This is a genomic window from Pantoea sp. PNT03 (genome assembly GCF_014852515.1).
In the GTDB taxonomy this organism is placed as follows: Bacteria; Pseudomonadota; Gammaproteobacteria; order Enterobacterales; family Enterobacteriaceae; genus Pantoea; species Pantoea leporis.
On sequence record NZ_JACVBT010000005.1, the window covers coordinates 459,836 to 509,160 of the forward strand.

At 56.2% G+C, this 49,325-nt stretch carries 47 protein-coding genes, 2 tRNA genes, 1 rRNA gene and 2 pseudogenes (1 of these 52 cut by a window edge); 19 read left to right on the plus strand and 33 right to left on the minus strand.

Features of this window, described 5'->3' with window-relative positions:
• Together proA and proB are read right to left on the minus strand one after the other, a co-directional pair.
• Positions 1-542: the 5' portion of a glutamate-5-semialdehyde dehydrogenase gene (gene proA / locus IB226_RS19435; RefSeq protein WP_101762514.1), read on the minus strand. Its footprint begins 712 nt before the window's first position; only the first 542 of its 1,254 coding nucleotides appear in the window; it begins with the start codon at positions 540-542; its stop codon lies beyond the left edge, outside the window.
• Positions 543-552: 10 nt separating this feature from the next.
• Positions 553-1,656: a glutamate 5-kinase gene (gene proB, locus IB226_RS19440; protein WP_101762515.1), complete on the minus strand. Its 1,104-nt coding sequence runs from the start codon at positions 1,654-1,656 to the stop codon at positions 553-555.
• A 245-nt stretch (positions 1,657-1,901) separates the two neighbouring features.
• Between proB and ompC the strand changes: the two genes are divergently transcribed.
• Positions 1,902-2,993: a porin OmpC gene (gene ompC / locus IB226_RS19445; protein WP_101762516.1), complete on the plus strand. Its 1,092-nt coding sequence runs from the start codon at positions 1,902-1,904 to the stop codon at positions 2,991-2,993.
• Between the two features lie 81 nt (positions 2,994-3,074).
• Here ompC and crl read toward each other — a convergent pair whose 3' ends face one another.
• The 3 genes from crl to gpt form a co-directional block, all read right to left on the minus strand.
• Positions 3,075-3,476 (minus strand): sigma factor-binding protein Crl, encoded by a 402-nt coding sequence (gene crl / locus IB226_RS19450; RefSeq protein ID WP_008108946.1) that lies wholly within the window; start codon positions 3,474-3,476, stop codon positions 3,075-3,077.
• A gap of 102 nt (positions 3,477-3,578) precedes the next feature.
• Entirely contained in the window at positions 3,579-4,826 is a 1,248-nt protein-coding gene (frsA, locus tag IB226_RS19455; protein ID WP_192236751.1) for an esterase FrsA, read from the minus strand.
• A 121-nt stretch (positions 4,827-4,947) separates the two neighbouring features.
• Positions 4,948-5,406: a xanthine phosphoribosyltransferase gene (gene gpt, locus IB226_RS19460; protein ID WP_007887137.1), complete on the minus strand. Its 459-nt coding sequence runs from the start codon at positions 5,404-5,406 to the stop codon at positions 4,948-4,950.
• A 255-nt stretch (positions 5,407-5,661) separates the two neighbouring features.
• Here gpt and pepD point away from each other — a divergent pair, with 255 nt between their 5' ends.
• The 4 genes from pepD (at position 5,662) to IB226_RS19480 (ending at position 10,989) form a co-directional block, all read left to right on the plus strand.
• Positions 5,662-7,122 (plus strand): beta-Ala-His dipeptidase, encoded by a 1,461-nt coding sequence (gene pepD, locus IB226_RS19465; protein ID WP_192236785.1) that lies wholly within the window; start codon positions 5,662-5,664, stop codon positions 7,120-7,122.
• Positions 7,123-7,396: 274 nt separating this feature from the next.
• The gene (locus tag IB226_RS19470; RefSeq protein ID WP_192236752.1) at positions 7,397-8,902 is read left to right on the plus strand and encodes a sugar ABC transporter ATP-binding protein; all 1,506 of its coding nucleotides are present in this window, start codon (positions 7,397-7,399) and stop codon (positions 8,900-8,902) included.
• Positions 8,899-9,897 carry an ABC transporter permease gene (locus IB226_RS19475; protein ID WP_101762520.1) on the plus strand — a complete coding sequence of 333 codons (999 nt, stop codon included), beginning with the start codon at positions 8,899-8,901 and terminating at the stop codon, positions 9,895-9,897. The genes IB226_RS19470 and IB226_RS19475 overlap by 4 nt, the downstream gene beginning before the upstream one ends.
• A 27-nt stretch (positions 9,898-9,924) precedes the next feature.
• Entirely contained in the window at positions 9,925-10,989 is a 1,065-nt protein-coding gene (locus IB226_RS19480; RefSeq protein ID WP_192236753.1) for a sugar ABC transporter substrate-binding protein, read from the plus strand.
• Between the two features lie 117 nt (positions 10,990-11,106).
• Here the strand turns inward: IB226_RS19480 and dinB are convergent, their stop codons facing one another.
• The gene (dinB, locus tag IB226_RS19485) at positions 11,107-12,162 is read right to left on the minus strand and encodes a DNA polymerase IV (RefSeq protein ID WP_192236754.1); all 1,056 of its coding nucleotides are present in this window, start codon (positions 12,160-12,162) and stop codon (positions 11,107-11,109) included.
• 244 nt (positions 12,163-12,406) lie between these two features.
• Between dinB and dpaA the strand changes: the two genes are divergently transcribed.
• Positions 12,407-13,150 carry a peptidoglycan meso-diaminopimelic acid protein amidase gene (gene dpaA, locus IB226_RS19490; protein ID WP_101762523.1) on the plus strand — a complete coding sequence of 248 codons (744 nt, stop codon included), beginning with the start codon at positions 12,407-12,409 and terminating at the stop codon, positions 13,148-13,150.
• Here the strand turns inward: dpaA and IB226_RS19495 are convergent.
• Positions 13,121-13,888, minus strand: a complete 768-nt coding sequence (locus tag IB226_RS19495) for a class II glutamine amidotransferase (protein WP_008108933.1) — start codon at positions 13,886-13,888, stop codon at positions 13,121-13,123. The genes dpaA and IB226_RS19495 overlap by 30 nt on opposite strands.
• A 48-nt stretch (positions 13,889-13,936) precedes the next feature.
• Positions 13,937-14,518: a D-sedoheptulose 7-phosphate isomerase gene (gene lpcA / locus IB226_RS19500; protein ID WP_064740353.1), complete on the minus strand. Its 582-nt coding sequence runs from the start codon at positions 14,516-14,518 to the stop codon at positions 13,937-13,939.
• Positions 14,519-14,761: 243 nt separating this feature from the next.
• Between lpcA and fadE the strand changes: the two genes are divergently transcribed.
• Positions 14,762-17,206, plus strand: a complete 2,445-nt coding sequence (fadE, locus tag IB226_RS19505) for an acyl-CoA dehydrogenase FadE (RefSeq protein WP_192236755.1) — start codon at positions 14,762-14,764, stop codon at positions 17,204-17,206.
• Between the two features lie 49 nt (positions 17,207-17,255).
• Here the strand turns inward: fadE and mtnK are convergent, their stop codons facing one another.
• A complete protein-coding gene (gene mtnK, locus IB226_RS19510) occupies positions 17,256-18,455 on the minus strand; it encodes an S-methyl-5-thioribose kinase (RefSeq protein ID WP_101762528.1) in 1,200 nt (399 codons plus the stop codon).
• 105 nt (positions 18,456-18,560) lie between these two features.
• On the opposite strand from mtnK, the gene mtnA reads away from it, so the two are divergent.
• The gene (gene mtnA, locus IB226_RS19515; protein WP_192236756.1) at positions 18,561-19,580 is read left to right on the plus strand and encodes an S-methyl-5-thioribose-1-phosphate isomerase; all 1,020 of its coding nucleotides are present in this window, start codon (positions 18,561-18,563) and stop codon (positions 19,578-19,580) included.
• Positions 19,581-19,708: 128 nt separating this feature from the next.
• Here the strand turns inward: mtnA and IB226_RS19520 are convergent, their stop codons facing one another.
• Genes IB226_RS19520 through IB226_RS19530 form a run of 3 tightly spaced genes read right to left on the minus strand, consistent with a single transcriptional unit; the run spans position 19,709 to position 21,547 of the window.
• Entirely contained in the window at positions 19,709-20,251 is a 543-nt protein-coding gene (locus IB226_RS19520) for an acireductone dioxygenase (RefSeq protein WP_101762530.1), read from the minus strand.
• A 1-nt stretch (position 20,252) separates the two neighbouring features.
• Positions 20,253-20,936, minus strand: a complete 684-nt coding sequence (gene mtnC, locus IB226_RS19525; protein WP_192236757.1) for an acireductone synthase — start codon at positions 20,934-20,936, stop codon at positions 20,253-20,255.
• Complete coding sequence (locus IB226_RS19530; RefSeq protein WP_192236758.1) at positions 20,933-21,547, minus strand: methylthioribulose 1-phosphate dehydratase; 615 nt, start codon at positions 21,545-21,547, stop codon at positions 20,933-20,935. Before IB226_RS19530 ends, mtnC begins: the two co-directional genes overlap by 4 nt.
• A 131-nt stretch (positions 21,548-21,678) precedes the next feature.
• Here IB226_RS19530 and IB226_RS19535 point away from each other — a divergent pair, with 131 nt between their 5' ends.
• Positions 21,679-22,839, plus strand: a complete 1,161-nt coding sequence (locus tag IB226_RS19535) for a pyridoxal phosphate-dependent aminotransferase (RefSeq protein ID WP_192236759.1) — start codon at positions 21,679-21,681, stop codon at positions 22,837-22,839.
• Positions 22,827-23,597, plus strand: coding sequence for an amidohydrolase (locus IB226_RS19540; protein WP_192236760.1), 771 nt, complete (start codon positions 22,827-22,829; stop codon positions 23,595-23,597). Before IB226_RS19535 ends, IB226_RS19540 begins: the two co-directional genes overlap by 13 nt.
• 41 nt (positions 23,598-23,638) lie before the next feature.
• Here IB226_RS19540 and katG read toward each other — a convergent pair whose 3' ends face one another.
• From katG to hpxU, 10 genes are all read right to left on the minus strand, one after another.
• Positions 23,639-25,837, minus strand: coding sequence for a catalase/peroxidase HPI (gene katG, locus IB226_RS19545; protein ID WP_192236761.1), 2,199 nt, complete (start codon positions 25,835-25,837; stop codon positions 23,639-23,641).
• A gap of 142 nt (positions 25,838-25,979) precedes the next feature.
• Complete coding sequence (gene uraH, locus IB226_RS19550) at positions 25,980-26,315, minus strand: hydroxyisourate hydrolase (RefSeq protein ID WP_101762537.1); 336 nt, start codon at positions 26,313-26,315, stop codon at positions 25,980-25,982.
• Positions 26,312-26,806 (minus strand): 2-oxo-4-hydroxy-4-carboxy-5-ureidoimidazoline decarboxylase, encoded by a 495-nt coding sequence (gene uraD / locus IB226_RS19555; protein WP_192236762.1) that lies wholly within the window; start codon positions 26,804-26,806, stop codon positions 26,312-26,314. The genes uraH and uraD overlap by 4 nt, the downstream gene beginning before the upstream one ends.
• 2 nt (positions 26,807-26,808) lie before the next feature.
• Positions 26,809-28,074, minus strand: coding sequence for an allantoate amidohydrolase (hpxK, locus tag IB226_RS19560; RefSeq protein WP_192236763.1), 1,266 nt, complete (start codon positions 28,072-28,074; stop codon positions 26,809-26,811).
• On the minus strand, positions 28,071-29,306 hold the full coding sequence (locus IB226_RS19565) for an alanine--glyoxylate aminotransferase family protein (protein ID WP_192236764.1): 1,236 nt from the start codon (positions 29,304-29,306) through the stop codon (positions 28,071-28,073). Before IB226_RS19565 ends, hpxK begins: the two co-directional genes overlap by 4 nt.
• 21 nt (positions 29,307-29,327) lie before the next feature.
• A complete protein-coding gene (locus tag IB226_RS19570; protein WP_101762541.1) occupies positions 29,328-30,059 on the minus strand; it encodes an amino acid ABC transporter ATP-binding protein in 732 nt (243 codons plus the stop codon).
• Complete coding sequence (locus tag IB226_RS19575) at positions 30,040-30,696, minus strand: amino acid ABC transporter permease (protein WP_097097590.1); 657 nt, start codon at positions 30,694-30,696, stop codon at positions 30,040-30,042. The genes IB226_RS19570 and IB226_RS19575 overlap by 20 nt, the downstream gene beginning before the upstream one ends.
• Positions 30,696-31,361 (minus strand): amino acid ABC transporter permease, encoded by a 666-nt coding sequence (locus IB226_RS19580; protein ID WP_061717544.1) that lies wholly within the window; start codon positions 31,359-31,361, stop codon positions 30,696-30,698. The genes IB226_RS19575 and IB226_RS19580 overlap by 1 nt, the downstream gene beginning before the upstream one ends.
• 3 nt (positions 31,362-31,364) lie before the next feature.
• A complete protein-coding gene (locus IB226_RS19585; protein WP_097094836.1) occupies positions 31,365-32,150 on the minus strand; it encodes a transporter substrate-binding domain-containing protein in 786 nt (261 codons plus the stop codon).
• A gap of 192 nt (positions 32,151-32,342) precedes the next feature.
• Complete coding sequence (gene hpxU, locus IB226_RS19590; protein WP_101762543.1) at positions 32,343-33,182, minus strand: MurR/RpiR family transcriptional regulator HpxU; 840 nt, start codon at positions 33,180-33,182, stop codon at positions 32,343-32,345.
• A gap of 121 nt (positions 33,183-33,303) precedes the next feature.
• Between hpxU and IB226_RS19595 the strand changes: the two genes are divergently transcribed.
• Genes IB226_RS19595 through hpxZ form a run of 4 tightly spaced genes read left to right on the plus strand, consistent with a single transcriptional unit; the run spans position 33,304 to position 36,865 of the window.
• The gene (locus IB226_RS19595) at positions 33,304-34,890 is read left to right on the plus strand and encodes a gamma-glutamyltransferase family protein (protein WP_192236765.1); all 1,587 of its coding nucleotides are present in this window, start codon (positions 33,304-33,306) and stop codon (positions 34,888-34,890) included.
• Positions 34,891-34,902: 12 nt separating this feature from the next.
• A complete protein-coding gene (hpxX, locus tag IB226_RS19600) occupies positions 34,903-35,088 on the plus strand; it encodes an oxalurate catabolism protein HpxX (RefSeq protein WP_110867819.1) in 186 nt (61 codons plus the stop codon).
• On the plus strand, positions 35,085-36,479 hold the full coding sequence (locus IB226_RS19605) for an AtzE family amidohydrolase (protein ID WP_192236766.1): 1,395 nt from the start codon (positions 35,085-35,087) through the stop codon (positions 36,477-36,479). The genes hpxX and IB226_RS19605 overlap by 4 nt, the downstream gene beginning before the upstream one ends.
• Positions 36,480-36,481: 2 nt before the next feature.
• A complete protein-coding gene (hpxZ, locus tag IB226_RS19610) occupies positions 36,482-36,865 on the plus strand; it encodes an oxalurate catabolism protein HpxZ (protein WP_110867821.1) in 384 nt (127 codons plus the stop codon).
• A gap of 161 nt (positions 36,866-37,026) precedes the next feature.
• On the opposite strand, the gene puuE is transcribed toward hpxZ, so the two are convergent.
• The 3 genes from puuE to IB226_RS19625 are packed head-to-tail and all read right to left on the minus strand — an operon-like array spanning position 37,027 to position 39,466.
• Positions 37,027-37,986, minus strand: a complete 960-nt coding sequence (gene puuE / locus IB226_RS19615) for an allantoinase PuuE (protein WP_110867822.1) — start codon at positions 37,984-37,986, stop codon at positions 37,027-37,029.
• Between the two features lie 29 nt (positions 37,987-38,015).
• Positions 38,016-38,747, minus strand: a complete 732-nt coding sequence (gene hpxA / locus IB226_RS19620; protein WP_192236767.1) for an allantoin racemase — start codon at positions 38,745-38,747, stop codon at positions 38,016-38,018.
• Positions 38,744-39,466 carry a GntR family transcriptional regulator gene (locus IB226_RS19625; protein WP_192236768.1) on the minus strand — a complete coding sequence of 241 codons (723 nt, stop codon included), beginning with the start codon at positions 39,464-39,466 and terminating at the stop codon, positions 38,744-38,746. Before IB226_RS19625 ends, hpxA begins: the two co-directional genes overlap by 4 nt.
• Before the next feature lie 145 nt (positions 39,467-39,611).
• On the opposite strand from IB226_RS19625, the gene IB226_RS19630 reads away from it, so the two are divergent.
• The gene (locus IB226_RS19630) at positions 39,612-41,105 is read left to right on the plus strand and encodes an NCS1 family nucleobase:cation symporter-1 (RefSeq protein WP_192236769.1); all 1,494 of its coding nucleotides are present in this window, start codon (positions 39,612-39,614) and stop codon (positions 41,103-41,105) included.
• Between the two features lie 130 nt (positions 41,106-41,235).
• Here IB226_RS19630 and IB226_RS19635 read toward each other — a convergent pair.
• Both IB226_RS19635 and dnaQ read right to left on the minus strand, forming a co-directional pair.
• A tRNA-Asp gene (locus tag IB226_RS19635) sits at positions 41,236-41,312 on the minus strand.
• Positions 41,313-41,446: 134 nt separating this feature from the next.
• Complete coding sequence (gene dnaQ, locus IB226_RS19640; RefSeq protein ID WP_192236770.1) at positions 41,447-42,178, minus strand: DNA polymerase III subunit epsilon; 732 nt, start codon at positions 42,176-42,178, stop codon at positions 41,447-41,449.
• Between dnaQ and rnhA the strand changes: the two are divergent.
• Positions 42,132-42,699: pseudogene (gene rnhA, locus IB226_RS19645) on the plus strand (ribonuclease HI). The gene dnaQ and the pseudogene rnhA sit on opposite strands and share 47 nt — an antisense overlap.
• Here the strand turns inward: rnhA and IB226_RS19650 are convergent.
• A complete protein-coding gene (locus IB226_RS19650) occupies positions 42,684-43,418 on the minus strand; it encodes a class I SAM-dependent methyltransferase (RefSeq protein ID WP_061723590.1) in 735 nt (244 codons plus the stop codon). The pseudogene rnhA and the gene IB226_RS19650 overlap by 16 nt on opposite strands.
• Before the next feature lie 40 nt (positions 43,419-43,458).
• On the opposite strand from IB226_RS19650, the gene gloB reads away from it, so the two are divergent.
• Positions 43,459-44,214 (plus strand): hydroxyacylglutathione hydrolase, encoded by a 756-nt coding sequence (gene gloB / locus IB226_RS19655; RefSeq protein WP_192236771.1) that lies wholly within the window; start codon positions 43,459-43,461, stop codon positions 44,212-44,214.
• 71 nt (positions 44,215-44,285) lie between these two features.
• Complete coding sequence (gene mltD / locus IB226_RS19660; protein ID WP_192236772.1) at positions 44,286-45,659, plus strand: murein transglycosylase D; 1,374 nt, start codon at positions 44,286-44,288, stop codon at positions 45,657-45,659.
• Between the two features lie 153 nt (positions 45,660-45,812).
• On the opposite strand, the gene IB226_RS19665 is transcribed toward mltD, so the two are convergent.
• On the minus strand, positions 45,813-46,616 hold the full coding sequence (locus IB226_RS19665; protein ID WP_008105211.1) for an endonuclease/exonuclease/phosphatase family protein: 804 nt from the start codon (positions 46,614-46,616) through the stop codon (positions 45,813-45,815).
• Positions 46,617-46,906: 290 nt separating this feature from the next.
• A pseudogene (locus tag IB226_RS19670) lies at positions 46,907-47,026 on the minus strand (MFS sugar transporter); the annotation flags it as partial.
• Positions 47,027-47,126: 100 nt separating this feature from the next.
• Between IB226_RS19670 and yafC the strand changes: the two are divergent.
• A complete protein-coding gene (gene yafC, locus IB226_RS19675; RefSeq protein ID WP_192236773.1) occupies positions 47,127-48,035 on the plus strand; it encodes a DNA-binding transcriptional regulator YafC in 909 nt (302 codons plus the stop codon).
• Between the two features lie 16 nt (positions 48,036-48,051).
• Here the strand turns inward: yafC and dkgB are convergent, their stop codons facing one another.
• The 3 genes from dkgB to rrf all read right to left on the minus strand — a co-directional run bounded on the left by dkgB (position 48,052) and on the right by rrf (position 49,319).
• A complete protein-coding gene (gene dkgB / locus IB226_RS19680; protein ID WP_192236774.1) occupies positions 48,052-48,855 on the minus strand; it encodes a 2,5-didehydrogluconate reductase DkgB in 804 nt (267 codons plus the stop codon).
• A 169-nt stretch (positions 48,856-49,024) separates the two neighbouring features.
• A tRNA-Asp gene (locus IB226_RS19685) sits at positions 49,025-49,101 on the minus strand.
• 102 nt (positions 49,102-49,203) lie between these two features.
• Positions 49,204-49,319: ribosomal RNA gene (gene rrf, locus IB226_RS19690) — 5S ribosomal RNA — on the minus strand.
• Positions 49,320-49,325 lie beyond the last annotated feature (6 nt).

Here is a 49,325-nt window from a genome sequence, read left to right on the forward strand (position 1 = left end):
CGATCCGGGTTTTCAATCGCCTGCACCGCGCCCGCCGGTAAACCGTGCTGGGTCAGCGCATTTTGGATCACGCGCACGGTGGCGGCGTTGGTGCGATAAGTCTCTTTGCCGCCGCGCAGAATCGCCGCGTTGCCGGTTTTCAGGCACAGCGATGCCACATCAACAGTGACATTAGGACGCGCTTCATAAATCACGCCAACCACACCCAGCGGCACGCGACGACGTTCAATGCGCAGGCCGCTATCAAGCTGGCCGCCATCCATCAATTGCCCCACCGGATCGGCCAGGCGACACACCTGACGCACATCATCGGCAATGCCTTTCAGACGCTGCGGGTTGAGCGTCAGGCGATCGAGCAGCGCTTCGCTCATGCCATTTTGGCGTGCATCCGCCAAATCCTGCTCGTTCGCCGCCAGGATGTCCGCGCTTTCCGCTTCCAGACGATCGGCGATGGTGAGCAGCACCTGATTTTTTTGTTCGGTGGAGAGTTCTGCCAGTTTGTACGACGCAGCGCGCGCCGCTTTACCCATCTCTTCTAACATTATCTGCTCCTTAACTGACGATCATATCGTCGCGGTGCACCGCTACCGGGCCATATTCGTAACCGAGGATCTCGCCGATTTCCTGGCTGTGATGACCGGCAATCATGCGCATGGCATCGCTGTTATAGCGCGTGACGCCGTGGGCGATATCGCGCCCTTGCAGGTTGCGAATGCGGATCACTTCACCGCGCGAGAAGTTGCCCTGCACGTCACGGATGCCTTTTGGCAGCAGCGAACTGCCGCGCTCCAGCATCGCGGCCAGCGCACCATCATCGATGGTGATTTCGCCCGCCGGCGGTGCGCCAAAGATCCAGCGCTTGCGGTTTTCCAGTGGCGACTGCTGCGCGTGGAAACGCGTACCGACCGGTTTGCCATACAGCACATCGCTAATCACATCCGGACGACTGCCGGCGGCGATGATCACATCGATCCCCGCGCGACAAGCGACGTCCGCCGCCTGCAGCTTGGTCGCCATGCCGCCGGTTCCCAGGCCCGACACGCTGCCGCCCGCGAGGGTGCGTAACGCATCATCGATCTGGTGCACGTCGCTGATCAGCTCTGCTTCCGGATTGGTACGCGGATCGGCGGTGAACAACCCTTGCTGATCGGTCAGCAGCAGCAGTTTATCCGCGCCGCCCAGCATCGCCGCCAGCGCCGACAGATTGTCGTTGTCGCCCACTTTAATTTCAGCGGTGGCCACCGCATCGTTCTCGTTAATCACCGGCACGATGTGGTTGTCGAGCAGCGCGCGCAGCATGTCTCGCGCATAAAGGAAACGTTCACGGTCTTCCATATCAGCGCGCGTCAGCAGCATCTGCCCGATGTGAATGCCATAAATCGAAAACAGTTGTTCCCACAGCTGGATCAAACGGCTCTGCCCCACCGCAGCCAACAGCTGCTTTGAGGCGATGGTAGGCGGCAGTTCGGGGTAACCAAGGTGTTCGCGTCCGGCGGCAATGGCGCCAGAGGTAACGATAACAATGCGATGGCCCGCGGCGTGCAACTGCGCACACTGACGAACCAACTCCACCATGTGCGCCCGATTCAACCGACGTGAACCGCCGGTGAGGACGCTAGTACCCAACTTGACCACAAGGGTCTGACTGCCACTCATGTTTTTCCTGCCATGTAAGAAAAAAATCTGCGAAGGGACGTTTTATCAGGAGTGAGCAAGGAAGCCAACAACAGCAAGGGGAAAAGCACAAAAATCCCCTGACAATGCGGTAGACCAAAAGTTCGCGATTAACAAGAAAGCCGAAAAACTGTCATAAAACATTCATCACCAACCGGTAAAAAGTCGGTGTTTTACAAAACCTTTCACGGGTACAACAAATTTTACTCATTGGGATTGATAGCAAAATGAAGAAGAGCACACTGGCATTAGTTGTATCAGCGCTGGCACTGGCTTCCACCGCAAACGCCGCAGAAGTGTATAACAAAGACGGTAATAAACTGGACTTCTACGGCCGTGTTAAAGCTGAACACTACTTCAGCGATAACGCGTCAAGCGACGGTGACAAATCTTACGTGCGTATCGGTTTCAAAGGCCAGACGCAGATTAATGACCTGATGACCGGTTACGGTCAGTGGGAATATCAGTACAACGCGAATAATTCTGAAGGTTCTGATGCCAACGCAGGCAACAAAACCCGTCTGGGCTTTGCTGGTCTGAAATTCGGCCAATACGGTTCATTCGACTACGGTCGTAACTACGGCGTGTTGTATGACGTCGAGGCCTGGACTGACGTATTCCCAGAGTTCGGCGGTGACGGTACCGCGCGTACCGATAACTTCATGACTGCGCGTGCAACTGGCGTAGCCACTTACCGTAACAGCAACTTCTTTGGTCTGGTTGATGGCCTGCGCTTCGCGCTGCAATATCAGGGCAAAAACGACGCCACCAGCGCCAACGCCCGTGGCAGCATCACCGATACTTCACGTCAGAACGGCGACGGTTACGGTGCGTCACTGGGTTACACCATTGCTGACACCGGCATCAGCCTGATGTCGGCCATCACCTCTTCTGACCGTACTAACCAGCAGCAGCTGCAGGCACTGGGTAGCGGTGATAAAGCGGAATCATGGGGCGCCGGTATCAAGTATGATGCGAACAGCATCTACCTGGCTTCTATCTACACCGAAACCCGCAACATGACGCCAATCGGCACCCGCGGTTTTGCTAACAAAGCGCAGAACTTCGAAGTGGTAGCGCAGTATCAGTTCGACTTCGGCCTGCGTCCGTCCCTCGGCTATATCCAGACCAAAGGCAAAGACATCGAAGGGATCGGTGACGAGGATCTGGTTAAATATATCGACGTGGGCATGACTTACTACTTCAACAAAAACATGTCGACCTTTGTGGATTACAAAATCAACCAGCTGGATGACAACAACAAGCTGAACCTGAACAACGATGATGTTGTGGCCGTTGGCTTAACTTACCAATTCTGATTGAGCTCTACCCTCGTTGTGTCTATAAAAAAAGAGCCGGCTCATCACCGGCTCTTTCCTTTTTAAACCCTTAAAAGTCTATCAGGCGCTCAGTTTCACTGGCTCTTCTTTAAAGCCTTCCGCCGGGCGCAGATCGAGTTTCTGTTCCAGCAGCATCGCTTTCAGACGCTCATGGAAATTACGCAGCGTGCTTTCCACTTTGGCATTGTTCTCTTTGCCTTTGATGGTCGCAGCGCCCCAATCACCCGCTTTATCAAACAGGCCAAAATGATATTCGTATGTGAAGTGATCTTCATAGGCTTCCAGCGTCATCCACCAGCCCCAAAACTCACGCAGCTCAGGTGCAGGCTTGACGTTGACACACGCTGCCAGGCAATCGAAGAAGAAGCGTGTCTCTTCACATTTGCCTTCACGGATATACGGCCCCAATTCGGTGAAGCGCTTAAGCAGGCGACTACGGGGGTGACCACTCGGTAATGTCATCTCTTTTCCCTTAACCCTTTAAATTGCACTTCCAGCTTTCCATTAACATAAAAATGGAAAATCCCGGATATAAGTAGTAGCAGAGTTCAGAGATTTCGCCAGTTAGCCTTTCAACTGTTTTTCCAGCCAGTCACAAATTTGATTGAGCGCTTTGTCAAAACTGGCAAAAACCGGCTTGGCGGGAATCGCCAGCGTCTTGCCCTGCGACGAGGAGTTGGCGATCAACTGCGCGTCTGTTTCCGGACCGAAAATATCATCCGGCCAATAAGCCGCCAGCATCGGCGTTGGCGTGCGGCGGCCGAGTAAGCCTTGCACCTTCAACGAGTAGCGGTTGAGTTCAGTACGCAGATTGCTGTCGGAAGTTGAGGACATACCGAGACGGCTCGCCAGCATATCCATGTACATATCCGGCAGCTGTTGCTGCTGTTGCGCATCCACAAACACGCTGTGCACCATGGCTCCCAGCGTCGCTACCGCGCGTACTCGCGGCACTTCCAGATAGGCCAGACGTGTCGCCACGTTGGCTCCGAAGCGGTAGCCCAGCAGCGCCACGCGGGTGTGATCGATCCACGGCACATTGCTCAGTTCACGCAGCACCTGCTGATGCACCTGGCTGGTGTCCTGATTCAGCAGCCATTTGCTGCTGAACCCTACCGATGGCATATCCAGCGTCAGCATGGCGATGCCACGCGGCGCGAGATAGTCGTGGAACAGGCGATAGTGATCGCTCTGCAGCGAATCAAGGCCGCCGCACAGCAGCACGGTGGGATACGGCGCTTCGGCTTGCGCGGGCATATGCAGGAACCCCGTCACCGGACTGCCGCCGCTCATTGGGAAGGTCAGGGATTTAAGTTCGCCCGGCAGACGCTGCGTGGCCTCTTCGTAGGCGCGATTGGCCAGCACCTGCGCCTGATCGGCCAGCTCATCGCCTTTGATGTAAGGATAAGCCGCAAGGCTGAACAGATTGGCGGCATGCAGCCAATGCTGACCGGCATCGTCATGGTTTTCGCTCTCTAACGCGCGCTGCTGCCAGATCGCCGCCTGCTTCGACCACTCATAGTTCCAGTTGCCGCCGCGATAACCAATCACGGTATCGAGCAAGGCCTCATTGGTGCGTTCGAACTCGCTCACCGCGATACGCGCCAGCACTTCGCTGATCTCCTGCGGCGACAGACCGCGCCACGTCCACAGCAGCTTGTTCAGCATGCGATACCAGCCGCGCTGCGTATCCCCTTCGAGGGCGTTATGCACCTGCACGGCGGCATGATGCTGGCGGTGCACTAATGAGGAGGTTTCCGGGTGTTTAAAACGCGGTTTAAACAGTTCTTCGCTCAGGTTTTTATCCGACATCTCAGCTATTCTCCTGCCAACAACGTGGCGATGGCTAAGAGTGTACTGCACCCGCCATACGCGCGCGAGGCGCAGAAAGCACAACGCCCGGCATAACCGGGCGTTGTTTGCGATGCATCAATTAGCTTTTGACGATTGGCGGGATGTAGACCACGCCCATGTCCCAGGGCTGCTCGATCCAGGTGTTCTGCGGGATATCGACAATATAGTCGTCCACCAGCGCACGGCCAGCTGGCTTAGCGAAGATGGTGCAGAAACGCGCTTTAGGATACATGTCGCGGATCGCCTGCGCGGTGCCGCCGGTATCCACCAGGTCATCAATCACGATGAAGCCTTCACCGTCGCCTTCGGCACGCTTCAGCACTTTCATTTCGCGCTGATGATCGTGATCGTAGCTGGAGATGCACACGGTATCGACGTAGCGAATACCGAGTTCACGCGCCAGCAGCGATGCCGGAACCAGACCACCACGGCTCACCGCGATGATACCTTTCCACTGTTCCACAGGAAGCAGGCGCTGGGCCAGTTTACGGGCATGGATTTGCAACATGTCCCAGGTTACGACGTATTTTTCGCTCATATAAAGGAATCCCGGCCAAGAAACTTGGCTTAAAAAATATGCAAGGGGGAAAAGGTTGCGCGAGATTATAAGGATCTGACGCCTTAAAAACCAGCATCTGTCTTACTGGTTGCAGGTTTTTAGCGCGGCTGATTACGCACCCGGCGAGAAACAGTGATATTCTCAGGCCCATCACGTCAGATCTTCTGACGACGATTTTTACTGGAAACCCGCGTGCGTGCGGTATGTCCGCCACGCTGACACAGGAGATGCATGGTGTCTGAATTGTCGCAACTTTCACCCCAACCGCTGTGGGATATTTTTGCCAAAATCTGTTCCATTCCGCACCCTTCTTACCATGAAGAAGCACTGGCCGAACACGTTGTCGGCTGGGCAAAAGAGCAAGGTTTGTGGGTTGAGCGCGATCAGGTTGGCAACATCCTGATTCGTAAACCCGCTACCGCCGGTATGGAAAAACGCACGCCGGTGGCGCTGCAGGCGCACCTCGATATGGTGCCGCAGAAGAACAATGACACGGTGCACGACTTCACTAAAGATCCGATTCAGCCGTATGTTGATGGCGAATGGGTGAAAGCGCGCGGCACCACGCTGGGCGCGGATAACGGCATTGGTATGGCGTCTGCGCTGGCGGTGCTGGCTGACAACAGCCTGATCCACGGTCCGCTGGAAGTGCTGCTGACCATGACCGAAGAGTCCGGTATGGACGGCGCCTTTGGTTTACAGCCGAACTGGCTGCAGGCCGACATTCTGATCAACACCGACTCGGAAGAGGAAGGTGAGATCTACATGGGTTGCGCTGGTGGTATCGACTTCATCACCACCCTGCCGCTAACGCGTGAAGCGATTCCTGCAGGCTATGAAACCCTGAAGCTCACGCTGAAAGGCCTGAAAGGCGGTCACTCCGGTGCCGACATTCATCATGGTCTCGGCAACGCCAACAAATTGCTGGCACGCTTCCTGGCGCTGCACGCGCGTGAACTCGATATCCGTTTGATTGAATTCACCGGCGGTACGCTGCGTAACGCCATCCCGCGTGAAGCTTTTGCTACGCTGGCGATCGACAGTCATAAGGTTGATGCACTGAAATCTGCTGCGGCACATTTCCAGGCGACGCTGCTGAACGAGTTGGGCATTAAAGAGAAGAACATCGCCGTGGTCACCGAAGCGCTGGCGCATCAAGGCCAGGCGCTGAACGCTGACAGCCGCGATCGTTTCCTTAATTTGCTAAACGCTACGCCAAACGGCGTGATTCGTAACTCTGACGTGGCGAAAGGCGTGGTGGAAACCTCGCTGAACGTCGGCGTGGTGACGATGGATCAGGACAATGCCGAAATCATCTGCCTGATTCGTTCACTGATCGATACCGGTAAAGATTGGGTGGTTGAAGTGCTGACCTCGCTGGCCGATCTGGCCGGGGCGAAAAGCGCACCTAAAGGCGGCTATCCGGGCTGGCAGCCTGATGCCGATTCACCGGTGATGGCGCTGACGCGTAAAACTTATGAAGCGCTGTTTGGCAAAACGCCGAACATTCAGGTGATTCACGCCGGTCTGGAGTGTGGTCTGTTCAAGAAGCCGTATCCAAACATGGATATGGTGTCGATTGGCCCAACCATCACCGGCCCGCATTCGCCGGATGAGCAGGTTCACATCGAAAGCGTGGGTCTGTACTGGAAACTGCTGACCGCGCTGCTCAGCGTGGTGCCAGAAAAAGCGTAAGATTGCGCTTTCGCGATAAACCCGACTTCGGTCGGGTTTTTTTATGCCTGCGAAGGATTGCGTCCACCGCCATTTAGCACATTCCTCTGAAAAAACGTTGATATGCCTCCCGGTTAAACCAGAACACCTCATAACATCAGATTTAGCCACCGTTACATCCAGATGTCTGGATGGCTAATAAGATTTCGTGCTAGCTTATGCCCTTTCGTTCGTTGCCGAGAGTGATGGTTCAGGAAAAAATGCCCCCAACTCAACTAATTATAGGCCCGGTTCAATGAGTGCGATCAACCGCCTGGAGATGCGTAATATCTCCATTGCCTTTGGCGGTTTCGCCGCGCTCGCGCAGGTGAATTTTCTGACTGAAGGCGGCTCGGTGCATGCGTTGACGGGCGCTAACGGCGCCGGAAAATCTACGCTGATGGCGGTGCTGGCTGGCGCACACGATCATTACAGCGGTGAGATTCTGCTGGATGATGCGCCGGTCACTATTCGCTCACCGCGCGATGCCAAAAAACTCGGCATTCATCTGGTGCAGCAGGAAGTGGATGTGGCGCTGGTGCCACAGCTCAGCGTGGCCGAAAACATTCTGCTCGATCGTTTAGCTGAACCGGGCCACGCCTACAGCTGGCGTGAGATTCGCCGCCAGGCGCGTACGTTACTGGCGCAGCTGGAAGTGAACATCGACGTCAACCGTTTGGTGGAGCGCTGCTCGCTAGCAGAGAAGCAGCAAATCCTGCTGGCGCGCGCCCTGTCCCATCACTGCCGCTTTCTGATCCTGGATGAACCCACCGCCCCGCTCGATCAGCATGAGAGCGAGCGCCTGTTTACCGTGGTGCGCCGCTTGCAGTCCAGCGGCATTGGCGTGGTGTTTATCTCGCACCGCATTCACGAACTGAAAGCAATTTGCGACCGCTTAACGGTGCTGCGCGATGGTCGTCTGATTGAAAGCAGTCCGATGGCGGCGCTAAGCGGTGAGCAGATCGTGGAAAAAATGCTGGGACATCGGCTCGATGATGTTTTTCCGCCGCGTCGCGCCCGTGCGACTCTGCCGCTGCTGCTGTCGGTGGAAGGCTTACACGACGATCGGCTACTGCAGGATATTTCGCTGCGTCTGCACAAAGGGGAGATTCTGGGCATTGCTGGTCTGGCGGGTGCCGGTAAAACCGAGCTGTGTAAAGCGCTGTTTGGTGCCAGCAAAAGCCGCGTGATAAAGGGCGAACTGCACGGCAAACCGTGGCGACCGCGTTCACCACATGATTCAGTAGAAAACCGCATGGCGCTGGTGCCGGAAGAGCGCCGCAAAGAGGGCATTTTCATCGATGAACCGGTGAGCATGAATCTGAGCATCAGCGCCGATAACAGCTTCTCGCGCTGGAGCCTGTTTGGTCATCGCCAGGCGTGGCGTTGGGCGGAAGCGGTGATTCAGCGCCTGAATGTGCGCACCACCGGACCGGGGCAAATCCTGCGTCGTTTGTCAGGCGGCAACCAGCAGAAAGTGGCGATTGGCAAGTGGCTACGCAACAACGCCGATGTGCTGATTTTTGATGAGCCGACGAAAGGCGTCGATATCAAAGCCAAAACCGATCTGTTCACGTTGATCGATGGCTTAGCGCGTGAGGGCAAAGGCATCATTTATGCCTCGGGCGAGTTTTCTGAATTGGTCGGTCTGTGCGACCGCATTTGTGTGCTCTGGGATGGGCGCATTGTGGCAGAGATGGAGGGCAACACCGCCACAGAAGAGGCACTTTTGCTTTATTCCACCGGAGGAACACCTGCGTGAGCAGCAAAGAACTATCCCTAAACTCGCAGCCTTCTCTGCGCCATCAGCTGTTTGATTTCCTCTATAAGTGGGGCATGTTGCTGACGGTGGTGATTTTGATTGCCGCATTTGGTCTCGCTTCGGACAGCTTCCTCGAACCGACCAACATCATTAACATCCTGCGCTCGATTGCCATCGTCACGGTGATTGCGATTGGCGTGTCGATTTCGCTGACCATTGGCGGCTTTGACCTGTCGGTGGGATCCACCGCTTCGCTGGCCAATGCGCTGGTGATTTCGCTATTCGTCTGGCACGGCTTTGGCACCACCGAAGCCATCATTATTACGCTGCTGCTGTGTACGCTGGTTGGCTTGTTCAACAGCTTCCTGATTGTGGTGCTACGTATTCCCGACATGCTCGCCACCCTCGCCACGCTGTTTGTGATTCAGGGCGTGGCGATGACCTACAGCTTTGGTGGTTCCATTACCGAGAATATGGTGTTGCCGAGCGGCGACATGGCCGAAGGGACCATTCCTGCGGCCTTTGGCCTGCTCGGCCAGGTGCCGACTATCGTGATTATCATGCTGGTGGTCACCATTGTGGCGCAGCTGGCGCTGTCGCTGACCAAGCATGGCCGTCGTATGTATGCGCTGGGCGGCAATCCTGAAGCGGCGCGTCTCTCCGGCATTCGTACCACGCGCTATCGCGTGCTGGCGTATGTGCTGGCCTCGCTGCTGGCTGGCTTGGGCGGCATTTTGCTGGCATCACGCATCGGCTCTTCGCAGGTGAATGCCGGCGGCGGTTATCTGATGGATGCCGTTGCCGCAGCGTGGATCGGCTTCTCGCTGGCCGGTTCGGGCAAACCGAATGCGCTGGGTACCTTGGTGGGCGCCATCATTCTTGGTGTGTTGCAGAACGGGCTGGTGATGTTGTCGGTGCCCTATTACGCGATGGACATTATTAAAGGTCTGGTACTGGCGCTGGCGCTGGCGATGACTTACATCCAGCGCCGTTAAGGCGCGTTTAATCAGAAAGAGATCATAATGAAAAAAATTACCCTTTCGCTGCTGGCGGTTAGCCTGCTTAACGCCAGCGCCGCCTTCGCCGATGCCGCAGTGCCTGAGGTTATCGCTAACCATGAAGGCCCGGTACGCATCGCCATCATCCGCAACCTGGGTTCGGACGATAACACCACGCAGTTTGTCGCCGGTGCGATTCAGCAAGGCCGCCAGCTGGGCTTTAAGGTCAGCACTTTCCTCAGCAATGGCGACGATGCGCGCTTCCAGGATTTCGTGAACCAGGCGATTAGCCAGAAATATGACGGCATTATCCTGTCGCACGGTAAAGATCCCTACTCGACGGCGCTGGTGCAGCGTATCGCCGCAGCGGGCATCAAGCTGTCGGTGTTTGATACGCCGGTTAATACGCCGGTAGAGGGCGTCACCGTGACGGCGCAGAATGATGCTTCGCTGGCGCAGGAATCACTCGGCAGCTTAATCAAAGACTTCAACGGCAAGGCGAATATCGTCAAGCTGTGGGTGGCCGGTTTCCCGGCGATGGATCGTCGTCAGGTGGTGTATGAGAAGCTGCTGAAAGAGAATCCGGGCATTCATCAGCTGGAGTCGATTGGCGCGGTTTCATCTGATGTACAGGGCGATACCGCCAACAAGATTGGCGCGATTCTGGCGAAATACCCGAAAGGCAAGATCGATGCGATCTGGGGTTCGTGGGATGCCTTCAGCCAGGGCGCGTATAAAGCCCTGCAGGAGAATGGTCGTAGCGAGATCAAACTGTATAGCATCGACGTATCCAATCAGGATCTGCAGTTGATGCATGAAAAGAACAGTCCGTGGGTACAAACCGTAGCGGTGGATCCAAAAACCATTGGCGCGGTGAATATGCGTTTGGTGGCAAACAAGATTGCAGGCGAAACCACACCGGCAACTTACGAGTTTAAAGCGTCATCGATTTCTCAGCAGCAGTTGAACAGCCAGCAAGGCGCGGTCAACGTGGCGTCGCTGAATAAGATCATTCCAGGCTGGGGCGAAAATAACGATTTCATCGCGCCATGGTTTGCAACGCTGGAAGCGAAGTACGGTAAGAAGTAGTTTTCCCTCACCCTAACCCTCTCCCACATGTGGGAGAGGGAACCGATTAGCGCGGTTTGTTTTACTCCTTCTCCCGCTGGCGGGAGAAGGCCGGGATGAGGGGCAGCGCGCACAATCTCACAACCCCAACACCAACTGCCGCTCCAACTGCGGATCCACCATCGTGACATGCAATCCCACCAGCCGCACGCCGCGCCCTGCTCTGCGTTCATCCCACGCCTGACGCGCCACCGCGATCATGTCGTCTTTATTCAGCACCGGCCAAACGTGCTCCTGCGTGGTTTGCTGGAAATCATTGAACTTCAGTTTCACGCCTTGTCGGGCGATCTGCCTATCCGGCTTGATGGCGGTTAAGCGGCGATCCAACTCCGCATAGAGAAAATCAATAATCTCCAGACACTGCTCCCAGCTGTGAATATCTTCCATCAGGGTACGTTCAACGCCGAGCGATTTGCGTTCGCGCTCAACCACCACATTGCGCTCATCCACGCCGTTGCTGCGTTCCCACAAGATGCGGCCAAACTTGCCAAAGCGTTTAAGCAGCAGCGCCAGATCGGCGCGCTGCACATCCGCGCAGGTGCGCAAGCCCATCTCTTCCAGCTTTTTAGTCGCCACTTTACCCACGCCAGGAATTTTACTGAGCGGCAGCGTCAGTAGAAAATCGGACATCGCGTCCGGCGTAATCACATATTGCCCGTTGGGTTTGTTGAGATCGGAAGCGATCTTGGCGAGAAACTTGATCGGCGCGATGCCGGCGGAAGCGGTCAACCCGGTTTCACGCAGGATATCGGCACGAATCGCCTGCGCCATTAATGTCGCCGAGCCATGGCAGTGCAGGCTGTCGGTCACATCCAGATAGGCTTCATCCAGCGACAGCGGTTCAATCAGCGAGGTGTAACGTGAGAAGATGTCGCGGATCTGGCGGGAGGCTTCTTTATAGGCATCAAAGCGGCCAGGCAGCAGCCGCAGATGCGGGCAGAGTTTCAGCGCCATGCCGGTCGGCATCGCGCTGCGCACGCCATATTTACGTGCCGGATAGTTCGCGGTGCTGATCACGCCACGTTGCACGCGGCTGCCGCCGATGGCGATAGGAATATCACGTAAAGAGGGATCGTCGCGCATCTCAACCGCTGCATAAAAGCAGTCCATATCGACATGAATAATTTTGCGCATACGCCCTCCCAGATACTGGATAAGTATACAGCAGCGAAAAATATCGGCAATATTTGTTGAGAGCGAGATTAAAGTTTACAAATTAGTGGTCGTATTCCTTTTAGGAACGCGCCATTTTCTCGGACACTGGCTTGATTAAAAGCCAGACAATGTTAATGTTGCGCTGCGATAGCGGATATTTCCGATAATGCAATACCCGGACGCACAGCGTCATCGTCTCTCTCCACATCAAGGTATCTACAGAATGGGCAGAATCGCATTAACGCTTGCGATGATTCTTATGCCGCTCCTTAGCTGGGCAATGAACCCCGAGCCTACGCAACCGCTGGCTCCGGTGAGCAAAGAGTTAAAGAAACAACTAATTGGAACCCCCGTTTTTATTCAGATTTTCAAGGAAGAGCGTACGCTGGAACTGTACGGCAAAATCGGGAATGAATATCGTCTGCTGGACAGCTATCGCATCTGTAATTTCTCTGGCGGTTTAGGACCTAAACGTCGTCAGGGCGATTTCAAAAGTCCGGAAGGCTTTTATAACGTTAAGCTGAACCAGTTAAAACCGGATAGCCGTTTTTATCGCGCTATTAATACCGGTTTTCCCAATCAGTACGATCGCGCTAAAGGCTATAACGGTAACTATTTAATGATTCACGGCGATTGCGTGTCAGTGGGCTGCTACGCAATGACGGATGCATCGATGGATGAGATCTTCGCCTACACCAACGCCGCGCTGCGTAATGGTCAGCAGGAGATTCAGGTCAATATCTATCCGTTCCGCATGACAGACAGCAATATGCAGCGTCATAAATACTCGACGTACATTAACTTCTGGCGTGAACTGCAGCCGGGCTATGCGTACTTCGCTAAGTACCGTGTGCCGCCTACCGTGAACGTGACGGCCACCGGCCAATATGCGGTGAACAGCACGCCGGTGATCGCTACACCGGATGCTGCCTCGAAATCATTCCTGGCGCTCACCCAGGCAAAATAGTGCCCACTCGCCTGGCACTATCCGGTGCCAGGTTTCATTGCCCGTCAGCGGTTGCGTAGCAATCACCGTCACCACATCTTGCGGCGTCGTCTGCTGCTGAAAATCAATTTCCACATCCTGATCGAGCAACGTCGCTTTGCCAAACGGCGCACGGCGCGTAATCCAGTAGAGATTGGTCGAACAGAACGCCATCAGATAGCGCCCATCCGATAACAGCATGTTGAAGACACCCTTCTCACGCATTTCTGCTGCCAGCTCGGCAATGTAGCGGAACACCGCTGGCCAGTTGCCCGGCGTGCGTGGATAACGCTCGGTCAGTTTGTGCAGCATCCAGCAAAATGCTTTCTCGCTGTCGGTTTCACCAATCGGACGAAATGGCCCGGTATCCAGCTGACGATAACCTTTGAGCTGACCATTGTGTGCGTAGGTCCAGTTGCGGCCCCACAGCTCACGCGTGAACGGATGGGTATTTTCCAGCGACACTTCACCGCGATTCGCCTGGCGGATATGCGCCACCACCGAATGCGATTTGATCGGGTATTCCTGCACCAAACGGGCTATCGGCGAGTTAAAGCTCGGCTGCGGATCTTTGAAGGTGCGACACCCTTTTCCTTCATAGAACGTGATGCCCCAACCATCTTTGTGCGGCCCGGTTCCACCGCCACGCTGCACCAGACCGGTAAAACTGAAACAGATGTCCGTGGGGACATTGGCGCTCATCCCGAGCAATTCGCACATAGCAACCGCCTTAAGTTAGATCCTCTCGCGCGCGGCGAGAGGAACGCATCATGACTTAACCATCTCTTTTTCAATCAACAGCATCAGAATATGGATCACTTTGATGTGGATCTCCTGAATGCGGTCGGCATAGCCAAAGTGCGGCACACGAATTTCGATATCCGCGGAACCTGCCATCTTGCCGCCATCTTTGCCGGTCAGAGTAATCACTTTCATGCCTTTCGCGCGCGCAGCTTCCACGGCTTTGATGATGTTGGCAGAGTTACCGGACGTAGAAAGACCCAGCAGCACATCGCCTTCACGGCCTACCGCTTCGATATAGCGTGAGAACACATAGTCATAACCAAAATCGTTACTGACGCACGACAGGTGGCTGACATCAGAAATGGCAATCGCCGGGTAGCCAGGACGGTTTTCACGGTAGCGTCCAGTCAGCTCTTCAGCAAAATGCATCGCATCGCAGTGCGAGCCGCCGTTACCGCAGGAGAGCACCTTGCCGCCCGCTTTAAAGCTATCGGCCAGCAGAACTGCGGCGCGCTGAATGGCGTGAATGTTGGCTTCGTCACTCAGGAACGTGTTGAGCGTATCGGCTGCTTCATTGAGTTCTGAGCGAATAATGTCCTGATACATAGAGATGTCCTTTAGAGGAAAGATTGACCCGGCAAGTTTAACGGAATGGGGCTAAGCCGCAAAGCGCCTGCCATAAGGAAAAGCGCGACGTCTCGAGGAAGTTTGGCAGTTGTTGCGCATCGTGCAACGAATTTGTGAGATGTGTTGTAATTGCGATGTAAACAGATTGATAAATTTTGCCCCATATTCTAAACCTACATCCATAACAGGTCAGACCTCTTACTACTTATGGAGTGGTTCATTATGTTGGTTGCCTCAATCGTTGCGACGCTAATCCTGCTTAGCGTGTTGTTCTACCACCAAATTTCGCTTCAGCTGAGCAGCGTAATTCTGCTGCTGTGGACCGGCGCGCTGGCGGCCGCTGACCTATGGACGCCATGGATGCTGCTGCCGCTGGCGATTATTCTGCTGCCATTTAACCTGCCGGTGATGCGTCGTAGCCTGTTCTCGAAACCGGCGCTGCACAGCTTCCAGAAAGTGATGCCGCCGATGTCGCGCACCGAAAAAGAGGCGATCGACGCTGGCACCACATGGTGGGAAGGCGACCTGTTCCGCGGTAAACCGGACTGGCAGAAGCTGCACAACTATCAGCAGCCGCGCCTGACCGAAGAGGAGCAGGCCTTTATCGATGGTCCGGTCGAAGAAGCGTGCCGCATGGCGAACGACTTCGAAATCACCCATGAAATGGCCGATCTGCCGCCGGAGTTGTGGGCGTATCTGAAACAGCATCGCTTCTTCGCCATGATCATTAAGAAAGAGTATGGCGGCCTGGAATTCTCCGCCTATGCGCAGGCGCGCGTGCTGCAGAAACTGGCGGGCGTCTCCGGCATTCTGGCGATCACCGTTGGCGTACCGAACTCACTCGGCCCCGGCGAACTGCTGCAACATTACGGTACTGATGAGCAGAAAGATCATTACCTGCCGCGCCTGGCACGCGGTGATGAGATCCCGTGCTTTGCACTGACCAGCCCGGAAGCGGGTTCGGATGCCGGCGCAATTCCCGATACCGGCGTGGTGTGCATGGGCGAGTGGCAAGGTCAGCAAGTGCTGGGCATGCGTCTTACCTGGAACAAGCGCTATATCACGCTGGCACCGATTGCCACTGTATTGGGCCTGGCGTTTAAACTCTCCGATCCGGATCACCTGTTGGGCGATACCGCAGAGCTCGGCATCACTTGCGCACTGATCCCAACGCACACGCTTGGCGTAGAGATCGGCCAACGTCACTTCCCGCTCAACGTGCCGTTCCAGAACGGTCCAACGCGCGGTAAAGACATTTTCGTACCCATCGACTTCATCATCGGCGGCCCATCCATGGCCGGCCAGGGCTGGCGCATGCTGGTGGAGTGTTTGTCCGTTGGTCGCGGCATCACGCTGCCTTCGAACTCAACCGGCAGCCTGAAAAGCATTGCGCTGGCGACCGGTGCCTATGCGCACATCCGCCGTCAGTTCAAAGTCTCTATCGGCAAGATGGAAGGGATCGAAGAGCCGCTGGCACGCATTGCTGGTAACGCCTACGTGATGGATGCTGCCGCAACGCTAATCACTAGCGGCATTATGCTCGGTGAAAAACCTGCGGTGCTATCGGCGATTGTGAAGTATCACTGCACCCATCGCGGTCAGCGCGCGATTATCGACGCGATGGATATCGCTGGCGGTAAAGGCATTATGCTGGGCCAAAACAACTTCCTGGCGCGGGCTTATCAGGGCGCACCGATCGCCATCACCGTGGAAGGCGCTAACATCCTGACGCGCAGCATGATCATCTTCGGCCAGGGCGCGATCCGCTGCCATCCATGGGTGCTGGAAGAGATGAACGCCGCAGCGAAAAACGATTTGGTGACCTTTGACCGCGCGCTGTTCAGCCATATTGGCCACGTAGGCAGTAATAAAGTACGCAGCCTGTGGCTAGGCTTAACCGGCGGCCGCACTAGCGCCACACCAACCCGCGACGCCACGCGCCGCTACTATCAACACCTTAACCGTTTGAGCGCCAACCTCGCGCTGCTGTCAGATGTATCGATGGCGGTGCTGGGCGGCAGCCTGAAACGTCGTGAACGTATCTCGGCGCGTCTCGGTGATGTGCTGAGCCAGATGTATCTGGCCTCCGCCACCCTGAAGCGCTATGACGATGAAGGCCGCAACGAAGCCGATTTGCCGCTGGTACATTGGGGCGTGCAGGATGCGCTGCATCAGGCCGAAGTGGCGATGGATGATTTGCTGCGTAACTTCCCGAACCGCATGGTGGCCGGTGCGCTGCGACTGGTGATTTTCGCCGGTGGTCATCACTGCCCGGCACCGTCAGATAAACTGGACCACAAGCTGGCGAAACTGCTGCAGCTGCCTTCTGCGACCCGTACCCGTTTGGGCCGCGGCCAATATCTGGCACCAAGCGCACATAATCCTGCAGGTCAGCTGGAGCAGGCGCTGCAGGATGTGATGGCCGCCGAAGTGATTCACGATCGTTTATGCAAGCAGCAGAAAAAGCATCTGTCATTTACCCGACTGGATGCGCTGGCACAAGAGGGCCTGAAAGCGGGCTGGATTGATGAGAGCGAAGCGCAGGTCTTGATCCGTGCGGAAGCCAGCCGCCTGAAAGCGATTAACGTCGATGATTTCGCGCCGGAAGCGCTGGCGGTGCCAAAGCCGCAGACGAAATCCAACCCGCGGGCCAGTGAAGCCGCTTAAAACACAAAAGCCTCCGCATGGAGGCTTTTTTATTTCATTCACGCCAGCCTTAACCCGCCTGACGAATCCGCGCAATCAGCGCATCCACATCAGCAACATGATCGGCAGCCAGAATCAGCGTGCGTCCCAGCGTGATACAGCTGCGAATGCACTCGGTGCGCATGGTCTCATCTTCAATCTGTTTGAAATCCGCAACGTGAGACATTCCCACCGTGCGGCGGATCAACTCGGTACCGCAATAACCCAAGGTATCGCGCCACACTTTGCGCAGGAAAGATTCGGCGTAACCGGGATAGGCCAGCGCCACATCGCGGGTTTTCTCTTTCGCCAATTCCAGGAAGCGGCTGGCAAACTGATTACAAATATCCTGCACGTCACTCAGACGACGTTCACGCCCTTCTGCCGCCTCACGCGGTGCCAGCAAGCCCGGCAGGCAACAGTAGTTGATCAGCAAGTTGCCAATCGCGCTGCCGACATCAAAACCTATCGGCCCAAAGTAACCAAACTCCGCATCAATCACTTTCAGGCTGCCATCGGCGACAAAGATGGAACCGCTGTGTACATCGCCATGCAGCAAGGCTTCCGCATCGGCGAAGAAACGGTGTTTGAGACCGGCCACGGCGATTTTTAGCGCATCGTCGCTGCGCAGGCTGACCACCAGCGATTCCAGCGCCGCAGGATATTTGTTGCGCTCATGGTCAATAAACGGATCGTTGAAGAATAAGTCTTCGGTGATTTCGCACATTTCCGGATTAATGAAACGCGCCACTTCGGCTTTTTTCTTATGCGGATGCAGGAAGAAATCGGAGGTATGGAACAGCGTCTGCGCCAGATATTCGCCAACCTGACGACCGGCCTGCGGATAATACGCGCCCTTCACCAATTCGCTCCGCCAGATACGATGACTGGAGAGATCCTCCATCACCATCACCGCCAATTCGGCATCGTAATGAGTGACGTTAACGGTGTGCTGCGGGCAATGTTTGTAGTGCTCAATCAACGTCTGCGCTTCGAGACGCGCACGATCCAGCGTGAGCGGCCAGGATTCACCGACACAACGCACATAGGGCAGCGCCTGTTTTACCACCACGCGGCTGCGGCCTTGATTATCGAAAATTTTAAACACCAGGTTGAGATTGCCATCCCCGATCTCCTCGGCGCTCACCAGCGCTGACGGATCGTCCACGCCGCCAAATTGTTGAGCATATTCCACAGCATCGGCAGCATTGAACGTACGGTATTGCGACATTGCCTGTTCCTCGATTATCGATAGTAATAAGCCGTTCAGACGTCTATACATCCGCTACGCATGTTGGCACAATAGCCAGCATTAACGCAACAGGGATTTCACACCATGCAAACACTTCGTACCACCAGCCTTGAGGTCCGCGATAATCAACTGTGGATCCTTGACCAGCAGGCGCTGCCACAACAACAAAACTGGCTGCCCGCGCACAGCGTCGCGCAGTTGGTTGAACACATTCACGCCTTGCGCGTGCGCGGTGCGCCGCTGATTGGCCTCTCAGCCAGTTTGCTGCTGGCGCTGCTGGGTGAGCAAGGCGCAGCGCGCGCAGAATTAGTGACGGCGCTTGAGGTGCTGCGCGCGGCGCGCCCAACGGCGGTGAACCTGATGAATAACCTTGATCGCATGAAAACTGCGTTGGCCGAAAGTGATTTCGTCACGGCGCTGAGCCGCGAAGCACTGCGTCTGGTGGCCGAAGATAAGCAACTGTGTGACAACATCGCCCGCGCCGGCAGCACGCTGGTAAAACCGGGCAGCCAACTGCTGACGCACTGCAATACCGGCGGGCTAGCGACTGCGGGCGTCGGCACGGCGCTCGGCGTTATCGCTTATGCCCACCAGCAAGGTTTGGTGAAAAATGTCTGGGTGGATGAGACGCGGCCGCTGCTGCAAGGTGGCCGTTTAACCGCGTGGGAGCTGGGTGAGCTAAACATTCCTTATCAGCTGATTACCGACTCGATGGCCGCCAGTCTAATGGCGCGCGGCGTGGTCGATGCTATTTGGGTCGGCGCGGATCGTATCGCAGCGAATGGTGATGTCGCGAACAAGATTGGCACCTATAGCCTGGCCGTGCTGGCGCACTATCACGGTATTCCGTTCTACGTCGCCGCACCGCACACCACGCTGGATCGTCAATGTCCAAACGGCGACGCCATCCCTATCGAGCAGCGCGCCGCCAGCGAAGTGACCGGCGTTGCAGGCAGTTTTGGTAGCGTGCAGTGGGCACCGGAAAGTGCGGCAGTCTATAACCCGGCCTTTGATGTGACGCCAGCGGCGTTGATTAGCGGTTGGGTGCTGGATACGGGTGTGGTGACGCCTGCGCAGGTAGAGGAAGGGATATTTTTGCCGTAAATAGGCGCAATTTGCCCCTCACCCCGGCCCTCTCCCGCAAGCGGGCGAGGGGGAAAACCATACTTGCCTGTTTGCACGATCGGTTCCCTCTCCCACTTGTGGGAGAGGGTTAGGGTGAGGGCATAAAATCACGCCAAACGCGGATACGCATCAGCAATCTTATCGCCGGTGAAATTCGCGACCCAGCCTTCCTGATTATCGAAAATGCGGATCGCGGTAAAGTGCGGCTCAGAACCCATATCAAACCAGTGCGCCGTGCCAGCGGGCACCGAGATCAGATCATTCTTCTCACACAAAATCTGATACACCTCGCCCTCCAGATGCAGACAGAACAGCCCTGAACCTTCAACAAAGAAGCGTACTTCATCTTCGCTATGCGTATGTTCGTTAAGGAACTTGGTGCGCAGCACCTCTTTCTGCGGATTATCCGCACGCATGCTCAGCACATCCCAGCTCTGATAGCCCTTCTCGGCCACCAGACGATCAATCGCATGTTGATAGGCGTTAATCACCGTCTCTGCATCAGGATCCGCACCCAAATCGCGATCGGCTTCCCAGCGTTCAAAGCGCACGTTTTTCGCGTTAAGACGCTCGCGAATCGCCTCGGCATCGGTGCTGTGCCACACCGGTTGCTGGGCTTCGGTATCGGTAAAAATGGTCAATGCACTCATGTTAAATCGACTCCGGTTTAATCTGGGAAAAATCGTTGACCTGGTGATGACGACTGGCGTTATCCGCCGCGCCACGAATTAACTGCACGGTATGCCAGCCCGCATCCGCTGCCGCATCCAGCTCCTGATGAATATCCGACAGGAACAGCAATGACGCAGGCGCAAGGCCGATTTTTTCGGCGATATTGCGATACGATTGCGCTTCACGTTTCGCGCCGACGCCGGTATCAAAATAGCCGCTGAACAGCGAGGTTAAATCACCTTCATCGCTGTAGCCAAATAACAGTTTTTGCGCGGCGACCGATCCCGAGGAATAAACATACAGACCAATCCCCTGCTGCTGCCAGCGCGCAAAAGCCGGCAGCACGTCGGGATAAAGGTGGCCGGTGAACTGGCCTTCAACGTAGCCGGCGCGCCAAATCATGCCCTGCAGGGCTTTGAGGCCCGGTGACTTGCGATCCTCATCGATATAATTCTTGAGTGTGATAATCAGCTCCTCCAGCGTGGCCTGAGGCGCAGCGGACTCTGCACGCACCGCGTTGAGTGCGGCGGCGACGTTTTCATCGGTATGATTTTCCCGCACGTACGCCGCTAAACGCTGACGCGCATAAGGGAACAATACCTGATGCACAAACTGGATATCGCTAGTGGTGCCTTCAATATCGGTAACAATGGCGCGGATCATTTGGCCTCCAGCAGGAGACGTTGCAGTTCACATTCAAAAAGGAATTCCAGACCTTCCAGATGGCGACGCGCTTCGTTCACGTCCTTGCCCCAGCAGGTCAAACCGTGGCCGCGCAGCAGAAAACCATATTGCAGCGGCGTAGCGGCGGCAAAAGCTTCAATACGCTGCGCCAGCGCCGTCATGTCCTGATCGTTATCGAACAAGGGAATGGCGATGGTGTTCAGATGCGTCTGCTGCCCGGCCAGCGTTTTCTGCATCTCATAACCACTGAGCAGCAGCGCATCGCCCTTCTCTACCCGCGACAGCACCGTCGAGTTGACCGTGTGCGTATGCAGCACCGCACCCGCCTGCGGAAACAGGCGATAAATCAAGGTATGCAGGCCGGTTTCCGCCGAAGGCGTGCGGCCCGATGGCACAGCGTTGGTAGCGATCTCAACCTGGATAAAATCATCGCGCGTCAGGCTGCCTTTATCTTTGCCGGACGCACTCAGCAGACAATACTCCGCGTCCTGCCGCACCGACATATTACCGCCGGTCGCAGGTGCCCAGCCTTTGCCACCAATCCAGTGGCAGGCAGCCACTAAATGTTCCAGTGGAAGAAAATCCGTCATAGCGTTATACCGACTCCGCAGGTTAGTTTAGACGTCTAAGCGTCTCGATTGCCAAATGTTAACATCCTGTTTATAGTGGCAGCAACACAGGGTTTCTCCGCAACGACATTCGCGCTTAAGGCCACAAAACAATGACGCAGCACAACCTGATCCCCGAGAGCAAATTACCGGCGCTCGGCACCACCATCTTTACGCAAATGAGTGCGTTAGCTCAGCAGCACAACGCCATCAACCTGTCGCAAGGCTTCCCCGATTTTGACGGTCCGCGCTATTTGCAGGAGCGCCTGGCGCATCACGTGAGTCAGGGCGCCAACCAATATGCACCGATGATCGGCGTACTGCCACTGCGTGAGGCGATTGTTGAGAAAACCGCCGCGCTTTACGGCCACACGCCTGACATCAACAGCGATATCACCGTGACGACGGGCGCGACAGAAGCGTTGTACGCTGCGATCACCGCGCTGGTGCGTCAAGGTGATGAAGTGATCTGCTTTGACCCAAGCTACGACAGCTACGCGCCTGCGGTGCAACTGGCGGGCGGCGTGTTAAAACGCATCGCCCTGCAGCCGCCGGGTTTCCGCGTTGACTGGCGCGAATTTCGCGGCCTGCTGAGCAGCAAAACCCGCTTAGTGATCCTGAACACGCCGCATAATCCGTCCGCCACCGTGTGGCGCAAAAGCGATTATGCCGAGCTGTGGCAGGCGATTGCTGAGCAGGAAATCTTTGTGCTGAGCGACGAAGTGTATGAGCACATCTGTTTCACCGAAGAGGGCCACGCCAGCGTGTTAGCGCATGCTGAACTGCGTCAGCGATCCATCGCGGTGTCATCTTTTGGTAAAACCTTCCACATGACCGGCTGGAAAGTGGGTTACTGCATTGCCCCGGCGGCGATCAGCGCTGAAATCCGCAAGGTGCATCAATATCTGACCTTCTCGGTGAATACGCCGGCACAACTGGCGATTGCCGACATGCTGCGTCAGGCGCCTGAGCACTATCGCGAACTGCCGGAGTTCTACCGCGCGCGCCGCGATCGCTTTATCCAGGCGCTCTCCGCCAGCCGTTTCAAGCTGCTGCCGTGCGAAGGCACTTACTTCCTGCTGGTCGATTACAGCGCCATTTCCGATCTGGATGACGTGAGCTTCTGCCAGCTGCTGACCAAGGAAGTCGGCGTGGCGGCGATTCCGCTGTCGGTGTTCTGCGCCGAACCTTTCCCGCACAAGCTGATTCGCCTGTGCTTTGCCAAACAGGAAGCGACGCTCGACGCCGCTGCGGAGCGCTTATGTCAGCTTTGAAAATTACCGTTCTGCAGGAAACCCTGAGCTGGATGGATGGCGCGGCTAACCTGCGTCATTTCGACGGTGTGCTGAAAGGCATTGCAGGCCGCGACATCATTCTGCTGCCGGAAATGTTCACTACCGGTTTTGCTATGGAAGCTGCCGAAAGTTCGCTGCCGCAGGATGACGTCGTGGCGTGGCTGCAAGCGCACGCGCAAACCAGCAATGCGTTAGTCGGCGGCAGCGCGGCAATCCAGACGGAAAAAGGCGCGGTGAACCGCTTCTTGCTGGTCGAGCCTGACGGCACGTTGCATCAGTACGACAAACGTCACTTGTTCCGCATGGCCAATGAACATCAGCACTATGTGGCGGGTGAAACGCGTGAAGTATTTGAGTGGCGCGGCTGGCGGATTCTGCCGCAAATTTGCTACGACCTGCGCTTCCCGGTTTTTTCGCGTAACCACAACGATTACGATTTGGCGCTGTATGTCGCCAACTGGCCGGCACCGCGTGCGCTGCACTGGCAATCACTGCTGTTAGCCCGTGCAATTGAAAACCAAGCTTATGTCGCCGGTTGTAACCGCGTCGGCAGCGATGGCAATCAGCATCAATACAGTGGTGACAGCCGGATTATTTCGCCGCTGGGTGAGATTCTGGCGAGTGGAGAGCCCTTTGCGCGTGCGCGTCTTGATGCGGAACTTTCGCTGGAGGAGTTACAAGCCTACCGCGAACGCTTCCCGGCATGGCGCGATGCGGATGGGTATACGCTGAAGTAATAAAAAACCCCGGCTAGCCGGGGTTTTTTTAAATTTGTAAATTACAGCTCGAAGCGATCCAGATTCATCACTTTGGTCCAGGCGGCAACGAAGTCGGTCACGAACTTCTGCTTCGCATCGCTGCTGGCGTAAACCTCGGCCAGCGCGCGCAGAATAGCGTTCGATCCAAACACTAAGTCGGCACGTGTCGCAGTGAACTTCACTTCGCCGCTCAGACGATCGCGACCTTCAAACAGCTCTTCGCTCTCATCGGTGGCTTTCCACGCGGTGCGCATGTCGAGCAGATTAACAAAGAAATCATTGCTCAGTACGCCAACGCGATCGGTAAATACGCCGTGCTGGCCGCCGTCGAAGTTGGTGCCCAATACGCGCAGGCCACCGAGCAATACCGTCAATTCTGGCGCGCTCAGCGTCAGCTGTTGGGCTTTATCCAGCAGCAGCGTTTCGGTTGAAGAACCTTTGGCGCTGCGGCGATAGTTACGGAAACCATCGGCCAGCGGCTGCAGGAAGTTGAACGACTCAACGTCGGTTTGATCCTGACGCGCATCCACACGGCCCGGCGTAAACGGCACTTGCGTTGCTACGCCAGCGGCTGAAGCGGCCAGTTCGATACCTACGCTACCTGCCAGCACAATGACATCGGCCAACGATGCTTTGCCTGATTCCTGCTGAATCTTCTGCAGAGTTGGCAGCACATCATTGATTACGCTGGCATTCACCGCCCAATCTTTCTGCGGCGCTAACGCAAGACGCGCACCGTTGGCACCGCCACGTTTGTCACCGCCACGGAAGGTGGAGGCTGAAGCCCAGGCCACTGAAACCAGCTGGCTGACGCTCAGACCTGAAGCCGCAATGCGCGCTTTAATCTCGCTGATATCAGCCGGCGTTGGCTGATGAATCGCCTGCGGTAACGGATCCTGCCACAGCAGATCTTCCTTCGGCACTTCCGGACCGATGTAACGCGCTTTTGGTCCCATATCGCGGTGCGTCAGTTTGAACCAGGCGCGGGCAAAGGCTTCGTTAAATGCCTGTGGATCGTTGAGGAAGCGGCGCGAAATCTTGCCGAACTCTTCATCGAAACGCAGCGTCAGATCGGTCACCAGCATGGTCGGTTTACGTTTTTTCTCCGGATCAAACGGATCCGGGATAATCGCTTCGGCATCAACCGCTTCAAACTGGATGGCGCCCGCTGGGCTGCGTGTCTGTACCCATTCGTATTTGAACAGATTCTCGAAGAAGTAGTTGCTCCACTGCGTGGGAGTTTGCGTCCACACCACTTCCAGACCTGAAGTGATGGCATCTTTACCCACGCCGCTGCCATAGCTGCTGGTCCAGCCAAGGCCCTGCGCTTCAATCGGTGACTCTTCAGGATCAACGCCAACATGGCTGGCTTCTGCCGCGCCGTGGGTTTTACCCAAAGTATGACCGCCAGCAATCAGCGCCACGATCTCTTCATCGTTCATGCCCATGTTGCCGAAGGTGGCACGAATCGCCGGCGCGGCTGATTTTGGATCGCCGCTGGCTTCCGGGCCTTCCGGATTGACGTAGATTAGGCCCATTTCGGTAGCGCCCAGCGGTGCATTGGCCAGCGCTTCTGGATGGCGATGCGCCAGCCATTCGGTTTCGTGGCCCCAATCCACATCCATATCCGGTTCCCATACGTCTTCACGACCGGCACCAAAGCCGAAGGTGCGGAAGCCGGCGTTTTCCAGCGAGACGTTACCCGCCAGGATGTAGAGATCGGCCCAGGAAATTTTTTGACCATATTTCTGTTTTACCGGCCACAACAGGCGACGCGCTTTATCGAGGCTGACGTTATCCGGCCATGAGTTCAGCGGCGCAAAACGTTGCTGACCGCGACCTGAACCGCCACGACCATCAATGGTGCGATAAGTACCCGCGCTGTGCCACGCCATGCGAATGAACAGCCCAATATAGCTGCCCCAGTCGGCTGGCCACCAGGATTGCGAATCGGTGAGAAGTGCGCGGATATCGGCTTTTAACGCGGAGTAATCCAGTTTGCTGAATTCGTCGCGGTAGTTGAAGGTGTCACTAAGCGGGTTGGAACGGTTGGAGTGCTGGTTTAACAGATCGACGCGTAACATATTAGGCCACCAGTCGCGGTTGGATGTCCCGCCACCGGCGCCGCGCGCCAGAACACTCTTCTCTTCAGACGCCCCGTGATGAAAGGGGCACTTGCCTGCGGCTGCTGCATTATCGTTATTGTCGTGCGTGCTCATGTTTATCGGCTCCATTGGCTTCATATTGCTTTCTACTATGCGACTAAGATTAGCCGCACTTTCGTCAGGAATATATTTGGATGAACCGAAGGTTTTGATAGTTACTGGCTTTCAAGCGCAGCGCGTGAAGTGGCGCACATTATCAGCTGCCGCGATAAGTCGACCACGACCACGGCGAGATGAGAAACGGCAGATGATAATGGCTGCCTGTGGCGCCAATCACGAAATCAATCTGCGCACTCACGTAGAGCGCATCGCGCCCTTCGGCAGCAAAGTAGTCGCCAATTTCCGCCGTCAAACGGTAATGACCTGGCGCCAGCGGTTCGGGCGTCAGATCTTTGATGCGTCCGTCGCTGTCGGTGTTGCCTTCCACCAGCGGCAGCCAGCCTTCCGGGCTATTTTGCTCGAGCGAAACCGCCACGCCAATCGCCGGTTTGCCCAGCGCGGTATCGAGAATATGCGTCGTAATGGTGCTCATGTGATGCTCTCCTTTAGCCGCAACAGGGTAATTTCACGCAGCTGCGCCAGCGCTTCACGCTGTTCACTCGCTGCATCATTGTTAAGCCGACGCTGCAATTCCGCCAGCATCTCTTCGCCGCTGCGCCCCTTGGCACGAATCAGAAACACCCGGCCAAAGCGCTGCTCATAGGTTTGATTGCCCGCCAGCATCGCCAATTGCAGCGCGCCGTCCGCCTGCTGCATCGCCGACTGCTCACTGCGCGACAGCGTGGCCTCTTTGTCCGCGCCCGCCACGTTGTCGCCAATGCGTGGATGGGCACTCAGCGCCTGCTCAAGATCAGCGGCTTGCCACAACTGCGCCAAACGATCGGCTTCGGCCTGTAAAGCCGCAACGTCGGCAAAAGGTCGCGCCGCCACCAGCGCCTGCTGCCAGGCGGGAATCGCCACGCAGTGCGCAATCGCCGCCTGCGCAGCTTGAGGTGAAAGCTGATTAAAGTTGACCAAATCCATCTTTATTCCTTAGCGCGCGCAATATCGCAAACCGCTTGCAGATACGCCTGCACGCCCAGTGCCACATCAGCGGTTTGTACCGATTCCGCCGGATGATGGCTGATGCCGCGATGGTTGCGCACAAACAGCATGCCCACCGGCCAGCGCTCGGCGATAGCAATTGCATCATGCCCCGCGCCGCTCGGCAGCGACAGGCTGCGCCCTTGCACGGTTTCTACCGCATGGCTCAGCGCCTGCTGCAACCGCGCATCACAGGCGGTAGCGGCAATGTGGTAATACTCGTTGGCGCTGAAGGTTAAGCCGCGACGCAGCGCAATCGCCTGCGCCTGGGTGAGCAGCGTAGAGAGTAAACGCTCCAGCGGCTCATCCTGCGGACCGCGCACGTCAAGCGACAACTGCACTTCACCCGGGATCACGTTAACCGCGCCCGGCAAGCAGCTCAGCGTGCCGACGGTCGCCACCAGCTGCGGATCGTGCTCTTGCGTGGTGTGCTCAATAAACACCATCCATTCGGCGGCAGCGGCCAGCGCATCTTTGCGATGCGTCATCGGCACGGTGCCCGCGTGACCCGCTTCACCGATAAAACTGCAGTTCAGACGACGCGCGCCGTTGATCGCCGTGACCACGCCAAGCGCCAAATCTTCCTGCTCAAGACACGGACCTTGCTCGATATGCAGTTCCAGATAGGCGGCGATGTCATTGACCTGACGCGCCGCGTCGTGAATCTTCGCCGCATCGAAACCGACATCCTGCATCGCTTCCGCCACGGTGATGCCGTTGCCATCCGGGTGCGTCACCCAGCTTTCCGGCCAGCTGCCGGTTATGCCACGGCTGCCGAGCAGCGTAATGCCGAAGCGCGTGCCCTCTTCGTCGCCGAAGCCGACAATCTCAATCGCCAGCGGCAAACGCTGCTGCCGATCGTGCAGCCACTGCACGGTTTCAATGGCGCTTAACACGCCGAGCATACCGTCGTAGCGACCGGCATTGCGCACCGTATCCAGGTGCGAACCGAGCAGCAGCGCCCGCGCGCCCGCCTGCGCCGCTTCGTAGCGACCGCAAATGTTGCCCACCGCATCCTGCCACGTCGTCATACCCGCGGCCTGCATCCATTCGCCGACGCGCGCGTTAGCACGCAGCTGTTCCGGCGACAGATAAACGCGCGTCAGGCCATCTTCGCTTTCGCTGATCTCAGCCAGCGCATCACAGCGCGCCATGACGCGAGCGGCGGCGATCTGCGCCTCGCTGGCGGTCATCAGGCTTTTATTCATGCGCGGCTCCCGTAAAGATCCCACGCCGCCTGCATCCCCGCGCCTTGCGTGGTGCGGAAGCCAACATGATTCAGCACCGCTTCCAGCGCGCTCAGGGTTTGCATCACGCAATCTTTACGCGCGTTGTAGCCCATGGTGCCGATGCGCCACACTTTGCCATGCAGCGGACCAAACGAAGTGCCGATTTCGATACCGAAATCTTCCAGCACCAGCTTGCGTACCTGATCGCCATTCACGCCCTGCGGAATCACCACGCCGAGCACGTTATTCATTTTGTTTTTTAAATCGCCAAAGGTTTCGAGGCCCATGCCCTGAATGCCTTTCAGCAGCGCATCGCCGTGCAGCTTGTGGCGCGCGATGCCGTTATCTAATCCCTCTTCCATTATCAGACGCGCACATTCACGCGCGCCAAACAGCGCGGTGGTGGCTTCGGTGTGGTGATTAAGGCGCTCCGGGCCCCAGTAATCCATGATCATGCCGAGATCGAAATAGTTGGAGTAGATCATCTCGTCGTCGCCATCCTGATGATCGGCGGTGCGGATGCCCTCTTCCACGCACTTGCGCTTGCGGATCACCGCTTCCATCTGCGGGCTCAGCGTGATTGGCGACGTACCGGATGGACCGCCGAGGCACTTCTGCATCCCGGCTGAGACCGCATCCAGGCCCCACGCATCGGTTTCCAGCGCGTTACCGCCGAGCGACGCGGTGGCATCGGTGTAGAACAGCACGCCATATTTCTGGCAAATCGCGCCCAGCGCTTCCAGCGGCTGCAGCATGGTGGTGGACGTATCGCCCTGCACCGTCAGCAGCAGGCGCGGCTGCACTTTTTTGATCGCGTCTTCGATCTGATCCGGCGTAAACACTTCACCCCACGGCACTTCAATGGTGTGCACTTCCGCGCGGCAGCGGCGGGCAATTTCACACAGCAGATGACCGAAACGGCCAAACACCGGCACCAGCACTTTGTCGCCCGGACGGATCGCCGACAGCAGGATCGCTTCGATACCGGCGCGTGACGTGCCGTCGATCAGCATCGTCCAGCGGTTTTCAGTGCGGAATACGCCACGGTACAGCGCCATCACTTCGTTCATGTAGTGCGTCATCGCCGGATCGTACTGGCCGATCAGCTGGCTCGACATGGCGCGCAGCACGCGCGGATCGGCATTGATCGGGCCCGGTCCCATCAACAGACGCTGTGGCGGATTGATTTGCGAAAATTGGCTGATATCCATGTTGTATTCCTTAAAGAAAGCTTAGAGGCGCACGGTAGAGATAAACTGCTTCAGCTCCGCGGTTTGCGGATTGGCGAACAGCGTTTTGCTGTCGCCCTGCTCCCAGACGCGCCCCTGATGCATAAAGACCACGCGATCGCCCACGTCGCGGGCGAAGTTCATTTCATGGGTGACAAGAATCAACGTCATGCCTTCGGCGGCCAGCTGCTCCAGCACTTTCAGCACTTCGCCCACCAGCTCGGGATCGAGCGCGGAGGTGATCTCATCACAGAGTAAAACTTTGGGCTGCATCGCCAGCGCACGGGCAATCGCCACGCGCTGCTGCTGACCGCCCGACAAATTGGCCGGATAGTAATTGATGCGCTCACCGAGGCCGACTTTCTCCAGCATCTGCGTTGCCAGCGCACGGCATTCGGCTTCACTTTTCTTCAGCACACGGCGCGGCGCCAGCATCACGTTTTCCAGCGCCGTCATGTGCGGGAACAGATTGAAGTTCTGGAACACCATGCCGACCGAACGGCTAATTTCACGCGCCTGCGATTCGCGGTCGGTAATTGTCATACCGCCGAGTTTGATGCTGCCTTCCTGATAACCTTCCAGCCCGTTCATGCAGCGCAGCAGGGTACTTTTACCCGATCCGCTGCGGCCGATAATCGAGATCACTTCGCCGTGATCGACATCGAGATCGACACCTTTCAAGACGTGGTTATCGCCGTAGTACTTCTGTACCTGATTAATGGTGATGAGCGGCATTGAATTTTTTCTCCAGGTACTGGCTGTAACGCGACAGCGGATAACACATCAGGAAGTAACCGAGCGCTACCAGGCCAAACACCTTGAACGGCTCATACGTCACGTTATTCAAAATGGTGCCGGCTTTGGTCAGCTCGACGAAACCGATAATCGAGGCCAGCGCGGTGCCTTTAATCACCTGCACGGCAAACCCAACCGTAGGCGCGATGGCGATACGAATCGCCTGCGGCGCCACCACGCGAAACAGCGTTTGACCAAAGGTCAGGCCGAGACAGCGCGACGCTTCCCACTGCCCTTTTGGCAGGGCGCGAATACTGCCGTACCAGATATCCACCAGAAACGCGCTGGTGTAGAGCGTTAAAGCCAGCGAGGCGGCGGTCCAGGGCGCGACATCGATGCCGAACAAGCCGACGCCGAAGAAGGCGAGGAACAGCTGCATCAGCAGCGGCGTGCCCTGAAACAGCTCGGTGTAGGCGCGCACCAGGCGCATCGGCCATTTACGTTTCAGCAGGCGCATAAACAGCAGCGGCAAGGTCACCAGCGTGCCGCCAAAAAACGCCACCAGCGAAAGTAAAATTGTCCAGCGCGCTGCCAGCAGCAGGTTGCGCAGGATGTCCCAGTCGGTAAATTGCGTCATCATGCCGGCTGCGCTCCCAACCATTTACGTCCCAGCGCCAGCAGCAGTTGGCGCATGGCAATCGACAACGCCAGATAGATCAGCGTGGTCACGAAATAGACTTCAAAACTCAAAAAGGTGCGCGACTGAATCAGGTTGGCGGCGAAGGTCAACTCTTCGTACGACACCTGCGACACCACCGACGAGCCGAGCATCACAATGATGCATTGGCTGACCAGCGCCGGATAAATACGCTGCAGCGACGGCGGCAGCACCACGCGGATAAAGGTTTGCGTGCGGGTCAATCCCAGCACGCGCCCCGCTTCCCACTGCCCGCGCGGCGTCACCTGAATGCCGGCGCGAATAATTTCGGTGCTGTACGCGCCAAGGTTAATCAACATCGCCAGCAGCGCGGCTTCACCCGCCGTCAGTTTCAGACCCAGATTGGGCAACCCAAAGACGATGAAAAACAGCTGGACCACAAACGGCGTATTACGAATCAGCTCGACGTACAGGCCCCAGATGCGGCTCGCCCAGCTCGGTTTGCCGCTGCGCAGCGCCGCGCCGAGAATACCGAGGCTGACACCGCCCACGGTGGCGAGCACGGTGATCTGAATCGTGACCCACAGTCCGGCCAGCAACTCTGGCCAGTGCGGCCAGAGATCGGCGAAGTTAAGTTGCGCCATACTTTATGCGCCGAGGTTCGCTGGCAGCGGCGCTTTCAGCCACTCTTCCGACAGCTTGTTCAGCGTGCCGTCTTTGATTCCCTGCTCAATCAGCGCATTCACTTTCTCTTTCAGCGCTGGCTCATCTTTTTTCAGGCCGATGTAGCACGGTGAATCTTTCAGCATAAACTGGGCAACCGGCGCTTTTTCGGCGTTCTGGCGCGCAATCGCCGCCACCACCAGGTTGCCCGTCGCCACGTACTGCACTTGTCCGGAAAGGTAGGCCGACAGCGTGGTGTTGTTATCTTCATAACGCTTCACCTGCGCCTCTTTCGGGGCGATATCGCTTAACACCATATCTTCCACTGCACCGCGCGTGACGCCGATCGATTTGCCGCTCAGCGCTGCCGCATCTTTCAGCGTTTCGCCTTTCGGACCAAATACGCCGAGGAAGAACGGCGCGTAAGCGCGGGTGAAATCGATCACTTTTTCACGCTCGGCGTTTTTACCCATGCTGGAGATCACCAGATCGACTTTATCGGTCTGCAGATACGGCACGCGGTTGGCACTGGAAACGGGCACCAGCTGCAACTTCAGTTTCATCTGTTTAGCGAGATACTTCGCCATGTCGATATCGTAGCCCTGCGGTTGCAGATCTGTACCTACAGAACCGAACGGCGGGAAGTCCTGCGGAACCGCTACGCGGATCACGCCGCGCTTCTGAATATCCTGCAGCTGATCGGCCATCGCACTACCGACCTGCGCCATCAGCAATGCCGCGCCCGCTACCGCTAATAATACTTTTTTCATTATGCACCCCGGTGAGTTTACGTGAAACAAAAGATTCTTGATGAATCATTCTGCAACTAATGTGCCAACCGCAGTGCCGGGAGAAGAAAGGGGAAAAAACGCGGAATTACCGCGTTGAAGGCAGCAAAAAAGGGCATTGCGCCCGTTGGAATTAACGATCAAAATTAGTGCAATGCACCATAATGGCGCCCGTTAACGGTGTTCCAGCTCGTCGAGATGCTGATAAAGATCGGCAATTTGATGGATGCGCTGACGGCCCTGCGACAACATTTCATGCAGCAGCGCATTCGCCAGCAGGTTAATCAGGCTCATGGCGGAGGCGTAGCTATCAAAAGCGGAAACGCTGTCGAGCGGCGCGCAAAGCTGCCAGCGCGCCAGCGTAATAATCCCCTGCGCCTGCGGCTCACACAGCGCCAGCACCGGAATGTTGCTCTGCTGCAGCTGCTGCATCAGCGGACGAATGATGCGTGGACGGCGGCGAAACGCCATCACCACCACGATATCGTCGGGCGTGATATCCACCAGCTCTTCGCCCAACGTCTGGCCCGGCTGCGGCAGCACATGCACCTGCGGACGCGCCTGCATCAGTTGCTGACGCAGGTGCAGCGCCACCGGATAGGCATTACGCATGCCGATGATAAATACCCGTTTTGCCGCGCCCAGCGCGCTGATCACCTCGCCAAACTGCTGCGGATCGATGCTGTTGACCCACTGCGTCAGGTTGGCCATCTCCTGCTTATAGTGGCGCGACAGCAAGGTGTTGCCCTGTACCGCATCGCGGTTGTCGGTGAGCGGCATGCCGCTCTGGCGCAGGATGCGCAGCTCGTCGCGCATGTCCTTATATTTCTCGTAACCGAGACGCTTGAATAAACGGCTGACCGTGGCCTTCGACACACCGCTCAGCCGCGCCAGCTCGGCGCTGTTGTAGCTGATCAGGTCATCAAAATGGTCAAACACGAAGTCGGCAATGCGCTGCTCCTGCGGCGACAGTTGCGGATAGTGACTACGAAGGCGTTCATCAAGTTGTTTCATCATCGGTCCTGTAACTTTCGTTTCATCACAAGCTAGCATAAATCGATCCAGATTGATGTCCGTTCAAAACTGGAACAGCTCTTGCTTCCCATTAACCACGTACCCAGAAAAAGAGTTCTTTATGATACAGAGCAACATGGCGCCGTTAGGCATGGCCGTTACGCCGCACCATCTCGCCAGCGAAAGCGCCTTAGCCGTACTGCGCGAAGGCGGCAATGCGCTGGAAGCGATGGTGGCCGCCGCTGCCACCATCGCCGTGGTTTACCCGCACATGAACGGTTTGGGCGGCGACGGCTTCTGGCTGGTGGTGCCGCCAAACGGCGATCCCATCGCCATTGACGCCAGCGGCGCAGCCGGTTCGCTGGCACATCTTGATTTCTACCATGGCGAAACGCAGATTCCGCATCGCGGCCCCAAAGCCGCCTTAACCGTGGCGGGTACCGTCAGCGGCTGGCAGGAAGCGTTAACGCTGGCGCAGGAACTTGGCGCGACGCCGCTGCCGTTAACCCGCCTGCTGCGCGATGCGATTCGCTATGCCGCCGACGGCATTCCGGTCACCGCCTCGCAAGCCGCCGCCACCGCCGCCAAACAGCACGAGTTGCAGCATCAACCTGGTTTTGCCGCCACCTTTTTACCGGACGGCAGTGTGCCAGTTGCCGGCAGTCGCTTCACCCAGCCGGCGCTGGCGAATACGCTGAGCATGCTGTGCGATCACGGGCTGGAAAGTTTCTATCGCGGTGAACTGGCGCACCATCTGGCGCGCGAAATGACTGCGCTGGGAATGCCAATCACGCTCGAAGATTTGCAAACGCACCAAGCCCGGCGCTGCACGCCGCTGCATCTGGCACACAGTGAAGGCGATATCTGGAACATGACGCCGCCGACGCAGGGTTTGGTGTCGCTGGCGATCCTCGGCATTACCGATCGGCTGAATATGGCTGACGCCGATGAAGCGCAAACCGTGCACCGCATCGTTGAAGCCACTAAAAAAGCCTTTGCGCTGCGCGACAAGCACATCACCGATCCGCGCCACATCGACATTGATGTGCAGCGTCTGCTGGATGAGGAACACCTCAGCACGCTGGCGGCGCAGGTGGACGATCAACAAGCCGCTGCGTGGGGCACCGGGCGCGGGCCGGGCGATACCGTGTGGATGGGCGTGATGGACAGCAGCGGATTAGCGGTTTCGTTTATCCAGAGCGTCTATCACGAATTCGGCAGCGGCGTGGTGCTGCCCGGCACCGGCATCACCTGGCAAAACCGGGGTGCCGCCTTCAGCCTGCAACCCGATCATCTGCTGGCGCTGCAGCCGGGCAAACAGCCGTTCCACACCCTCAATCCCGCTGCCGCGCGTCTCAAAGATGGCCGCACCATGGTGTACGGTTCGATGGGCGGCGACGGCCAACCGCAAACCCAGGCGGCGATTTTCACCCGTCACGTGATTCAGGGACATCCGCTACAGCAGGCGGTGAGCGCGCCGCGCTGGCTGCTGGGTCGTACGTGGGGACAATCATCCGATTCGCTCAAGCTCGAAGCGCGCATCGCGCCGGAAACAGTGCAGCAGTTGCGTGCGCTCGGCCATGAGGTTGAACTGCTACCCGATTTCAGTGAAGTGGTCGGCCATGCGGGCGCGATCGTCAGACACAACAACGGCATGCTGGAAGGCGCGTTCGATCCGCGCAGCAACGGCAGCGCCGCCGGTTTCTAACGGAGATTATTGATGAGTTCACAACCGGACTGGGCCACCTATATCGCCCAAATGGAGCAGATTCTGGCGCTGGAGCTGGATGATGCGCGCCGCTCCGAGCTGCTGACGCAGTTCAACCGCATCGCCGCCATGGCCGAGCCGCTGATGGCGCTGCCGCTCGACGATCGCCTGGAAGTGGCGGGAGTGTTTCATCCATGAAACTTTCGTCATTATCGATTAATGCCCTGCAGCAGGCGCTGAGTCAGGGCGAGATCAGCGCCCGCGATATCGCGCAAAACACGCTGGCGGCGATTGAACAGCATAAGGCGATCAACGCCTGGACCGAAGTCACCGGTCAGCGCATGCTGCGCGAAGCCGATCAGATCGATCAGCTGCGCCAGCGCGGTGAAACCTTGCCGCCGCTAGCCGGTATTCCTTACGCGGTGAAAAACCTGTTTGATGTCGCCGGACACAGCACCTTAGCCGGTGCCAGCCTGTTCAGCGAACGCGCGGCGGCACGCGAGGATGCGTGGGCGGTGAGCAAACTGCGCCAGTCTGGCGCGCTGCTCTCCGGCATGCTGAATATGGATGCCTATGCTTATGGTTTTACCACGGAAAACACCCATTACGGCGCGACGCGCAATCCGCGCGATTTAACCCGCGTGGCGGGCGGATCGTCCGGCGGTTCAGCGGCAGCGGTGGCAGCGGGTTTGGTGCACTTCTCGCTCGGTACCGACACTAATGGCTCGATCCGCGTGCCCGCTTCACTGTGCGGCATCTTTGGCCTGAAGCCGACCTTTGGCCGCCTGTCGCGCAGCGGCAGCCATCCGTTTGTCGCCAGCCTCGATCACATCGGCCCGTTTGCCCGTTCGGTTGAAGATTTGAGCCTGGTGTACGACACCTTGCAAGGTGCCGATGCCAGCGATGCCTTCCAGGCCGCGCAGCCCGCCTCGCCAGCTAGCGCAGGGCTCAGCAAGGGCGCAGAAGGCGTGCGCAGCGCGGTACTCGGCGGGTTCTTCTCAACCTGGTGCAGCGATGAAGCGCGTGCCGCCGTGGCGGTGGCAGCTAAAGCGCTGCAGGCAATCGACGAAGTGACCTTGCCGAATGCGGAGATCGCACGCTCGGCGGCCTTTATCATGACCGCCGCAGAAGGCGGCAATCACTACTTGCCGATGCTGCGTACGCAGCCGGAGCAGTTCGAGCCCAACTCGCGTGAGCGCCTGCTGGCCGGTGCGATGCTGCCTTCGGCGTGGTACGTGCAGGCCCAGCGTTTCCGCCGCCACTTCCAGCAGCAGGTGCTGCCGCTGTTTGAGCAGTTTGACGTGCTGATTGCGCCCGCCACGCCCTGCACCGCCACCACCATCGGCCAGGAAACCATTCATATCAACGGCCAGCATTTGCCGACGCGCGCCAGCATGGGCATGCTAACCCAGCCGATTTCGTTCCTCGGCTTACCGGTCTGTACCGTGCCGCTGCAAACCGCCAGCGGCTTGCCGATAGGCTTGCAGCTGATCGCTGCGCCGTTTAAAGAACATCTGGCACTGCGCGCCGCCTGGGCGCTGCAACAGCAAGGGCTGACGCTGCCACAAACCACCTTAATGGACGCCTGAAAATGACACCTGAACATATCGATCGCCCGGCAATTCTCGCCGAAGTCACCGCCGCCTTTTACCGCTATGAGCAAGCGCTGATCAGCAATGATGTGGAGGTGTTGGATGAGCTGTTCTGGCACGACAAACGCACCGTGCGTTTGGGCGCGGGTGAGAATTTGTATGGCATTGATGAGATCCGCGCTTTTCGCGCGGCGCGGCCGTCAAAAGGGTTGGAACGCGAGTTACGTAATACGGTGATCACCACTTTTGGCGATGACTATGCGGTGTGCAGTACGGAGTTTACGCGTGAAGGTGTAGAGAAGATCGGACGCCAGCAGCAGACGTGGGTGCGATTACCGTGCGGCTGGCGGATTGTCGCGGCGCAGGTGAGTTTGATGAGTTGAGTTGGGTGGTTTTTCCCTCACCCTAACCCTCTCCCGCACGCGGGAGAGGGAATGATTGGGCTACCGCACGCGGGCGAGGGAATGATTAGGTGGAGTGATTTGCTGAACCGGGGCGGGATCGGCGCCTTCTCCCGCTGGCGGGAGAAGGTTGGGATGAAGGGCTAAGCGCTCGGTGCCGGATGCGTCGCGATCCAGTGATCGGCGATTTGCTGCCGCGTACACACCCACACATCTTCATGCTGCTGAATATGATCGAGGAAGCGCTGCAAGCCACGGAATTTCCCCGGACGTCCCAGTAAACGACAGTGCATGCCAATCGACATCATCTTCGGTGCCGTTTCGCCCTCTTCGTACAGCACATCAAAGGTGTCGCGCAAATAGGTAAAGAACTGCTCCGCCGTGTTGAAGCCCTGCGGCGAGGCGAAGCGCATATCGTTGCACTCCAGCGTGTAAGGGATGACCAGATGCGGTTTAACCGTGCCGTCCTGACAGGTGACCTGCGTCCAGAACGGTAAATCGTCGCCGTAATAGTCGCTGTCATAGCTAAAGCCGCCCTGCTCGACCACCAGGCGTCGGGTGTTGGGGCTGTCGCGGCCGGTGTACCAGCCGGTTGGCGCTTTGCCAAACAGGTCGGTTAACACGTCCACCGCCTGCTGCATGTGCTGGCGCTCGGTCTTGGCATCCATCGCCTGGTAGTGAATCCAGCGCCAGCCGTGGCTCACCACGTCGTAATCCGCCGCTTTGATCGCCTCGACGATGTCCGGATGACGCGCCAGCGCCATCGCCACACCAAACACCGTCAACGGCAAACCGCGCTTTTGAAACTCATTATGGATGCGCCAGAAACCGGCGCGTGAACCGTATTCATACAGCGAATCCATCGACATATGGCGATCGGCGTAGCTGGCCGCGCCAATGATATCGGAAAGAAACTGCTCGGAACCGGCGTCGCCATGCAACACGTTGTTCTCGGCGCCCTCTTCGTAATTAAGGACAAACTGCACCGCGACGCGCGCTTTGCCCGGCCACTGCGCATGCGGCGGGTTGCCAGCGTAGCCGATCAGATCGCGGGGATAGTTTTTGTTGAAGCTGTACTCTTTCTTGCCAGATACATCATTCATTCTGTAAGTTCCTGTCGCTCAACCAGTGGTTAGTTTAGGTGCTGAAAGGCTCCGCTGAGCGGTTTTTCGAGTGGATAATCGAGATCGCCATGCTTGCTGGTACCAAAGCCTAGCGCCACCAGCGACTCCACCATTTTTACCGCAGCGCTGACCCCGTCGATTACCGGCATGCCCAGTTCTTTGGTGAGATCCTGCGCCAGCGTAGCCATACCGCCACAGCCCAGCACAATCGCGCCGCTGCCATCTTCGCGTTTGGCCTGCATGCAGCGCTGACGCACTTTCTCCTGCGCCACGCCGCTGCCGTCTTCCAGCGCCAGCACCGGCAGATCGATGGCGTGCAGCGCGGCACAATGGTGTGTGAAGCCATATTGCTGCAGCAGATGGCGCGCAATCACCAGCGTGCGCGGCAAGGTGGTGATAATCGAAAAGCGCGTCGCCACCAGCGTGGCGGTGTGCATGGCCGCTTCTGCAATGCCAATTACCGGGCCGCTTGCCAGTTCACGCGCCGCCAGCAATCCCGGATCGCCGAAGCAGGCAATGATATGGCCGCTCACGCCCTGCTCTTTGCCGCGTTTCACCTGCTCCAGCACACCAATCGCCGCGATGGCCTCATCAAAATGACCTTCAATCGACTCGACGCCGTGAGTCGGGCACACCGCCAGAATCTCGGTGCCCGGCGCGGCGACGGCGCGCGCGGCAGTACCCATGGTTTCCGTCATCGCTAAGCTGGTGTTGGGATTGATGACCTGAATCAGGCTCATGATGCCGCTCCTTTGTTACCGGCAAATAACCGGGTGAAATCAGGCAAGGTTTCGCCGCTGCGCTCAAAGTGCAGGCTGGCAACAATATGTTCGAAGTGATGCTGCAGCGCCGCCGTCAACCCCGGCAGATCTTTTTGCCGCAGCAGATCCACCAGCCGATCGTGATGATCGCATCGGCAGCCGCGCTGCCACGGTGCACCGTAAGCGGCAATCACCAGCGACGAACGCTGCGTCAGGCGCGTCACCATATCGGTGAGCACTGCGTTACCGGAGATCGCCTGCAGCTGAATATGGAACGCGGCGGAGAGACGAATCGCCGCGGCACCATCATGCTGATCACGTGCCTGCTGCTCTTCTTCAATCAGCACGCCGAGTGCCGCTAAGTGCGGTGCCTGCACGTGGCTCAGCACCGCCGGCAGATTGGCGCACTCTAATAAACTGCGGGTGGCGAAGATGTCGCGGGCTTCATCCACGCCCGGCGTCGCCACCTGTGCACCACGCCTGGGCGACAAAGTGATCATTTGCACCGCGGCGAGGCGTTGCAGCACCTTACGAATGCCGGTGCGACTCACGCCGAAGACATCCGATAAGGCTTCTTCCGGCAATTTACTGCCCGGCGGCAGTTGATGCTCAACGATGGCGGTAAGCAGCGCCTGATAGATAGGTTCATCGCGATCGTTCAGATCGGCAGCCGTTTTCTGGCCTGTTTCACTCTTCATTACCTGCTCCGGTAAGTGACTGTGTGCTGCACATCGTATACGTGAAGTTAATTTTTTGTATACAAGAAATCATTTCTGGCCTGGATCCTGCAATAACGTTTCACGCTGTGATTATTTTTCCATGATGTTGAGAGGAGCAGGTTTCATGCCAAATCATTCTGAAGTGACCTCGCGGGTGGCCTCTGAAGCCAACGCACAATACAGTCCACGTCTGTGTAATGACGATCTGGCGCCGACGCGCGACCAGAACTGGTCGTGGTACAACATCTTTTCGTTCTGGATGTCGGACGTGCACAGCATGGGCGGCTACGTGGTGGCCGCCAGCTTCTTTACCCTCGGGCTGGCGAGCTGGCAGGTGCTGCTGTGCTTGTTAGTGGGCATCTGCATTGTGCAGCTGTGCGCCAATCTGGTGGCCAAACCGAGCCAGATGGCAGGCGTACCGTACGCGGTGATTTCGCGTCAGGCGTTTGGCGTGTTTGGCGCTAACATCCCGGCGATTATTCGCGGGCTGATCGCTTTTGCATGGTACGGCATCCAGACTTATCTGGCGGCTAACGCGCTAATGCTGGTGCTGCTGAAGTTCTTCCCCACCCTGAGCAGCATGACGCAAAGCAGCTGGCTCGGCTTATCTCAGCTGGGCTGGTGTTGTTTCGGTGTGATGTGGTTACTGCAGGCGATGGTGTTCTGGCACGGCATGAACGCGATTAAACGCTTTATTGATGTCGCCGGTCCGGCGGTGTACGTGGTGATGGTGGCGCTGGCGGGCTGGATTGTATACAAAACTGGTTTCGACGGCATCTCCTTCACGCTGGCCAGCAAGCAGTTGAGCACCGGCGAGCAAACCTGGCAGATGATTACCGCCACCGCGCTGGTGGTCTCCTACTTCTCCGGTCCGCTGCTGAATTTTGGTGACTTCTCGCGTTACGGCAAAAGCATGGGCGAAATTCGTCGCGGCAACCGTTGGGGCTTACCGTTCAACTTCCTGCTGTTCTCGATTGTCACCGTGGTGATTGTCTCCGGTACGCAATCGCTGTTCGGCAGAATGATCACCGATCCGATTGAAACTGTCAGCATGGTGGGTAACGACGTGGCGGTGGCGATTGGCCTGCTGACCATGATTATCGCTACCATCGGCATTAATATCGTGGCGAACTTCGTTTCGCCAGCATTCGACTTCTCGAACTGCTCACCGCAGAAAATCAGCTTCCGCACCGGTGGCATGATTGCCGCAGTCGGTTCGGTGTTACTGACGCCGTGGAACCTGTTCCAGTCGCCAGAACTGATTCACTACACGCTGGATGTGCTGGGCTCGTTTATTGGGCCGCTGTTTGGCATCCTGGTGGCCGATTTCTATCTGATTAAACGCAGCAAAGTCTACGTGGATGACCTGTTTGATGACACGCCGAAAGGACGTTACTGGTATCGCGGCGGCTTCAACCCGAAAGCGATTGCCGCGCTGCTGCCGTCGGTGGGCATTTGTCTGGTGATCAGCTTTATTCCTTCACTGCATGCGGTGGCGAACTTTAGCTGGTTTATCGGCGTGGCGTTGGGTGCGGGCTGCTATCGCTGGCTGGCGCGCGCTGACCGCGAAGAGTCGGTGGCGGCGTATCGCGCGACGGTGGCGGTACAGAAGGATTAAGTTGCGTGCGCGCTGGCCCTCATTCCATCCTTCGCCCGCTTGCGAGAGAAGGCGGGGGATGAGGGAAAGCGATACCATTTGGAAAAAGCAAAAAGCCGATGCATTTCTGCATCGGCTTCTTTAAATAGATTGGCGGAACGGACGGGGCTCGAACCCGCGACCCCCTGCGTGACAGGCAGGTATTCTAACCAACTGAACTACCGCTCCGCGCTTTGTTCCCCGTCGAGAACGAGGCGCATATTAATAGCAGCTTTCACACCCGTCAACGCTTTTTCTGTGGGAATGTTTCGTTTGACGTTTTTTTCAGCTTAACGTCGATTTTGCACGCAAAATCAGCCGTTTTACACGCGCCACAAGCAGCTACCCCCCTTCTTCTGCACCAAATCCAGACGACCTTCGTGCGCAGCAATCTCTTCATCGCTGGCGCTGACCACGCGCAGACCTGAACTCGGACGCACAATGCGCTGAATGTTCTCCGCGCCGCCCTGATTGTTCTGCTCACCGTCCAGAGAAAATGCCAGTGAGGTTTGACCGCCGGTCATCATCAGGAATACTTCGGCCAGAATCTCGGCATCGAGCAGTGCGCCGTGCAGCGTACGTTTGCTGTTGTCTATCTCATAACGGTTGCACAATGCATCGAGGCTGTTGCGCTTGCCGGGATACATCTTACGCGCCATCGCCAGGCTATCGGTGATCTGGCAGAAGGTTTCGGTTTTGCCGATATCCCGCTTCAGCATGCCGAATTCATAATCCATAAAGCCAATATCGAACGATGCGTTATGGATCACCAGCTCTGCGCCACGGATGTAATCAAGGAATTCGTCGGCGATATCCGCAAACATCGGCTTATCAGCGAGGAATTCATCGGCGATACCGTGAACGCCGAACGCTTCCGGATCCACCAGCCGATCGGGCTTCAGATACATATGGAAGTTGTTGCCGGTCAGGCGACGGTTGATCACCTCAACCGCACCAATTTCAATGATGCGATGTCCTTCATAATGCACACCGATCATGTTCATGCCGGTGGTTTCAGTATCGAGGACGATCTGGCGGTTCTTTGCAGTGCTCATAGGACTCGTTTTATGTCAGACTTGGCGTTTTGTCAGAAGGAAGTCTACCAGAGATGCGTAAACAGGTAGAAATATTCACCGATGGATCTTGCCTGGGCAATCCCGGTCCCGGCGGTTATGGCGCCATTTTACGTTATGGCGCGCATGAAAAAGAGTTCAGTACAGGTTATCGCCTCACCACCAACAATCGTATGGAAATGATGGCGGCTATCGTGGCGCTCGAAGCGTTAAAACAGCCGTGTGAGGTGGTGATCAGCACCGACAGCCAATATGTTCGTCAGGGTATCACCAGTTGGATCCACAACTGGAAGAAGCGCGGCTGGAAAACCGCCGATAAAAAACCGGTGAAAAATGTCGATCTGTGGAAACGTCTCGATGTGGCGCTCAGCAACCATGAAATTAAGTGGGAATGGGTAAAAGGCCACGCCGGGCATCCGGAGAACGAACGCTGCGACGAACTGGCACGCAGCGCGGCGGGAAAGCCCACTCAGGATGATATCGGTTATCAGGTTGAATCCTGATCCTTCACTTCACGAAACTGGCGCGTGACGTTAACCGTTTGCCGTAGCTGGCTTTGACTCAGATTCTTCTTCATTTTGGTGGGCGTTAGCGGGAACGTACGTTTACGTGCCACCACAATGTTCAAACAACCGAGCGCCGGTAAATGCGCGCTGATCACCCTGCCGCCCTGCCGATGCCACGGCACCACCTGAAAACGGGTGCGGTAAACCACCTCATAATTCAGCAGGCCCAGCCAGTCGAGCAATCGTACCTGGCTGAACATCCGTCCACTCCACGGCGCGCGCGAGTGCAGACCCGGAATGCCTTTGCTAATCCCTAATAAACTGAAAGGGTTGAAGCCGCTGATGATCATCCAGCCATCATCGATCAATACCCGATCCACTTCACGCAGTACGCGGTGCGGATCCTGACTCCACGCCAGCGTGTGCGCCAGTAAACAGGCATCTACGGATTTAGATTCAAAGGGTAATTGCGTGTTATTGGCGATAACCTGTAATTCATCGCCCTCAATGCCCACATTCACTTGATGCGATATGGCACACTGGCTGGTGTTGATTTCTGCGCTGAGGCTGCCAATTTTAAGCATATGAAAGCCATACAGCTTGCCGAGATAAGGCTGCAGTTGCTGAGTGAGCGCGTCGCGAAAATAGTCTCCCATTGGCATATCGCGCCAGGAGCGCGGTGCAGTCAGGATTTGGCGTGTTTTAGCCGGCTTCATGCTCTACCATTTTCCTTTTTCTACGACCTGAGAGGTGTTTATGAATCTTACCAGCATTCCCGCATTGCAGGATAACTACATCTGGACACTAACGGACGATGACAACAGGTGTTTGATAGTCGATCCCGGCGAAGCACAGCCGGTGCTGGATAAAATCAGCGCCAATCATTGGCAACCCGTGGCGATTTTGCTGACGCACCATCATCACGATCACGTCGGCGGTGTGGATGAGCTGTTGCAGCACTATCCCGATGTGGCCGTTTTCGGTCCAGAGGAAACGGCAGATAAAGGGGCGAAGCGTATTATGGCCGAAGATGATGAATTTACCCTGCTTGGGCTGAATTTCCGTGTCATCGCAACACCCGGTCACACTTTAGGACATATCTCATATTTCAGCCCCCCTTATCTTTTCTGTGGTGACACGATGTTTTCTGGCGGCTGCGGGCGTTTATTTGAAGGCACTGCAGAGCAAATGTTCGAATCATTTCAAAAACTTAATCAGCTCCCTAAAGATACTCTCGTTTGCTGCGCGCATGAGTACACTTTATCCAATATGAAGTTTGCTGCGGCTATTCTGCCCCACGACCCTAAAATTTTGGCAAGGTATCAGCAAATTAAGGACTTACGCGCAGAAAACCGCATCACTTTACCAACAAAACTGGCCTTAGAGCGGGAAATAAATTTATTTTTACGCACGCAAGAGGCTGATTTACAACAGGCTTTAGGCACTAATGTCTCATCATCAGCGTTATGGCAAACTTTCGCCGATCTACGCGAGAAGAAAGACCGCTTTTGATATTTGAGGTTGTGTTGTGGTGGACCGTCACGTATAGTTGCTCGTCTTTTAAGCGAACTATTGACACACACATGAAGGCTAAAGCGATCTTACTCGCCTCGGTCTTGCTGGTAGGATGTCAGGCATCAAGGAATGACGCCAATATCCCCGTACAGCATGCCCAGAGTCTGTCTTCAGCTGGTCAAGGTGAAAATGGAAAGTACGGAGATCGATTGTTGTCGCCGCGATGGCAGGATGATGGAACAAGCCTCGCAGAAGATACTGATCTCTGGAATCACATTAGTGACGAGTTGAAGATGGGGATTCCGGAAAACAGCCGGATCCGCGAACAAAAAACAAAATTTTTAAAAAATAAGAGCTATCTCCACGATGTAACATTACGGGCAGAGCCGTACATGTACTGGATTGTCGAGCAGATACAGAAACGTAAAATGCCGATGGAACTGGTACTGCTACCCATAGTGGAGAGCGCTTTTGACCCACACGCAACATCTTCTGCGAATGCCGCTGGCATCTGGCAGATTGTTGCACAAACGGGCAAAAACTATGGTTTGAAACAGAACCAATGGTACGACGGACGCCGCGATGTGGTGGCCTCGACCAAAGTAGCGCTGGATATGATGCAGCGTCTGAACGGTATGTTTGACGGCGACTGGTTACTGACCATCGCCGCCTATAACAGCGGTGAAGGACGTGTGCTGAAGGCGATGAAACAGAATAAGGCGCGCGGTAAGCCGACTGACTTCTGGAGTTTATCGCTGCCCCGCGAGACCACGGTTTACGTACCTAAAATGTTGGCCTTGAGTGAGATTCTCAAGAACAACAAGCGTTACGGTATCAAACTGCCGACCCCGAACGAGAGCCGTGCTTTAGCTCGCGTAGAGGTGGGACAGCAGATTGAACTGACGCAGGCCGCCGATATGGCCGGAATGTCTCTCAGCAAGTTGAAGACATTTAATGCCGGTTATAAAAACGGTGCCACTGCGCCAAATGGACCGCACTACATTATGGTGCCTAAGTCCAACGTTGCTAAGTTGCGCGATTCACTGGCTTCCGGTGATATCGCTTCCGTGCAGCCTACCGAGATGGCGAAAGTCAGTGCGGCAGGAAACAGCTATACGGTACGCAAAGGCGACACCTTGTCTGGCATTGCCAACAAGCTTGGCGTAACCGTCAGTGCACTGAAACAGCAGAACAATCTGCGCAGCGCTTCAGTTCGTACCGGTCAGACTCTGACCGTGAACGGCAAAGCGAGCACGCAATTGGCTGATAACGGCAACAGCATCACCTACCGTGTACGTAAGGGTGATTCTTTTGCCAGTATTGCTAAACGCCACGGTGTGAACACCAAAGACGTAATGCGCTGGAACAGTGACGCTAAAGACATTCAGCCGGGCGACAAGCTCACGCTGTTTGTGAATAATAGCGCAACACCTGATACCTAATGCCCCGAAAAGGCTGACTTTTGTCAGCCTTTTTCATTTTCTGCTTCTGCTAAATTCTGCATATCGCCTGTTCAGGCACTGACTTACCTTATGCTGTAATATTTTCAGCTGAATGTTATGACGGTTGCGAAGCGGGAGCTCGAGCGTATTGGCTTAACGCTCGATACCGTAGAGAGAGTTGAACTCAACCAGCAGCGGATTGTGATCTGATGCGCGCGTCACCAGTACAGAAGCTTCACTGACCTTCATATCGCGGTAGAAGACGAAATCCAGTGGGCGCCCAAAGGCTTTTCGGCGATGGTCATCGGTGAAGTTCACCTCACGCAAAGACATCTCCCGCGCAAAGCGATACAGCGCATTCATGCGCTGGCGGCTCCAGGCGTTGAAATCCCCCGCCATGATCACCGGTCCGCGATGATGTTGAATCTGTTCGCCAATCGGCCCCAACTGTTTGCTGTAGACATCGACACCGAGACTGAAATTGACCGCGTGGATATTCACCACCATTAGCATTTCGCCCGTGGGTAATGGATACGCCGTGACCAGCGCAGATTTGGCCAAACGCAGCAGCGGCTCACGTTCCCGTAGTGGGCAACAGTACACAGGGTGCGCAGACGCCAACGTCATGACGCCGGAAGGATGTTGCGGTAAGACAAAGGCTGGCACCTGATCGGCCGCGAGATAGTTACTGGTGGCGAATTTGACCAGTTCAGGCGTGGCCTGCGCCTCCTGCAGCAGAACAAGGTGGGCATCTTTGCCAAAACCCTGGAGCACAGACATCCAGTCTGCACGCTGTTGCTTGAAGATATTCCAGACTAAAACTCGCAGTGTGGGATCAGCTGGCAAAGGTGCGCCAGGCGGTAATGCCTGCCCAAGATGCAGCATTGCCCCCGGCGGAAAAATCCGTTCTGCTGGCTGACCTGCTACATAACGCATTGAATAAGTTTTTTTCCGCACTTTCCCGCCCAACTGGTTTACGACTCGCACTTCACCTGACTGTTATAGGGATTTTAGCGCGGGGTTTCAATTGGTGTTCTTGATTGTCGGAATTCGCCTCACAGCTTACCAATGTAAAAGCCTGCCAGCTGGCAGGCTTTCGTGCGGGTTATTCCATCGCTATCGCAGTCTGAGTTTTATCGAGTTGGCCACTCAATCGCACTAGCAGCAGCGTGCCAGGTACATACACCGTACGGATCCACGGGGTTTGCGCCAATCCATAATGTTCAACAATGCACAATCACGCTCACTGCGGCAGGCAGCGTAATACGGAGTTGTTCAGCGATGGTTGGGCTCAGAACGACGATAACAAATTCTGTCGTTCCGATCGCACAGGCACTGATCGTCAGCGCCCAAAGTGCAATTGGCATGATTAACTCCCATTAAGGTTTTGATGGGCATTAGTGTTGCCGCATGCTTTAATGACAAAAAGATGCAAAGTGAGAGTGGACTTTTGCTTTTGGAGGGATAATGAAAGCATCGTCAGATGAGCTTAAGGTGTTTATCGCTGTAGTGGAGAGCGGCAGCTTCAGTCGCGCTGCAGAGCAGTTGCACATGGCCAATTCAGCGGTGAGTCGTACGGTTAAAAAACTGGAGAATAAGCTGGGTGTCGCGCTCTTAACGCGTACTACGCGTCAGCTAGCGCTCACTCATGAGGGCGAGCATTATTTTCGCCGCGTGCAAAAGTTGATGCAGGAGATGTCAACCGCCGAGAGCGAGTTGATTGAGCGTCAGATGGTGCCTCAGGGCATACTTCGTATTGATGCTGCCACACCCGTAATTCTGCATCTGTTGCTACCGATGATTAAACCCTTTCGTGAGCGCTATCCCAATATCACACTATCGCTCATCTCTTCAGAGAGCTTTATTAACCTCATCGAACGTAAAGTCGATGTGGCGATTCGCGCTGGCAATTTGACGGATTCTACACTGCGCGCTCGTTTGCTCTTTATAAGCTATCGCAAATTAGTGGCGACGCCGGCTTATCTGGCGAAATATGGTGTCCCTGCATCAACCGCTGATTTGGCTCAGCATGAATGCCTTGGCTTCGTTGAAACGCCACGCTTAAATCGCTGGCCTGTCGCAGATGAAGGTGGCGATCTTTATGACATCACGCCAGGAATGTCATCTAACAGCGGCGAAACGCTCAAACAGCTAGTGCTAGGCGATCAAGGTATCGCGTGTTTATCAGATTTTATGGTGGATAAAGAGATAGCTGATGGCACTTTTATTGAACTGCTTGCTGATCAGCGTATTCCAGTTGAGATGCCTTTTAATGCAGTTTATTACAGTGACTTAGGAGTCAGCCAACGCGTCAGGGCGTTTATTGATTTTCTGAGTGAATGGGTTAAAGCTCAGCCCTGGCGAGTGCAGGGCTGAAAAAGGGATGCAGTGATTAATCCCAGTCTGGCGCCAGACCTTCTGGACTCACTAAGCGCTGATGACGATCCAGCGCGGCAATATTTGCCATATCTTGATCGTCTAGCTGCAGATCAACCGCTGTCATGTTGCTCGCCAGGTTTTCACGTTTGGTTGATGACGGGATCACCGCGTAACCTAACTTCATCGCCCATGCCAAAACAACCTGTGCCGGAGTAGCTTTGCGCTTCTGTGCAATGGTATTAATTACCTCATCCTTCAGCGCTTCTCCATAAGCTAACGTCATGTAAGAAGTGATATGAAGACCATTCTTTTTAGCAAAATCAACCACCTGCCGATTCTGCAAAAAGGGATGCAGCTCAATCTGGTTAGTCGCTATATTTTCCACGCCAACCGCGTCAATCGCCTCTTTCATCAAAGCAATTGGGAAGTTTGAGATACCAATTTGACGCGTCAGCCCTGCTTCTTTTGCTGCCATCAATGCCAACATGCTCTCTTTCACCGATACCGCCGATCCGGGAGAAGGCCAGTGGATTAAGGTGAGATCGACATAACCGGTGCGCAGCTTTGCCAGGCTCTCTTTCAAGCTGGGAATCAACTGTTCAGCCGAAAGATTGTCGATCCAAATTTTAGTGGTAATAAACAAGTCGCCACGTGCTGCGCCATTCTCAGCGATCGCCTGGCCCACAGCCGCTTCATTTTCATAGATTTGCGCAGTATCAATTGTGCGATAGCCAAGTTCCAACGCAGTTTTAACTGAATGGATTACAACGTCATCTTGCAGGCGGAAAGTACCTAAACCAAAGGCGGGGATTGTCATGATTTCCTCATCGTATAGCGTTATGTTTCGATGGGAATTATTTTGGCAGGTTTATTGTTGCTGAAAAATCCGTTTATAAGCAGAAGAATTTTGATTTTTTATCAACAATAATGAAAAAATTGCAGATATGAAAAAGCCCTGACTTTTCAGTCAGGGCTTATCAATTAAGTGGCGGAACGGACGGGGCTCGAACCCGCGACCCCCTGCGTGACAGGCAGGTATTCTAACCAACTGAACTACCGCTCCACCGATTCTGTACTGATATCAGACAATCGTTCTGATTTCAGGTGTTTCGCCCTTCCCGCGTCACGGGGAAGGTCACGACCCGGTAACGGGTCTTAAATTGATGCCTGGCAGTTCCCTACTCTCGCATGGGGAGGCCCCACACTACCATCGGCGCTACGGCGTTTCACTTCTGAGTTCGGCATGGGGTCAGGTGGGACCACCGCGCTAAAGCCGCCAGGCAAATT

What these genes read in the sequence shown, in the direction of transcription:
- IB226_RS19470 (WP_192236752.1), top strand. Translation starts at nt 7,397, where the DNA reads ATGAGTGCGATCAACCGCCTGGAGATGCGTAATATCTCCATTGCCTTT.
- gloB (WP_192236771.1), top strand. Translation starts at nt 43,459, where the DNA reads ATGAATCTTACCAGCATTCCCGCATTGCAGGATAACTACATCTGGACA.
- IB226_RS19570 (WP_101762541.1), bottom strand. Translation starts at nt 30,059, where the DNA reads ATGCCGCTCATCACCATTAATCAGGTACAGAAGTACTACGGCGATAAC.
- hpxA (WP_192236767.1), bottom strand. Translation starts at nt 38,747, where the DNA reads ATGAGCCTGATTCAGGTCATCAATCCCAACACCAGCTTAGCGATGACG.
- mtnK (WP_101762528.1), bottom strand. Translation starts at nt 18,455, where the DNA reads ATGTCGCAATACCGTACGTTCAATGCTGCCGATGCTGTGGAATATGCT.
- ompC (WP_101762516.1), top strand. Translation starts at nt 1,902, where the DNA reads ATGAAGAAGAGCACACTGGCATTAGTTGTATCAGCGCTGGCACTGGCT.
- IB226_RS19535 (WP_192236759.1), top strand. Translation starts at nt 21,679, where the DNA reads ATGACGCAGCACAACCTGATCCCCGAGAGCAAATTACCGGCGCTCGGC.
- IB226_RS19540 (WP_192236760.1), top strand. Translation starts at nt 22,827, where the DNA reads ATGTCAGCTTTGAAAATTACCGTTCTGCAGGAAACCCTGAGCTGGATG.
- uraD (WP_192236762.1), bottom strand. Translation starts at nt 26,806, where the DNA reads ATGGATTTGGTCAACTTTAATCAGCTTTCACCTCAAGCTGCGCAGGCG.
- mtnA (WP_192236756.1), top strand. Translation starts at nt 18,561, where the DNA reads ATGCAAACACTTCGTACCACCAGCCTTGAGGTCCGCGATAATCAACTG.
- mltD (WP_192236772.1), top strand. Translation starts at nt 44,286, where the DNA reads ATGAAGGCTAAAGCGATCTTACTCGCCTCGGTCTTGCTGGTAGGATGT.
- katG (WP_192236761.1), bottom strand. Translation starts at nt 25,837, where the DNA reads ATGAGCACGCACGACAATAACGATAATGCAGCAGCCGCAGGCAAGTGC.
- IB226_RS19520 (WP_101762530.1), bottom strand. Translation starts at nt 20,251, where the DNA reads ATGAGTGCATTGACCATTTTTACCGATACCGAAGCCCAGCAACCGGTG.
- IB226_RS19575 (WP_097097590.1), bottom strand. Translation starts at nt 30,696, where the DNA reads ATGACGCAATTTACCGACTGGGACATCCTGCGCAACCTGCTGCTGGCA.
- puuE (WP_110867822.1), bottom strand. Translation starts at nt 37,986, where the DNA reads ATGAATGATGTATCTGGCAAGAAAGAGTACAGCTTCAACAAAAACTAT.
- crl (WP_008108946.1), bottom strand. Translation starts at nt 3,476, where the DNA reads ATGACATTACCGAGTGGTCACCCCCGTAGTCGCCTGCTTAAGCGCTTC.
- IB226_RS19580 (WP_061717544.1), bottom strand. Translation starts at nt 31,361, where the DNA reads ATGGCGCAACTTAACTTCGCCGATCTCTGGCCGCACTGGCCAGAGTTG.
- lpcA (WP_064740353.1), bottom strand. Translation starts at nt 14,518, where the DNA reads ATGTATCAGGACATTATTCGCTCAGAACTCAATGAAGCAGCCGATACG.
- gpt (WP_007887137.1), bottom strand. Translation starts at nt 5,406, where the DNA reads ATGAGCGAAAAATACGTCGTAACCTGGGACATGTTGCAAATCCATGCC.
- yafC (WP_192236773.1), top strand. Translation starts at nt 47,127, where the DNA reads ATGAAAGCATCGTCAGATGAGCTTAAGGTGTTTATCGCTGTAGTGGAG.
- IB226_RS19585 (WP_097094836.1), bottom strand. Translation starts at nt 32,150, where the DNA reads ATGAAAAAAGTATTATTAGCGGTAGCGGGCGCGGCATTGCTGATGGCG.
- dinB (WP_192236754.1), bottom strand. Translation starts at nt 12,162, where the DNA reads ATGCGCAAAATTATTCATGTCGATATGGACTGCTTTTATGCAGCGGTT.
- IB226_RS19480 (WP_192236753.1), top strand. Translation starts at nt 9,925, where the DNA reads ATGAAAAAAATTACCCTTTCGCTGCTGGCGGTTAGCCTGCTTAACGCC.
- IB226_RS19565 (WP_192236764.1), bottom strand. Translation starts at nt 29,306, where the DNA reads ATGGATATCAGCCAATTTTCGCAAATCAATCCGCCACAGCGTCTGTTG.
- IB226_RS19595 (WP_192236765.1), top strand. Translation starts at nt 33,304, where the DNA reads ATGATACAGAGCAACATGGCGCCGTTAGGCATGGCCGTTACGCCGCAC.
- uraH (WP_101762537.1), bottom strand. Translation starts at nt 26,315, where the DNA reads ATGAGCACCATTACGACGCATATTCTCGATACCGCGCTGGGCAAACCG.
- fadE (WP_192236755.1), top strand. Translation starts at nt 14,762, where the DNA reads ATGTTGGTTGCCTCAATCGTTGCGACGCTAATCCTGCTTAGCGTGTTG.
- IB226_RS19630 (WP_192236769.1), top strand. Translation starts at nt 39,612, where the DNA reads ATGCCAAATCATTCTGAAGTGACCTCGCGGGTGGCCTCTGAAGCCAAC.
- IB226_RS19495 (WP_008108933.1), bottom strand. Translation starts at nt 13,888, where the DNA reads ATGTGCGAATTGCTCGGGATGAGCGCCAATGTCCCCACGGACATCTGT.
- hpxZ (WP_110867821.1), top strand. Translation starts at nt 36,482, where the DNA reads ATGACACCTGAACATATCGATCGCCCGGCAATTCTCGCCGAAGTCACC.
- hpxU (WP_101762543.1), bottom strand. Translation starts at nt 33,182, where the DNA reads ATGAAACAACTTGATGAACGCCTTCGTAGTCACTATCCGCAACTGTCG.
- IB226_RS19650 (WP_061723590.1), bottom strand. Translation starts at nt 43,418, where the DNA reads ATGAAGCCGGCTAAAACACGCCAAATCCTGACTGCACCGCGCTCCTGG.
- mtnC (WP_192236757.1), bottom strand. Translation starts at nt 20,936, where the DNA reads ATGATCCGCGCCATTGTTACCGATATTGAAGGCACCACTAGCGATATC.
- dkgB (WP_192236774.1), bottom strand. Translation starts at nt 48,855, where the DNA reads ATGACAATCCCCGCCTTTGGTTTAGGTACTTTCCGCCTGCAAGATGAC.
- IB226_RS19605 (WP_192236766.1), top strand. Translation starts at nt 35,085, where the DNA reads ATGAAACTTTCGTCATTATCGATTAATGCCCTGCAGCAGGCGCTGAGT.
- dnaQ (WP_192236770.1), bottom strand. Translation starts at nt 42,178, where the DNA reads ATGAGCACTGCAAAGAACCGCCAGATCGTCCTCGATACTGAAACCACC.
- IB226_RS19625 (WP_192236768.1), bottom strand. Translation starts at nt 39,466, where the DNA reads ATGAAGAGTGAAACAGGCCAGAAAACGGCTGCCGATCTGAACGATCGC.
- frsA (WP_192236751.1), bottom strand. Translation starts at nt 4,826, where the DNA reads ATGTCGGATAAAAACCTGAGCGAAGAACTGTTTAAACCGCGTTTTAAA.
- dpaA (WP_101762523.1), top strand. Translation starts at nt 12,407, where the DNA reads ATGGGCAGAATCGCATTAACGCTTGCGATGATTCTTATGCCGCTCCTT.
- proB (WP_101762515.1), bottom strand. Translation starts at nt 1,656, where the DNA reads ATGAGTGGCAGTCAGACCCTTGTGGTCAAGTTGGGTACTAGCGTCCTC.
- hpxK (WP_192236763.1), bottom strand. Translation starts at nt 28,074, where the DNA reads ATGAATAAAAGCCTGATGACCGCCAGCGAGGCGCAGATCGCCGCCGCT.
- hpxX (WP_110867819.1), top strand. Translation starts at nt 34,903, where the DNA reads ATGAGTTCACAACCGGACTGGGCCACCTATATCGCCCAAATGGAGCAG.
- IB226_RS19530 (WP_192236758.1), bottom strand. Translation starts at nt 21,547, where the DNA reads ATGACGGATTTTCTTCCACTGGAACATTTAGTGGCTGCCTGCCACTGG.